Origin of the sequence: Bradyrhizobium sp. SSBR45G (genome assembly GCF_030159255.1) — a bacterium.
Lineage (GTDB): Bacteria > Pseudomonadota > Alphaproteobacteria > Rhizobiales > Xanthobacteraceae > Bradyrhizobium.
This window is the reverse complement of sequence record NZ_BSCT01000050.1, coordinates 1-44,597: the sequence shown is the minus strand read 5'-3', so window position 1 is coordinate 44,597 and position 44,597 is coordinate 1. Positions and strand designations below refer to the sequence as shown.

At 66.2% G+C, this 44,597-nt stretch carries 35 protein-coding genes, 1 tRNA gene and 2 pseudogenes; 13 read left to right on the top strand and 25 right to left on the bottom strand.

Annotated elements, in window-relative coordinates:
- Nucleotides 1-501: 501 nt before the first annotated feature.
- Complete coding sequence (locus QQL87_RS34220) at nt 502-858, bottom strand: NIPSNAP family protein (RefSeq protein WP_284423548.1); 357 nt, start codon at nt 856-858, stop codon at nt 502-504.
- A gap of 242 nt (nt 859-1,100) precedes the next feature.
- On the opposite strand from QQL87_RS34220, the gene QQL87_RS34215 reads away from it, so the two are divergent.
- Complete coding sequence (locus QQL87_RS34215; RefSeq protein WP_284423547.1) at nt 1,101-1,388, top strand: hypothetical protein; 288 nt, start codon at nt 1,101-1,103, stop codon at nt 1,386-1,388.
- Nucleotides 1,389-1,612: 224 nt separating this feature from the next.
- Here QQL87_RS34215 and QQL87_RS34210 read toward each other — a convergent pair whose 3' ends face one another.
- Both QQL87_RS34210 and QQL87_RS34205 read right to left on the bottom strand, forming a co-directional pair.
- Nucleotides 1,613-2,671, bottom strand: coding sequence for a phosphotransferase family protein (locus QQL87_RS34210; RefSeq protein ID WP_284423546.1), 1,059 nt, complete (start codon nt 2,669-2,671; stop codon nt 1,613-1,615).
- A 148-nt stretch (nt 2,672-2,819) separates the two neighbouring features.
- Nucleotides 2,820-4,055: an acyl-CoA dehydrogenase family protein gene (locus tag QQL87_RS34205; protein WP_284423545.1), complete on the bottom strand. Its 1,236-nt coding sequence runs from the start codon at nt 4,053-4,055 to the stop codon at nt 2,820-2,822.
- A 217-nt stretch (nt 4,056-4,272) separates the two neighbouring features.
- Between QQL87_RS34205 and QQL87_RS34200 the strand changes: the two genes are divergently transcribed.
- Complete coding sequence (locus QQL87_RS34200; RefSeq protein ID WP_284423544.1) at nt 4,273-4,944, top strand: TetR/AcrR family transcriptional regulator; 672 nt, start codon at nt 4,273-4,275, stop codon at nt 4,942-4,944.
- Nucleotides 4,945-4,977: 33 nt separating this feature from the next.
- Nucleotides 4,978-5,217: a hypothetical protein gene (locus QQL87_RS34195; RefSeq protein ID WP_284423543.1), complete on the top strand. Its 240-nt coding sequence runs from the start codon at nt 4,978-4,980 to the stop codon at nt 5,215-5,217.
- A 158-nt stretch (nt 5,218-5,375) separates the two neighbouring features.
- On the opposite strand, the gene QQL87_RS34190 is transcribed toward QQL87_RS34195, so the two are convergent.
- Nucleotides 5,376-6,602, bottom strand: coding sequence for a CaiB/BaiF CoA transferase family protein (locus tag QQL87_RS34190; protein ID WP_284423542.1), 1,227 nt, complete (start codon nt 6,600-6,602; stop codon nt 5,376-5,378).
- A 309-nt stretch (nt 6,603-6,911) separates the two neighbouring features.
- Nucleotides 6,912-9,011: a methyl-accepting chemotaxis protein gene (locus QQL87_RS34185; protein WP_284423541.1), complete on the bottom strand. Its 2,100-nt coding sequence runs from the start codon at nt 9,009-9,011 to the stop codon at nt 6,912-6,914.
- Between the two features lie 259 nt (nt 9,012-9,270).
- Here QQL87_RS34185 and QQL87_RS34180 point away from each other — a divergent pair, with 259 nt between their 5' ends.
- Complete coding sequence (locus tag QQL87_RS34180; RefSeq protein ID WP_284423540.1) at nt 9,271-9,846, top strand: hypothetical protein; 576 nt, start codon at nt 9,271-9,273, stop codon at nt 9,844-9,846.
- A 100-nt stretch (nt 9,847-9,946) separates the two neighbouring features.
- On the opposite strand, the gene QQL87_RS34175 is transcribed toward QQL87_RS34180, so the two are convergent.
- Nucleotides 9,947-10,816, bottom strand: a complete 870-nt coding sequence (locus QQL87_RS34175; protein ID WP_284423549.1) for a shikimate dehydrogenase — start codon at nt 10,814-10,816, stop codon at nt 9,947-9,949.
- 15 nt (nt 10,817-10,831) lie between these two features.
- Nucleotides 10,832-11,479: pseudogene (locus QQL87_RS34170) on the bottom strand (TetR/AcrR family transcriptional regulator); the annotation flags it as partial.
- 257 nt (nt 11,480-11,736) lie between these two features.
- On the opposite strand from QQL87_RS34170, the gene QQL87_RS34165 reads away from it, so the two are divergent.
- Complete coding sequence (locus tag QQL87_RS34165) at nt 11,737-13,083, top strand: MFS transporter (RefSeq protein ID WP_284423539.1); 1,347 nt, start codon at nt 11,737-11,739, stop codon at nt 13,081-13,083.
- Complete coding sequence (locus tag QQL87_RS34160; protein ID WP_284423538.1) at nt 13,052-14,569, top strand: carboxylesterase/lipase family protein; 1,518 nt, start codon at nt 13,052-13,054, stop codon at nt 14,567-14,569. The genes QQL87_RS34165 and QQL87_RS34160 overlap by 32 nt, the downstream gene beginning before the upstream one ends.
- Before the next feature lie 3 nt (nt 14,570-14,572).
- Here the strand turns inward: QQL87_RS34160 and QQL87_RS34155 are convergent, their stop codons facing one another.
- Nucleotides 14,573-15,331, bottom strand: coding sequence for an NUDIX hydrolase (locus tag QQL87_RS34155; RefSeq protein WP_284423537.1), 759 nt, complete (start codon nt 15,329-15,331; stop codon nt 14,573-14,575).
- Nucleotides 15,332-15,465: 134 nt separating this feature from the next.
- On the opposite strand from QQL87_RS34155, the gene QQL87_RS34150 reads away from it, so the two are divergent.
- Nucleotides 15,466-16,503: an SPFH domain-containing protein gene (locus QQL87_RS34150; RefSeq protein ID WP_284423536.1), complete on the top strand. Its 1,038-nt coding sequence runs from the start codon at nt 15,466-15,468 to the stop codon at nt 16,501-16,503.
- Nucleotides 16,490-17,422: a diacylglycerol kinase catalytic domain-containing protein gene (locus tag QQL87_RS34145; RefSeq protein ID WP_284423535.1), complete on the top strand. Its 933-nt coding sequence runs from the start codon at nt 16,490-16,492 to the stop codon at nt 17,420-17,422. Before QQL87_RS34150 ends, QQL87_RS34145 begins: the two co-directional genes overlap by 14 nt.
- Before the next feature lie 361 nt (nt 17,423-17,783).
- On the opposite strand, the gene QQL87_RS34140 is transcribed toward QQL87_RS34145, so the two are convergent.
- From QQL87_RS34140 to QQL87_RS34095, 10 genes are all read right to left on the bottom strand, one after another.
- Nucleotides 17,784-19,745: an alpha amylase C-terminal domain-containing protein gene (locus tag QQL87_RS34140; protein ID WP_284423534.1), complete on the bottom strand. Its 1,962-nt coding sequence runs from the start codon at nt 19,743-19,745 to the stop codon at nt 17,784-17,786.
- A gap of 17 nt (nt 19,746-19,762) precedes the next feature.
- A complete protein-coding gene (locus QQL87_RS34135) occupies nt 19,763-20,134 on the bottom strand; it encodes a tRNA-binding protein (protein ID WP_284423533.1) in 372 nt (123 codons plus the stop codon).
- A gap of 558 nt (nt 20,135-20,692) precedes the next feature.
- A complete protein-coding gene (locus QQL87_RS34130; protein WP_284423532.1) occupies nt 20,693-21,670 on the bottom strand; it encodes an ABC transporter ATP-binding protein in 978 nt (325 codons plus the stop codon).
- A complete protein-coding gene (locus QQL87_RS34125) occupies nt 21,667-22,656 on the bottom strand; it encodes an ABC transporter ATP-binding protein (RefSeq protein ID WP_284423531.1) in 990 nt (329 codons plus the stop codon). Before QQL87_RS34125 ends, QQL87_RS34130 begins: the two co-directional genes overlap by 4 nt.
- 343 nt (nt 22,657-22,999) lie before the next feature.
- A complete protein-coding gene (locus QQL87_RS34120; RefSeq protein ID WP_284423530.1) occupies nt 23,000-23,917 on the bottom strand; it encodes an ABC transporter permease in 918 nt (305 codons plus the stop codon).
- Nucleotides 23,914-24,855 carry an ABC transporter permease gene (locus QQL87_RS34115; protein WP_284423529.1) on the bottom strand — a complete coding sequence of 314 codons (942 nt, stop codon included), beginning with the start codon at nt 24,853-24,855 and terminating at the stop codon, nt 23,914-23,916. The genes QQL87_RS34120 and QQL87_RS34115 overlap by 4 nt, the downstream gene beginning before the upstream one ends.
- A 14-nt stretch (nt 24,856-24,869) precedes the next feature.
- Complete coding sequence (locus tag QQL87_RS34110; protein WP_284423528.1) at nt 24,870-26,474, bottom strand: ABC transporter substrate-binding protein; 1,605 nt, start codon at nt 26,472-26,474, stop codon at nt 24,870-24,872.
- Between the two features lie 307 nt (nt 26,475-26,781).
- On the bottom strand, nt 26,782-27,738 hold the full coding sequence (locus QQL87_RS34105) for an N-carbamoyl-D-amino-acid hydrolase (RefSeq protein ID WP_284423527.1): 957 nt from the start codon (nt 27,736-27,738) through the stop codon (nt 26,782-26,784).
- 73 nt (nt 27,739-27,811) lie between these two features.
- On the bottom strand, nt 27,812-29,341 hold the full coding sequence (locus QQL87_RS34100; protein ID WP_284423526.1) for an aldehyde dehydrogenase family protein: 1,530 nt from the start codon (nt 29,339-29,341) through the stop codon (nt 27,812-27,814).
- 10 nt (nt 29,342-29,351) lie between these two features.
- On the bottom strand, nt 29,352-30,233 hold the full coding sequence (locus QQL87_RS34095) for an NAD(P)-dependent oxidoreductase (RefSeq protein WP_284423525.1): 882 nt from the start codon (nt 30,231-30,233) through the stop codon (nt 29,352-29,354).
- A 112-nt stretch (nt 30,234-30,345) separates the two neighbouring features.
- On the opposite strand from QQL87_RS34095, the gene QQL87_RS34090 reads away from it, so the two are divergent.
- Both QQL87_RS34090 and QQL87_RS34085 read left to right on the top strand, forming a co-directional pair.
- On the top strand, nt 30,346-31,302 hold the full coding sequence (locus tag QQL87_RS34090) for a LysR family transcriptional regulator (protein WP_284423524.1): 957 nt from the start codon (nt 30,346-30,348) through the stop codon (nt 31,300-31,302).
- A gap of 87 nt (nt 31,303-31,389) precedes the next feature.
- A complete protein-coding gene (locus QQL87_RS34085; RefSeq protein WP_284423523.1) occupies nt 31,390-31,713 on the top strand; it encodes a hypothetical protein in 324 nt (107 codons plus the stop codon).
- Between the two features lie 181 nt (nt 31,714-31,894).
- Here the strand turns inward: QQL87_RS34085 and QQL87_RS34080 are convergent, their stop codons facing one another.
- Nucleotides 31,895-33,955 (bottom strand): autotransporter domain-containing protein, encoded by a 2,061-nt coding sequence (locus QQL87_RS34080; protein WP_284423522.1) that lies wholly within the window; start codon nt 33,953-33,955, stop codon nt 31,895-31,897.
- Nucleotides 33,956-34,144: 189 nt separating this feature from the next.
- Between QQL87_RS34080 and QQL87_RS34075 the strand changes: the two genes are divergently transcribed.
- The gene (locus tag QQL87_RS34075) at nt 34,145-34,678 is read left to right on the top strand and encodes a MarR family winged helix-turn-helix transcriptional regulator (RefSeq protein WP_284423521.1); all 534 of its coding nucleotides are present in this window, start codon (nt 34,145-34,147) and stop codon (nt 34,676-34,678) included.
- Here QQL87_RS34075 and QQL87_RS34070 read toward each other — a convergent pair.
- Nucleotides 34,644-35,006 (bottom strand): annotated as a pseudogene (locus QQL87_RS34070) (transposase); the annotation flags it as partial. The gene QQL87_RS34075 and the pseudogene QQL87_RS34070 sit on opposite strands and share 35 nt — an antisense overlap.
- A 224-nt stretch (nt 35,007-35,230) precedes the next feature.
- Here QQL87_RS34070 and QQL87_RS34065 point away from each other — a divergent pair.
- Nucleotides 35,231-35,503 (top strand): hypothetical protein, encoded by a 273-nt coding sequence (locus QQL87_RS34065; RefSeq protein WP_284423520.1) that lies wholly within the window; start codon nt 35,231-35,233, stop codon nt 35,501-35,503.
- Nucleotides 35,504-35,648: 145 nt separating this feature from the next.
- Here the strand turns inward: QQL87_RS34065 and QQL87_RS34060 are convergent.
- The 3 genes from QQL87_RS34060 to QQL87_RS34050 form a co-directional block, all read right to left on the bottom strand.
- Nucleotides 35,649-35,722, bottom strand: a tRNA-Gly gene (locus QQL87_RS34060).
- Between the two features lie 426 nt (nt 35,723-36,148).
- Nucleotides 36,149-36,760 (bottom strand): TMEM175 family protein, encoded by a 612-nt coding sequence (locus QQL87_RS34055; protein WP_284423519.1) that lies wholly within the window; start codon nt 36,758-36,760, stop codon nt 36,149-36,151.
- A 204-nt stretch (nt 36,761-36,964) separates the two neighbouring features.
- Nucleotides 36,965-37,906, bottom strand: coding sequence for a hypothetical protein (locus tag QQL87_RS34050; RefSeq protein ID WP_284423518.1), 942 nt, complete (start codon nt 37,904-37,906; stop codon nt 36,965-36,967).
- Between the two features lie 304 nt (nt 37,907-38,210).
- Here QQL87_RS34050 and QQL87_RS34045 point away from each other — a divergent pair, with 304 nt between their 5' ends.
- Nucleotides 38,211-40,094 (top strand): acyltransferase family protein, encoded by a 1,884-nt coding sequence (locus QQL87_RS34045; RefSeq protein WP_284423517.1) that lies wholly within the window; start codon nt 38,211-38,213, stop codon nt 40,092-40,094.
- Between the two features lie 22 nt (nt 40,095-40,116).
- On the opposite strand, the gene QQL87_RS34040 is transcribed toward QQL87_RS34045, so the two are convergent.
- Nucleotides 40,117-42,015, bottom strand: coding sequence for an acyltransferase family protein (locus QQL87_RS34040; protein ID WP_284423516.1), 1,899 nt, complete (start codon nt 42,013-42,015; stop codon nt 40,117-40,119).
- A gap of 260 nt (nt 42,016-42,275) precedes the next feature.
- Nucleotides 42,276-44,180 carry an acyltransferase family protein gene (locus tag QQL87_RS34035; protein ID WP_284423515.1) on the bottom strand — a complete coding sequence of 635 codons (1,905 nt, stop codon included), beginning with the start codon at nt 44,178-44,180 and terminating at the stop codon, nt 42,276-42,278.
- Nucleotides 44,181-44,597: the final 417 nt, after the last annotated feature.

Below are 44,597 nucleotides of genomic sequence, written 5' to 3'. Positions count from 1 at the left end.
GGTACCACAGGTGCAGCCGGACACGCCCGGCCTTCCCTGCGCGATGGTCTTCACGCTTATACGCAGTCTGCCTGGTGCGCCGGCTTTCTGGCCACCATGCCGCGACAATGCTTGCGCATTGCGCGGGGGACACCAGCGTCGGGGTGTCAGCACGCTGCGACTTCACGTCCGCAAGACGCCGTTCGTCCGCGCAGGTCTCCCCACGCTGCGGCATCTCCGCGGCCACCGCCTCCCCGCCTCGCGTGTCGTGACGATCGCGCGCAACGCCCCTTCGGTGAGGCGGGATGGCGACAACAAAGCACGAATTCTGATAAAGCGAAAGAAGATTCTTTCCGCACGAGCGGGCTGCGGCGCTCACCCCGTTGAAGGACCACACAAACTTTTTCTGTTCGCGCAGCCTGTCATCACGCTCAAGGGGCGCTCATCGACGAACCGGCCCCGATGTCCTATCTCCGAGTCGCCCGACGGGCAGCGGCGCACTGGCCGCTTTCCTGGGTTGGATCAGTGATCCGGCAGCAACAGACTCCGTCCCCACGCCGGCGAATAATCGACCGGCGTGAGCAGCCGGTCCTCGATCTGGCCGACCATCAGCCCATGCTCGGCATGGGTGACGCGCTTGATCTCGGCCCATTCGGCATCCGCCATGAAGGCCGCCCACCCCGCAATCTTGGCGGCCTCGTCGGGCCATTCCAGCACGTAGACGAACTCGGTCCGCTCGCCGAACCGGGTCTCCCACATCGCGACAATCCGGAAGCCATGGCGCGTGCGCATGATGCGCGCGGCGTGGTCGCGGAAGCGGGCGTGAAAGGCGGCCTTGTTGTGCTCGAAGATCTCGTAGATGCGAAGCTGATGGATCATGGCGGGTCTCCTCGACACCCGGATATGGGGATCGCAAAAAGACCCCGCCACCTTGCCCAGAGGCCCCAACCCGGACCGGTTGCAAAACGGGTCGCGTCGCAGCGGACCGCAATCCGGTTCAAGCGAGGACGTCAGGGCGGAGCGGGATTTTTCGGCCGCCTTTTTCGAACCCGCCGCTCCAAGCCGCCGTCGAACCTCGCAAGCGGACCATTCCGGCCTCGCCGAAACGAAGGATGGACAACATGTCGAGATTGTCGAAGCTTGCTCTGCTCACCCTGATGGGCGGCATGGCCGCCGGTGCGCTGACGACGGGCGCGAGCGCGCGCGAGGTCGATTGGCCGGGCTGTGAGCTCGTCTCCTGGATGGCGTGCGGCACTCCCGATCAGGTGCAGCAGGCCGCGCGGCGCCAGAGCCGCGACACCTCGCCGACCTACATGAAGCAGACCGACCCGCGCTACAGCAACTCGATGACCGCGGCCGGCGGGGGTGGTGGCGGCGGCGGAGGTGGCGGTGGCGGTGGTGGCCGCTAGCGCATGCAGCGGCGGTGGCCGGATGAGCGCGACGAACGGCGCGCTGTTATTTGCCCGAGCGGGATGAAGCGTAGGGTAGGCAAAGGCGCGAGCTGGGCTCGCTCCACATCTGAGATCGTCGTGGCGCCGTACCCACCGTCTTTGCTGATGAGTTCGCGGAGGAATGGTGGGCACGCTGCCGCCTGACGGCGGCTGCTTTGCCCACCCTACGGCAGCAACCCAGCCTACGCCGCCCCGGCCTTCTGCGCATAGCCCCAGGCCTGCTTGGTCATCGGCACCATCCGCTTGACGGACTCGATCGCCTTGTCGTTGGCGGCGGTGCCGTCGCGGATGCGGCCCTTGATGCCCTGGAGAATGCCGGCGAGGCGGAACAGATTGTAGGCGAAGTACCAGTTGAGGTCGGGCAGCTCGACTCCGGTGACGCCGCGATAGATCGCGGCCGCCTCTTCCATGGTCGGGATGTTCAGCGCCTTCAGGTCGACGCCGTCGAGCCCGGGCATGATCCACTGCATCAGCAGATAGGTGAAGTCGGCCATGGGATCGCCCAGCGTCGACAGCTCCCAGTCGAGCACGGCGATGACGCGCGGCTCGGTCGCGTGGAAGATCATGTTGTCGAGCCGGTAGTCGCCATGCACGATCGAGACGCGCTGCTGCACCGGCAAGGTGCGCGGCAGCCATTCGATCAGCTTCTCCATTTCCGGCAGATGCTCGGTCTCGGACGCCCGGTACTGCTTGGTCCAGCGGTCGACCTGACGGGCAAAATAGTTGCCGGGCTTGCCGAAATCGGCCAGCCCGATCGCGGCGGGATCGTAGGTGTGCAGCCTGGCCAAGGTCTCGATCTTGCTCTCGAAGATCGCGCGGCGGTCGGCCGCGTCGACATGCGGCAGGGTCGGATCCCAGAACACCCGGCCCTCCTCCATCGACATGATGTAGAAGGCGGCGCCGATGACGCTGTCGTCATTGCAGAGCGCATAGGCCTTGGCGACTGGAAAACCCTGCTTGCCGAGGGCTGCAATGACACGGAATTCGCGATCGACCGCATGCGCCGACGGCAGCAGCTTGCCGAACGGTTTTCGTCGCAGCACATAGGAGCGGCCGGGCGTGTTCAGCCGATAGGTCGGGTTGGACTGGCCGCCCTTGAACTGCGCGACCTTGAGCGGACCTTGATAGCCCTCGACATGCTCGGCCATCCAGGCCGCGAGCTTGGCCTCGTCGAAGCGATGCCGCTCCTCGACCGGCTTGGTGCCGGAAAAGTCTTCGTCTTTTCTCACGCCGTCGGCCACGACGAACTCCCTTGGTCGTATTCAATGCGTAGGGTGGGCAAAGCGAAGCGTGCCCACCGTCTTGCTTCGTGCTCGGAAACGGTGGGCACGCATCCATCATCGCGCTTCGCGCGACGATGGAGGCTTTGCCCACCCTACAAGTCTACGCTCAATGCCGCGGCTCGTTGGCGTATTTCTTCATTTCGAGCCGGGCGATGGCGCGGTTGTGCACCTCGTCGGGACCGTCGGCCAGACGCAACGTGCGGATGTTGGCGTAGTCCTTGGCAAGACCGGCCTCGTCCGAGACGCCTGCGCCGCCGAAGGACTGGATGGCGTCGTCGATGATCTTGAGCGCCATGTTGGGCGCGGCGACCTTGATCATCGCGATCTCGCCCTGGGCGGTCTTGTTGCCGACCTTGTCCATCATGTCGGCGGCCTTGAGGCACAACAGCCGGCACATCTCGATGTTGGTGCGGGCCTCGCCGATGCGCTGCTCCCACACCGAATGCTCGATGATCTTCTTGCCGAACGCCTGGCGCGTCATCAGCCGGCGCACCATCTTCTCCAGCGACTCTTCGGCCTTGCCGATGGTGCGCATGCAGTGATGGATGCGGCCCGGGCCGAGGCGCCCTTGAGCGATCTCGAAGCCGCGGCCTTCGCCGAGCAGGATGTTCTCCGCGGGGACCCGGACGTTCTCGAGCAGCACCTGGGCGTGGCCGTGCGGCGCGTCGTCGAAGCCGAACACCGGCAGCATCTTCTCGACCTTGATGCCGGGGGTGTCGAGCGGCACCAGGATCTGCGACTGCTGCTGATGCTTGGCGGCCGTGAGATCGGTCTTGCCCATCAGGATCGCGATCTTGCAGCGGGGATCGCCGACGCCCGACGACCACCATTTGCGGCCGTTGATGACGTAGTGATCACCGTCGCGCACGATGCGGGTCTCGATGTTGGTCGCGTCGGACGAGGCCACCGCCGGCTCCGTCATCAGGAACGCCGAGCGGATTTCGCCGTCCATCAGCGGACGCAGCCATTTGCGCTTCTGCTCCTTGGAGCCGTAGCGGATGAACACTTCCATGTTGCCGGTGTCCGGCGCCGAGCAGTTGAACACCTCGGAGGCCCAGGAGATGCGGCCCATCTCCTCCGACAGCAGCGCGTATTCGAGATTGGTCAGGCCGGCGCCGCGGAACTCGTCGTCCTCGTGCGGCGACGGCGGCATGAACATGTTCCACAGGCCCTCGGCTTTCGCCTTGGCCTTGAGGTCCTCCAGAATCGGGATCACCTTCCAGCGATCGCCCTCGGCGTCCTGCTGCTTGTAAATCGGCACCGCCGGGCGGACATGCTTGGTCATGAAGCTGCGCACGCGCTCCAGCCATTCCTGCTGCTTCGCCGACATCGTGAAGTCCATGGGACTCTCCTTGGGTGTTTCCTGGCCGCGTTTTGCCGCAGTGTCGATCCGCCGGCCGCGTTTGCGCAAGTGTGATCTTGCGCGGCACGGTTTCGCGGGCACCGTCGCTGCAGTGCCGAAATGTCGCCCCGCGGAAGCACCGCGATTGACATTCCGGCCGTCTCAAACAATAGTTTCATACAATTGTTTGAAACGCAACTCCCCCGGGAGCACGAGCATGGCGACCGACCAGACCCGGACTGCGATCCTGATCGCCGCCGAGCGGCTCTACGCCGAGCGCGGCTTTTCCGACGTAACGCTGCGCGACATCGTGGCGGAGGCGAACGTCAATCTCGCCGCGGTCAACTATCATTTCGGCTCCAAGGACGAGCTGATCGCCGAGCTGTTCGTGACGCGCTCGATCGCGCTCAACCGCGAGCGGCTGCGCGAATTGCGCGCGGCCGAGGATGCAGGCGGCGGCCGTGCCGACATCCACGCCATTCTGCGCGCGCTGGTCGGCCCGATCCTGCGCGGCTGCCTGGGGCCGGAGAACCAGCGCTCGGCCGTGGCGCGTTTCATGATCCGCGCCTCGATCGAATCGGTGCCACCGATCCGCCGCATCAAGAACAAGGAGATCGACCACTTGCGCAAATTCGCCGCGGCGATGCAGCGCGCGCTGCCCGACAGCTCCGAGGTCGACCTGTTCTGGGGCCTGCATTTCGCGCTCGCCATGGCGCATCACACGATCCGCGAAAGCGAGCGCCTCACCAAGCTCTCCGACGGCCAATGCGATCTCGACGATGTCGAGGATGTGATCGCGCGCGTGGTGCGCGGCGCCGTGCTCGGCTTGACCACGCGCGATCAGGCGGCAAAGTCACCGCCCAAGGTCGCAGCGCGCGAGGCACGCTAGACGCAGCTCGCCGATGAGAATGGAACCCGTCCGATGTCGAACCGCCCGCGCTTGATCCTGGCTGCCGCCGCCGCGCTCGCGATCGTGATGGCGAGCGAGCCGGTGCTGGCGCGCGGCGGCGCCGCCAATCTGATGAACTCGCCCGGCTATCAGCGCCGCCTGCAGGAGTCGCGGCAACAGCTCGCAGCGCCGCCGCCTGCCCCATTCGTCGCCGAGCCGCGCGGCGACCACCGGCCCAAGGCGAAGCGGCACCGTCACCACCACGCGCGATGATCTGTAGGGTGGGCAAAGCCGCCGCCGTCAGGCGGCAGCGTGCCCACCATCCATCAGCGCGTCGCGCCGTGAGATGGTGGGCACGGCGCCACCACGACCTTCCCTGCAGACACGGCACAGCATCGCCTTTGCCCACCCTACCGCAGGCGCGCCTCTGGCTAGACCACGCCCTGCTGCTTGAGCGCGGCGATCTTCTCCGCGTCATAGCCGAGCCCCGATAGCACGTCCTTTGTATGCTCACCGAGCAGCGGCGGGGCGCGGTAGTCGGTGATCGGCGTGCCGGAAAACGACAGCGCGTTGCGGATCACCGACAGCTGCGGCTCGAACGGATGCTCGACCTTCACCTCCATGCCGCGCGAGCGGACATGCGGATCGGCGAACACCTGGGCAAAATCGTTGACGGGACCGCACGGCACGCCCGCCTTTTCCAGCTCCTCCAGCCAGTGCACGACCGAGTTCTTCAGAAACAGGCCGGCGAAGACCGCCATGATCTCCTTGCCGTTGACGACACGGTCGTTGTTCTTGACGAATTTCGGGTCGGTCGCGAGCTCCGGGGCGCCGAGCACGGCGCAGGTGCGGGCGAACTGCGCGTCGTTGCCGACCACCAGCATCAATTCGCCGTCGGTGCAGCGGAACACGCCGGCCGGCATGCCGCCATTGCCCCAGGTGCCGCGACGCGGCGGCGATTGGCCGTTGACCAGGAATATCTGGGCGTAGTGCGACAGCGAGGCGATCACGGTGTCGAACAGGCAGACGTCGACATGCTGGCCGCCGCCGCCATTGACGTCGCGGTGATACAGCGCGGAGAGGATTCCGATCGAGGTGTTCATGCCGGTCATGTAGTCGACGATCGAGGGACCGACCTTCATCGGCCCCGCCCCCGGCTCGCCGTCCATGTGGCCGGTGACGCTCATCAGCCCGCCCATGGCCTGGAAGATCGCGTCATAGCCGGCGCGCGGCGCATACGGCCCGGTCTGGCCGAAGCCGGTGACGGAGCAGTAGATCACATCCGGATTGACGGCGCGGATCGCCTCATAGTCGAGGCCGTAGCGCTTGAGATCCCCGACCTTGTAGTTCTCCATGAAGACGTCGCAGTCTCTGGCCAGCGCGCGGATGATCTCCTGGCCCTCGGGGCTCGCGATGTTGACCGTGACCGACTTCTTGTTGCGGTTGGCGCAGATGTAGAACGAGTTGTTGTTGTTGGCCTTGCCGTCCGGGTCCTTCAGATAGGGCGGGCCGAAGGCGCGGGCATCGTCGCCGGTGCCGGGCCGCTCGATCTTGATCACCTCGGCGCCGAGATCGGCCAGCATCTGGGCGGACAGCGGTCCGGCCAGCACGCGCGTCAGATCGAGAATCTTGATGCCAGAAAGCGGCAGGGCCGACATGGATGTTCCTCCGGGAGCTTATTCCTTGTGGCGGACATGCCCCTGGGGGCGCCGCCTGTCACCCGCGGATACACCATTTCGCGGCTCCGAGCACTGCGCCCTGGGCATGCCGCCTTGCTGGTTGGGGACGCATCCCGCCTGCTCAAAAGGAGGTCATCATTCCGGGGCGTGCGCAGCACGAACCCGGAATCCATTACTCCCCATCGCCTGCCGCCCGATGGATTCCGGGCTCGCGCTACGCGCGCCCCGGAATGACACCATTTGTGGGGCGACCGGCGGAAGCATCACTTTACGCCCGGATGACTTGCCTTAAGCCACCCGCAGCTGGCTCACGAACTGGTCGACGTCGTGGCGCAGGTCGGATGACAGCTTCGACAGCGTGCGCACGGACTCCAGCACGCCGCCGGCGGCCTGGCCGGTGGCGGCTGTCGCTTCCGACACGGTGGAAATGTTCTGCGACACCGCCTTGGTGCCCTCCGACGCCTGCTGGACGTTGCGGGCGATCTCGCGCGTCGCGGCGCCCTGCTGCTCGACCGCGGCCGCAATCGCCGACGCAATCTGGTTGACGCGATGGATGGTCGAGGAGATCGCCTGGATGGCATCGACCGAGGCCTTGGTGGCGCTCTGGATGCCGGCGACCTGGGACGTGATCTCCTCGGTCGCTTTCGCCGTCTGGTTGGCGAGCGTCTTGACCTCGGCGGCGACCACGGCGAAGCCCTTGCCGGCCTCGCCGGCGCGCGCCGCCTCGATGGTCGCGTTCAAGGCCAGAAGGTTGGTCTGCTCGGCGATGCCGCTGATCAGCGCGACGACGTCGCCGATCCGCTGCGCCGCGTCCGACAGCGCCCGCACCTCGTCATTGGTCCTTTCAGCCTGCGTCGCCGCAGCGCCGGCGATCGAGGTCGACTCGCTGACCTGGCGGCTAATCTCGTTGATCGAGGCCGACAGCTCCTCCGTCGCCGCCGCCACCATCTGGACGTTGCCCGAGGCGCGCTGCGATACATCGGCGACGGACGACGCTTTCTGGCGGCCCTGGTCGGCGGTCGCCGACATCGATTGCGCGGTCGCGTTCAACTCGTTCGAGGCGGAGGTCAGGGTCTGCAGCGACGAGGTGACGGTCGCCTCGAACTGCCGGATCAGCTGGTCGACGGTGCTCTGGCGCCGTTCGCGCCGGCCCTGCTCGGCCTCCCTTTCGCTCGCCAGCCGGTCGCCCGCGATCATGCTGTCCTTGAACACGGCCACGGTACGCGTCATCTCGCCGATCTCGTCGCGGCGATCGAGGCCAGCCAGCTCGATCGTATAGTCGCGCTCGGCGAGCCGACGCATCGCCGCCGCCAGCGAGCGGATGGCGGCCGAGATACGGCTCTGGATCACGACAAGGCCGACGAGCGCCACACCAAGCGCGACCAGCATCATGATCGAATTGAGGACAAGGCTCTCACGGGCCTCCGTGATCCGCCGTCCGGCGACCGCGACCATCTCCGCCAGCGCGGCGTTGGCGGCATCGACGCTGTAGGACAGCAGCGCCGTGTTGAGCTTCGACAGTTCGGCGAACTTGAGATCGATCGTCTGGTTGTTGCGCAGCGCCTTGATCAGGCCGGCCTGCTGCTCCGCCATCGCCATGGCATCGGCCTGCTTGGAGCGGCTGACCGCATCGACGAGCCCCGCCGGCGCATCGGGCCGCGCCGCGGCCGTCACGACCTGGCTCCAGGCCTGGGCCTGCCGGCCGGAATCCTCGGCGCCGGCGACGATGTCGGGCACGCTCCACGGCTTGCCGGAGGCGGCGGCGTTCTCGAGCCGGATCGCGAACTGGCCGCCGAAATTGCGCGCCGCCCAGGCCGCCTGCTTGACGTTGACCATCTGGTCGACGAGCGGATCCGCGAGCTTGATGGTCTCTTCGAGATCGGCCGCGATGACGAGCAGCGCATCAAGATAGTCCTGCGCGGCCTTGCGGAACGAATCCACCACCTGCATGTCCCGCGACGCCTTGGGCTGGTGGATGGCGCGCTCGGCATCGGGACGCAGCGACGCCAGCCTGTCGTGCGAGGCGACCAGGCTGCTCATCCGGCTTGCGATCTTGCCGTCGGCGAAGCCGGACAGCGCGTCCTGGACCTGCTTGTAGGCCGTCTCCGAGATCTGACGATTGGTGGCGATGCGGCTGTCTGCGGCCGAGTCCGCCGTCCCTTCCGCCGCCAGCGTCGCCAGGAACGTGCCGCGCTCGAGCCGAAAGCCGATCAGCGTGCTGAACAGCTGCTGATCAGCGCCAGCAAGCCGGGCGATCCGCTGCGCAGACTGATACCGGCTGAGCGCGTCGACGACGCCGGTGGCGAGACTGCCGATCAACAGAACTGCAAGCGTACCGATGATCAGGCCGAGAATGGTTCGTATCGTCACGCCGTCGAGCAATCGCATGAATAAACCTCGCCCCCGAAATTGTCCGGGGCCAACTTTCGTCGTTCGCCATTAATTTTTCGCTGATCGGAGTCGGGCGCGCCGCAGCGGCAGCGGCATCTCATGAAAACCCCGCAAATCCCCGGAGAAAGACCAAGTTTCTTGCTTCATTGTGTGTGCGCCGTCCCGTCAGACATCTTCGGAAACACGGAACAAGGAGCTGTTAAGCGTTACAATCGCACCTGAAGCCAGGTTTGATGTTTCAACCCTGGAGCAAGCCATGACATCGATCTCCGCATCTTCGATGAGCGGTTTCTCGCCGCTCGACCTGCTCAAGCAGGAGCTCACCAAGGAAGTCTCGGCCGGCAAGATCAGCTCGACCGACCAGACCGCGCTATCGTCGGCACTTGACGACATCGATTCCGCATTGAAGAGCGGCAGCAGCAGCTCGTCGTCCTCGTCAACGAGCTCCAGCACGCCGCCCTCGCCCGACGAGATGCAGTCGAAGATCGACGATCTCATCCAGAGCGAGGTCGACAGCGGAAAGCTCACCTCCGACCAGGCGACCGAGCTGAAGAACGTGTTCGCCAACGCATTCTCGGGCGGTCCGGGCGGCGCCGGCGGTCCGCCGCCCCCGCCGAGCGATGATTCCAGCAGCGACACCACGTCGAGCACCTCGTCGTCGTCATCATCATCGTCCTCGTCGAGCAGCTCGTCCCAGGTCGAGGAGCTGCTCAAGAAGCTGCTCGAAGCGCTGCAGAGCTCGAACAGCAGCAAGACCTCGTCCTACAGCGCCAACGGCAGCAGCTCGTCGAGCTCGACCAGCAAATCGCTGGTGGTCGACTTCTCGGCCTGAGCCTTTTCCGCCTCACCCTCGGCGCCGTGGCCCCCTGCCGCCACGCCCACGGCGTCCGGCCAGCATGCTTCCCAGCCCCTGGCCGGACGCCGCCTTCGCCCTAGGCCGATGCGTAGCGCCGCGCCATCACCGCATCGAACGCGTCCGCCATGGCTTCGACCGACGCCGCGTGCCCCGTGAACAGATTGAACGCATCCGCCGCCTGATAGATCGCAAGGTCGCGGCCGCTCATCACCTGTGCGCCCTTCGCCTTCGCGGCCACCAGCAGCGGTGTCCATAACGGCGAGTAGACGGCGTCCGCGACCCATAGCTGGGAATGCAGCAGGTGCTCCGGCACTGGATTTTCGCGATTCGGCAGCATGCCGACCGGGGTTCCGTTGACGAGCCCGACCGCGCCCGTCACCGCGGCTTCGACCGTATCGGCCACGACGATGCGAGACGTGTCGGGCAGCAACGACGCCAGCGTCGCGGCCTTGGCCCGATCCGCATCGACGATGCGCAGCTCGTCCACACCGAGCCGCACTAGCGCAAACGCGATCGCCTTGCCGACACCGCCGGCGCCGAGCAGCGCCACCGGCCCGCGGCGCGAGGCCTCGACCAGCGGGGCCACCGCGCGCGCAAACCCCGTCGTATCGGTGTTGTGCCCGATCAGCCGGCCGTCGCGGACGACCACCGTGTTGACCGCCGCCATCGCGCGGGCCTCAGGCGCGAGTTCGTCGAGCAGTGCGACCACCGCCTCCTTGTAGGGAAAGGTCACGTTCACCCCGGCGAAGCCGATGTCGCGGACCGAGGCGAGCAGCGCGACCAGACGATCGCGATCCGCGCCGGCCACCTCGATCAGCTGGTAGTGACCGCGCAGACCGGCCGCGGCGGCTGCCGCCTCGTGCATCGCCGGCGAAGCCGACTGCCGGATCGGCGCCCCGACCAGCCCCGTCAGAACGTGCGGCGCTTCGCGTAACGGCGCGTGCATCGCGACGGCCTCACCGGCTACGGGCAAATCGGCGGCAAGATAGGCCAGCACCGCGTCGACGATCTGCTGCTTGTTGCGGGCCGCGTTCGACGGCTCGGCGAGATCGCGATCGAACAAGGCCCCGAACGTGTACTGATTGGCGACGCGAAAAAAGCAATAGGAGCTGATCAGAAGGTGCAGGTCGATCGGATCGACGTCGCGGCGAAACACGCCGGCGGCACGGCCACGATCGAGAATTCCGCCGAGCGTCGAGACGACGCTGGCGTTGATCTCGCGCAGCTGCGCACTCTGCTTGAGGTGCTTTGCGTAGTGGATGTTCTCGATGCTCACGAGCCGGATGAAGGTCGGGTTCTGCGCGTCGTGGTCGAACGTCGCCTCCACCAGCCGCCGGATCGCCTCGATGGCGCTGCAGTTCTGGGTGTCGAGGCTGGCTTCGAGCTCGCGGATGCTGCGATAGGCGTGTTCCAGCACCGCCAGATAGAGCTGCTCCTTGCCGCCGAAATAATAATAGATCATCCGCTTGGAGGTCTTGGTCCGGGCCGCAATGGCATCGACCCGGGCGCCGGAGTAGCCGTGACTGGCAAACTCCTCGGTCGCGACATCGATGATGTTGCGCCGCGTCGCCTCCGGATCGTTCTTGCGGCGGTTCGCGCTCGCGTCCATTGCCGTTCCTTCCGACGTCGTCCCTGAGCCCCAAAGCCCTCAATCTCGCCGATTCTGCCGGCGGCGACGCCATTTATAGACATCTGAGCCGCTCCACTCCCTCGCGATCGGAAAATCGCGCCGGCGGACTTGAAACGAACTAGTTCGTACATTATGGTGAACGAATAATTGATGCGCAAGACCGGCCGCGAAGGACACTTTCGACCGTCCCGCTGCCGCTCCTTGCGAAACGACAAAAATGAACAAAGGGGAGGACCATGACAGCATCGACGTCCACAGACCGTCTCGCCAGGCGAGCCGCCCTCGTCAGCTTCGTCGGCAGCATGCTGGAATACTACGACTTCTTCATCTACGGCACCGCCGCCGCGCTGATCTTTCCAAAAGTGTTCTTCACCAATCTCGACCCGGCCACCGGCACCATCCTGGCCCTGATGAGCTTCGGCGTCGGCTACATCGCTCGCCCGGTGGGCGCCGTCATCCTCGGCCATTTCGGTGACCGGATCGGCCGCAAGACCGTCCTGGTCTTCACGTTGATCCTGATGGGCGGCTCGACCTTGGCGATCGGCCTGCTGCCCGACGCAAGGATGATCGGCGGCGCTGCTCCGATCCTGCTGACCTTGCTGCGGCTGCTGCAGGGGCTGTCCGCCGCCGGCGAGCAGAGCGGCTCGAATTCGCTGACGCTCGAGCATTCAAATAGCGGCCGCCGCGCCTTCTTCACCAGCTGGACCCTGACCGGCACCCAGGCCGGTGCGATCCTGGCGACGCTCGTCTTCATTCCGATCGCGGCCCTGCCGGAGGATCAGCTGCTGAGCTGGGGCTGGCGCGTGCCCTTCCTGCTGTCCTTCGTCGTGCTGGTGGTGGCCTATCTGGTGCGCCGTACCATGCCGGAAACCCCGGCCTTCGCGGAGATCAAGACCAGCAACGCGGTCGCCCGCTTCCCGCTGGTCACGCTGCTGCGCGAGTTCTGGCCCGACGTGCTGCGCGTCATCGTCTGCGCACTGATCGCCACCGTCAGCACCGTCACCGCGGTATTCGCGCTCGGCTATGCCACGACCAAGTTCGGTGTCCCCCGCTCGACGATGCTGTGGGCGGGCGTGCTCGGCAATGCCACGGCGCTGGTGACGCAACCGATGTGGGCGATCCTGGCCGATCGCATCGGTCGCAAGCCGGTGTTCATCGGCGGCGTGCTCGGCTGTGCGGTGATGATCTTCCCCTACTTCATGGCGATCACGACCGGCGACTCGACCAAGATCATGCTGGCCGCGATGATCCTGTCGGGCATCATCTATGCAGCGCCGAATGCGATCTGGCCGTCGTTCTACGCGGAGATGTTCGACACCCGCGTGCGCTACTCGGGGACCGCGATCGGCACCCAGCTCGGCTTCCTCGCCGCCGGCTTCACGCCGGTGATCAGCCAGAGCGTGCTCGGCGACGGGCCGACGGGCTGGATGCCCGTGGCCATCTTCATCGCGATCGCCTGCGTGATCTCGGCCGCAGCCGCCGCCACTGCACGCGAGACGCATACGGTCGGCATCGAAGACCTCGGCAAGAAGACTCCTGAGTTGATCAATCATGACCGCAAGACCGCTTCCGCCATCGGCTGACCTGCATGCGGCGCCGCCCCTGGTGACAACCAGGAGCGGCGCCGTGATCGGCAGCTTCGCCCTCGACCGTCAGGTCGAGGCCTTCAAGGGCATTCCGTTCGCGCGCGCGGCCCGCTACCGCCGCGCGAGGCCCTGCCCGGCCTGGGATGGACCGCGGCCGTGCACGGAGTTCGGCCCCGTCGCCCCGCAGCGCGGGCTGATCGCCGACGACGCCGAGGCCGAATGCCTCAGCCTCAACATCTGGACGCCGGCCGTACGCAGCGGACCGCTGCCGGTGCTGTTCTTCATTCACGGCGGCGCCTTCGTCACCGGGGCGGGCTCGGACTATGACGGCGGCTTCCTCGCAGCGCACGGCCCGGCCGTCATCGTCACCATCAACTATCGGCTGGGCCCGCTTGGTTTCCTGCAGCTGCACCGCTTCGGCGGCGCGCTGTCGGAGGCCAGCAATCTCGCCGTCACCGACACGGTCGCGGCGCTCGACTGGGTGCGCGACAACATCGCGGCCTTCGGCGGCGATCCCGACGCCATCACCTTGATCGGCCAGTCGGCGGGCGCCTCGCTGGTCGTCACCCTGATGACGCTGCCGCAGGCGCGCGGCAAATTCCGTCGCAGCATCGCGCTGAGCGTGCCCGGCCGCGGCATCATGGCGGCGACGCAGGCCGATGACATCGCAGAACGGTTCCTGTCAGCGCTCGCGCTGCCGCCGCAACAAGCCGAGCGCATTCTCGACGTGCCGGTCACCGCGCTGCTCGACGCAGCCGAGCGCGTCGGCCGTGACGTCGCGACCCAGACCGACCAGGGAACGCTGTTCGGTCCGGTGCTCGATGGCGACATCATCCCGCAAGATCCCCGCGCAGCGGTCGCCGCCGGCGCCGTGCGCGACCATGAGTTGTGGCTCGGCTCCTGCCGAGATGAGATGGTGATGTTCCTGCAGAGCAATCCCCCGGCGGCGATGATCCGGGTGACCGAGGCGGCGATCAGGGCCCGCCATGGCGACGCCGGCTGGGAGCAGCTGCTCGCCTGCTATCGCGACACCGCGCGCGCCAGCGAGGATGCCTACGAGGCGTTGCTGTCGGACGCGATGTGGCACCGGCCGATGCACGAGCTCGCGCGGCTGCAGAGCGAAGCCGGCGGCCGCGCCTGGCTCAGCCGCTTCGATCACGCCCCGCATCTGCAGCCGTTCTTGTCGCAGGGCCCGACGCATGGCGCCGACAATGCCTGCCTATGGGCGCACCTGCCCGGCTTCGTCGACCGCCCCGTGCTCAAGCGACCAGGCGGCCCGATGACGCTCGCCGACATCGAGGTCGCCGCGCGACTGCAGGCGTCCGTGCTGCGCTTTGCCGCCGAGGGCATCCCGGACAAGGCTGCCGCTTGGCCCGCATACACGTCCGCGACGGAGACGCTCGCCATCTTCGACAGCCCGTTCCATCTCGTCTCGCTCCGCGACGCGGTGCGAAGCAAAGCCTGGCGCGCGCTCGGCGGCTGATCCTCACTCCGGCGCATTGAACGTCCGCGCGAAATACACCGGCGCAGCCGCCGTCTTCAGGCGATAGAGCTGCGCCGGTCGGTTCGGTCCCTTGCGCTGCTTATTGATCGGCTCGATCAGGTCGGCCGAGAGCATGCGGGTGCGAAAGGCGCTCTTCTCCAGCGGACGGTCGAGCACGATCTCATAGGTCCGCTGCAGCTCGGGCAAGGTGAACTCGTCCGCCATCAGATAGGCCGGCAGCGAGGTGTACTCGACCTTGTTGCGCAGCCGCTGCACGGCCGCCTGCAGGATCTCGGCGTGATCGAAGGCGAGCTTCGGCTTCACACCTGCGCCTTCGAGCGCAAACCACTGCGCGTCGGGTGCGAGCGCCGTCTCCGCGGCCGAGGCCGGGATCAGCGCGAAATAGGCATGCGTCGCCGACCAGCCGCGCGGATCGCGCGTGGCGCTGCCCCAGCTGCCGAGCTGCTCCAGATAGGGGCTGACGACGCCAGTCTTCTCGGCGAGCTTGCGCCGGGCGCAGGCTTCGAGGTCGGCATCCCGGGCGACGTCGACGAAGCCGCCCGGCAGCGCGAGCGCATCCGGGAACGGCTCGCCCTCGCCGTGGCCGCGGCGCAGCAGCAGCACCTGCAGCGCCTCCAGCCGGATCGTGAAGATGACGACGTCGACCGTCGTCAGCGGCCGCGGAAAATCAAGTCCGGCCCGTTTCGCGCCGCTGCTCACCTTGTCCCCAGCTCCGCTGTCCGTTCCCTGCCGCCCTGCCATACCGTCCCCTCGCCGCCCCTCTGGCCGCCCGCGCCCCGCCGATTTCGCCCCTTGACACTAGCATGCTTAGTTGTACTGTCCAACTTACTTAGTTGGCGTGACGCACTTACGCCATCAGACATCAGGAGGCCGCCATGTTCGGCTTACGCTTCATCAAGGCCCAGCCCACCACCTATCTGCTCAAGTACCGCGCCGGCGCCGTCGTCGAGGAAGGTGCCGGGCTCTCCATCTTCTATTACGGGCCCGCGACCTCGCTGGTCGCGATCCCCATCGGCAGCCGCGACGCCGCCTTCATCTTCCAGCAGATCGCCCGCGACTTTCAGACGCTGACGATCCAGGGCCAGGTCACCTACCGCATCGGCGAGCCGAAGAAGGCCGCCACCATGCTGAACTTCACCCTCAAGCGCGACGGCAAGACGTACGAATCCGACGACCCGGAAGAACTGCCGCAGCGCGTGCTCGGCGCGGTCGAGGTGCTGGCGCAGCAGGCCGTCAAGGACATGACCCTGAAGGAGGCGCTGCGGGCCTCCGACCGCATTGCCGAGGCGATTGCGGCTGGATTGAAGACCCGCGCCGACATCGATGCGCTGGGCCTCGAGATCCTCGGCGTCGCCGTGCGCGCGGTGAAGCCGACGCCGGAGACGGCCAAGGCGCTGGAGGCGGAAGCGCGCGAGGCAATCCTGAAGAGCGCGGACGAGGCCATCTTCGCGCGGCGCAATTTTGCGGTCGAACGCGAGCGGGCGATCCGCGAGAGCGAGCTCGATACCGAGATCGCGGTCGAGCAGAAGAAGCGCTCGATCCGCGAGACGCAGATGGATGCGGAGGCCAGCGTCGCGGCGAAAAAGAACGAGCTGCGCGAGGCCGGCATGGTCGCGGACATCGGGCTGGAGGCCAGGCGCAAGGATTTCGTCGCGCTGAATGCGTCGAACACTCGCACCTTGGCGGATGCCGAGGCCTATCGCGTCGGTGCGCTGATGAAGATCTTCGAGGGTGTCGACACCCGCGTGATCCAGGCGCTGGCCGCGACCGGCATGCAGCCGGGACAGCTGATCGCGCAGGCATTCTCAGGGCTTGCCGAGAAGGCCGAGAAGATCGGGCAGCTGAACGTCTCGCCGGAGCTGTTGAACAGCCTGATGCAGAGCCCCGCGGAGGCCGCCCGTGTCCGGCAATGACCGCAAGGTGGTGCTGGTCGTCCGAAAGACGCGGCTCGAGGAGCTGATCGCAAGATTCCTCACCGCGGACCAGGCCCGCTTCTATGTCGAGCATCTCGGTGCCGACTTCTCCGACTATGAGCGCGAGCACGCGGCCTACCAGGCCGCGCGCGCCACCGCGACGCAGACGCTGGAGCGCTGGGGGCGCTACCAGATCGTCGACCGCAGCTTCCTGCCGAACTTCCTGTTCGGCACCGCCGACATCGTCGCGGCGCTCGGCCCGGATGGCCTCGTCGCCAACACCATGAAATATCTCGACGGCCAGCCGCTGCTCGGGCTCAACCCGGACGCCGCGCGTCACGACGGCGTGCTGCTGCCATTCGCGCCGGGCGACCTCGCGCGCCTGCTGCCCGAGGTTGCCGCCGATAGGCGCGCGGCGAAAGCGGTGACCATGGCCCGCGCGAGCCTGCCGGACGGCCAGGTGCTGCACGCCGTCAACGACCTCTTCATCGGCGCCCGCACCCATGTCTCGGCGCGTTACGAGATCGCGACCCGCGAGCGTCATGAGCGGCAATCCTCCAGCGGCCTCATCGTCGCGACCGGGCTCGGCTCGACCGCCTGGTTCAAGAGCATCGTCACCGGCGCGCTGGCCATCGCCGGCAGTTTTGGCAGCCCGACCACCGGCGGCGACTACACCGCCCTGCCCTGGGACGCCCGGGCGCTTCGCTTCGCCGTCCGCGAACCGTTCCCGAGCAAGACCTCGCAGACCTCGCTGGTGTGTGGCGGTCTGAATGGCGGCGAGATCCTGCGCCTGCGTTCGCTGATGCCGGAAAACGGCGTGATCTTCTCGGATGGCATCGAGGCGGATCATCTGGATTTCAATGCCGGGACCGAGGCGGTGATTGGGATCGCAGAGCGGCAGGGACGGCTGATCGTTTAGACTGTTGCTACATATCGCGCTGCTCATCGAGTGCCGCACTCTCACCACGTCATTGCGAGCGCAGCGAAGCAATCCAGGGTCCCGCCCACCACTCTGGATTGCTTCGCTGCGCTCGCAATGACGGTGGAGAGATCGTGTGACCATGTCCCAGCGTGTCTGCCGCGATCGCGCTGCCGTAGGGTGGGCAAAGCGGCCGCCGGAGGCGGCGGCGTGCCCACCGTCGATCCGCGAACTCATCAGCAAAGACGGTGGGCACGGCGCCTCTACGATCTCGTTCGTCGAGGCGGCACGGAGGCGCCTTTGCCCACCCTACGAGCACCGCCGTTGCCGGAGCATTCGCGCGCAACATGGCGACGCCGCTCTACGCCCTTGCGAACACCAGCACGCCATTCGCCGGGATCGTCACCATGGCCGAGCACGGCTGGCCGTGCAGCGCCGGGCCGCCGGCCGTGACCGCGCCGTTGTTGCCGACGACGCCGGGATTGACCCAATTGTCGTAGACGTCGCTGTTGAACACCTCATTCCACCGCCCCGCGGCCGGAAAGCCGATCGCGTAGTCGCGCCACGGTGTCTCATTCAAACTGACGATGACGATGACATCGTCGCCCTGGCCGTCCCAGCGGTGGAAGGCGAGCACGCGGTTGCCGTCATGGGCGTGGACGATGGCGCAACCTTCGCCGGTCAGCGCCGGGTGGGTGCGGCGGATCGCGATCAGCTCTGACGTGAAGCGCACGGCGTCGGCGGTGATCTTGTCCGCGCCGTCGAGCAGCGGCCATTGGATCGTGGTGTCCGGGTTCGGCGTGTCGCTCCACGGCCGGTCCTCGAACAGCTCCTGGCCCATGAACAGCATCGGGATGCCCGGCGCGGTCAGCAGCAGGCCGGTGGCGACGCGGCTGCGGCTGCGCGCATACCAGCAGCGGCTGTCGACGGGATCGGCGAGGCGTGGAATGCGCGGCTCGCGGCCGGCATAGACGATGTCGTGGTTCTCGATCGAATTGACCGCGCGCCAGCGCTTGTCGAGGCTGAGATCGGCAATCGCGGCTGCGATCGGCTGCATCGCAACGTCCGCGCCCGCGCCGCCGGCCGCGCTGGCGATGGCGCCGCGCACGGCGAGCCGCAGGCCGTCGCTCCAGGTCGCATCGAAGCCGGCACCGCCTTGCGCGAGATCCTTCACCACCCACGGATTGACCGGCCAGTATTCGGCGATCTGGATCGCGTCCGGCTTCTCCGCGCGCAGCGCCTCGGTGAGCTGCTGACAGGTTGCCCAGCCGCCGAAGCGGTCCATCACGCTGACCTCGTCGAAGCGCAGGCCGTCGGCGTGATACTCGCGAGTGAACATGATCGCGTTGTCGACGAGGTACTGCCGCACGTCGGCGTTCCAATAGGCAAACACTTGCCCGCCGGCCCAGCCCTGGTCGGTGAAATACACGCTCCTGTTGGGATCGCCATAAGGCTGGCGGTCGAAATACCAGATGCTGGCCTCGTCGAAGCCGCCGCCGGCGTGGTTGTAGACGACGTCGAACAGCACGGCGATGCCGTGGACGTGGCAGACGTCGATCAGCGCGCGCAACTGGTCGTCGCAATGGCGCAGGGTGTCGACGCCGGCGTAAGGCGCCGCGCCCGCCGCTGTCAGGATCTCGTTGGTGCGCGCGACATAGGCGGCGAGGTGCGCCTCCTCGTGCTCGCCATACTCCGCTTCCGGGCTGAACAGGTCGGTACCGTTGTAGCCCATGCTGAACATGGTCGGGAACTCCTGCACCGGCAGCAGCTCGATGGCATTGACGCCGAGCGTCTTGAGATGCGGCACGCGCTCGATCACGTCGAAAAAGCAGCCGTCGGGATTGCCCGCCTTCATGTCGAAGCTGCCGACATGAAGCTGATAGATCACGAGCTCGTTCCACGGCGGCGGCGTGAAGTCGGTGTCGTGCCAGGGAAACGCGTTGGGATTGCGCAGCACCGAATGCGATTGCGGGAACGGCGGGTCGACGGTCAGGAGCCGCGCATGCGGATCGCGCTTGTAGCCGGAGGAGCCCTCGCCCTCGACGAAATACATGTAGGAATCGCCGTCCTTCAGGCCGGGGACGAAGATCGCCCAATGGCCGTTGCCGATCGGCGCGAGACGGCAGCTCGCATCCTGCGCCCAGCCATTGAACGGGCCGCAGACGTAGAGCGCCCTGGCGTGCGGCGCGAACACGCGGAAGGTGGCGCCGCCGGTCACCAGGGTGCCGCCCATGGGAGCCTGGAGAAGATGCATCTGCCGCAGTGAAATCCTTAATCCCTCGGGGAACGGCGGCAGCGTAACAGGTTCGAGCAGCATATCCATCTCGGCTCTCCCCGCTCTCAAAACAGCCGCGCGCCGTTCGGCACGGCCTTGTCGGGCTGGAACAGCACGACGTTGCCGGCCTCGTCCGGAAACCCGAGCGTCAGCACCTCCGACATGAACTTGCCGATCTGCCGCGGCGGGAAGTTGACGACGCCGGCGACCTGGCGCCCGACCAGCGTCACCGGGTCATACAGCGTCGCGATCTGCGCGCTGGAGCGCCTGGTGCCGATGCCGGGGCCGAAATCGATCGTCAGTTTCAGCGACGGCTTCTTCGCCTCTGGATAGGGCTCGGCGGCGACGATGGTGCCGACGCGGATGTCGACGCTCAGGAACTGGTCGAAGCTGATTGTCTCTGCCGCTGGAGCCGTGGGATCGTGGGTGAGATGCATGGCGGCCTCATCGAACGCGGGACAGCCCGCGTGGTGCTGGTTCCCGCGCGGCCTGGACTTGAGATTCCTCAACCGGATCAATTTCTAGTCGGCGGCCCGGGGCATGACAATGCATCGTCCTGGGGACGGCGCCGCGAGCGGCCGATTGGCGAGCCCGGTGTGGCCGATGGGTCGCAGGCGGGGCACGCGCGCTGCGCCGTCGTCTCGCCAGAGCCTCACAGCCTCCACAAACTCCGCCGTCATCCCTGCGCACGCAGGGATCCATAACCACAAGGCGACGCCGTGACACGCGATGGCCGGGCTTGCGCAAGCCAACGGCCGTCACGGCGTCTGAGTCCCGGGTCAGCGCCGCCGCCGCTTCGCGCTGTCGCGGCTTGCCCAGGACGACAGCGGAGGGGGCGAGAGAGCGGAGACGCAGATCTGTGGCCGCGTCGTCGCCTCGTAGCCCGGATGAGCGCAGCGACATCCGGGGTCTCCGACACAGTTCGTGAGATCCCGCATGTCGCTGGCGCCGCCGCGCGTCCCGCGCGCCGGCTGTCGCTCATGCGGGCTACGCAACTACGTGGCATTCTCCAGATGACACGCCACCCACTGGTCCTCGTCCTTGAGCCTGAGCTCCGGCACCTCGCTGCGGCAGCGGTCGAACGCGAGCGGGCAGCGGGTGTTGAAGCGGCAGCCCTTCGGCGGGTTGACCGGGCTCGGGACGTCGCCCTTGAGGATGATGGGGGTGCGCTCGGCGCCGGGTTCGGGGATCGGCACGGCTGAGAGCAATGCCTTGGTGTAGGGATGGCCCGGCGAGGCGAAGATCTGGCGGCGCGGGGCGAGCTCGACGATCTTGCCGAGATACATCACGGCGACGCGGTGGGTCATGTGCTCGACGATGGCGAGGTCGTGGCTGATGAACAGCAGCGCCAGGCCGAACTCGCGCTGCAGGTCCTGCAGCAGGTTGACGATCTGCGCCTTGACGGAGACGTCGAGCGCGGACACCGCCTCGTCGCAGACGATGAGGTCGGGCTTGGCGGCGAGCGCGCGGGCAATGCCGATGCGCTGGCGCTGGCCGCCGGAGAATTCATGCGGGCGGCGGTTCACCGCGTCGCGCGGCAGCCGCACGATCTCCATCAGCTCGGCAATGCGCCCATCGCGCTCGGCCTTGTCCTTGGCGAGGCCGAAATTGTTGATCGGCTCGGCCAGGATGTCGCGGATCCGCATCCGCGGATTGAGGCTGGAGAACGGATCCTGGAACACGACCTGGACGCGGCGGCGCATCTCGCGCAGGCTGCCCGGGCCGAGATCGTCGATGCGCTTGCCGTCGAGCACGATCTGGCCGGCGGTGATGTCGAACAGCCTGAGGATGGCGCGGCCGACGGTGGACTTGCCGCAGCCGGATTCGCCGACCAGCGACAGCGTTTCGCCCTTCGCGATCTCGAACGAAACGCCGTCGACGGCGTGCACCCGGCTTTTGCTGCGGCCAAACAGGCCGCTGCGGATTGGAAAATGCTTCTTGAGGTCGTTGACCTGCAGCAGCGGAGCGCTCATGCGGCGGCCTGCTCCTTGGCGGCGAAATGACAGGCGGCGACGTGGCGCGGCGCCTTCTCCTCCAGCCCCGGCGCATATTGCCGGCAGACATCGGTGGCGAGCGCGCAGCGGCCGGCGAACACGCAGCCCTCGATGCGCTGCTTCAGGTCCGGCACCTGGCCGGGAATCTCCGCAAGACGCTTCGTCTCGCCCGTCAGCGACGAGCCGAGCTTGGGCAGCGCACCGAGCAGCCCTTGCGTGTAGGGATGGCGCGGCGACCGGAACAGCTCCTTCACGGGCGCTTCCTCGACCTTGCGGCCGGCATACATCACCATCACCCGCTCGGCGACTTCGGCGACGACGCCGAGATCATGGGTGATCAGGATGATCGCGGCGCCGACGCGCTGCTTCAGTTCCAGCATCAGCTTGAGGATCTGCGCCTGGATGGTGACGTCGAGCGCGGTGGTCGGCTCGTCGGCAATCAGGAGCTTTGGATTGCAGGCCAGCGCCATCGCGATCATCACGCGCTGGCGCATGCCGCCGGAGAGTTGATGCGGATATTCGCGCACCCGCCGTGCGGGCTCGGGGATGCCAACGAGCGTCAGCATCTCGACCGCACGCGCCTCCGCCTGCGCCTGGTCGAGCCCCTGATGCAACCGCAGGGTCTCGCCGATCTGGCGGCCGACCGTCAGCACCGGGTTGAGGCTCGTCATCGGCTCCTGGAAGATCATCGAGATGTCGTTGCCGCGCAACGCACGCATCTCGCGGTCGGAGAGAGTCAAAATGTCCCGGCCCTCGAGCTTGATCGAGCCCGCGATCTTGCCGGGCGGCTCCGGGATCAGCCGCATCATCGACATCGAGGTGACTGACTTGCCGCAGCCGGATTCGCCGACGATGGCCAGCGTCTCGCCGGGATTGACGTAGAACGACACGCCGTCGACGGCGCGGTTGATGCCTGTGGGCGTGCGGAAATGGACCTGGAGATTCTCGACCTCGAGCAACGGCATCAGGTCAGCTCCTGGCCGCGGTGTGGGGCCGCATGCGGTGACACAGGGGCCTCATGGTTCGAGACGCGCCGCGCGTTCAGACTGCGCGTGATCACAATCAGCTCGGCGCGGCGCTCCTCACCATGAGGGTCAAAAGTCGAGGCGGCACCGCACACCGGACCATGAACACGCCAAGAGGCGTGTTCATGGAGAGGGTTTGGTTTCGCATCTGGCGCCACACATCGCGTGTGAGCAGCGCCGCCATGGGCAGCGCTCTCACCCCTCACCCTGAGGAGCCCGCCAAAGGCGGGCGTCTCGAAGGGCGAGGCCCCGATCCGGACCACATGGCTCGAAATCACGCCGCTCATGGGCTCTTCGCCATGCGCGGGTCGAGCGCGTCGCGGAGGCCGTCGCCGACGAGGTTGACGGCGAGCACGGTGACCGAGAGGAACGCGGCCGGGAAGAACACGATGTAGGGCTTGACCTGCCACAGCGCGCGGCCCTCGGCCATGATGTTGCCCCAGGACGGGATCGTCGGCGGCGTGCCGGCGCCGATGAAGGAGAGGATGGCCTCGGTGATCATGGCGCTGGCGCAGATGTAGGTGGCCTGCACCAGCATCGGCGCCATCGTGTTGGGCAGGATGTGGCGCAGGATCACCATCGGCGTGCGCGTGCCCGAGGCGACGGCACCGTCGACATAGGGCTGCTCGCGCAGGGACAGCACGACGCCGCGCACCAGGCGCGCGACGCGTGGAATTTCCGCAACGGTGATGGCGAGGATGACGTTGCCGACGCTGCCGCGCGTCAGCGCCATCAGCGCCACCGCGAGCAATATCGGCGGGATCGACATCAGCCCGTCCATGCAGCGCATCAGGACGCCATCGGCCCAGCGCACGAAACCGGCGACGAGGCCGATGGTCAGCCCGATCAGCGAGGCGAACAGCGCCACCGCCAGCCCCACCGTGAGCGACACGCGGGTGCCATAGAGCACGCGGGAATAGATGTCGCGGCCCAGCGCATCGGTGCCGAACCAGAAATCGGCCGAGGGCAGCCGCGTGCGCTTGGCCGGCGCGATCGCGGTGGGATCGACGGTGAACAGGAACGGCGCTGACACGCCGATGATGACGAGCAGCAGCAACAGCGCGCCGCCGATCGCGACCGTCGGATGGTTGCGCAGGAAGCCGATGGCGCCGCGCCGGATTTTTGGCGCCGCCATCAGATCCGGCAGGCGAGGCGCGATGACGAGGCCGGGCGGCGGAGACGTTGTGGTCGTGGCGGTCAATAGCGGATCCTCGGGTCGACCAGGGTGTAGGTGATGTCGATCAGGAGATTGACGAGCACGTAGACGAAGCTGAACAAGAGCACGATGCCCTGGATCACCGGATAGTCACGACGCAGGATCGCGTCGATGGTGAGCCGCCCAAGCCCTGGAATCGCAAACACGCTCTCGGTGACCACGGCGCCGCCGATCAGCAGCGCGATGCCGATGCCGACCACGGTGACGATCGGCACCGCCGCATTCTTCAGCGCGTGGATGAACAGGATGCCGCCCTGCCCGAGCCCCTTGGCGCGCGCGGTGCGGATATAGTCCTGCTGCAGCACTTCGAGCATCGCGGCGCGGGTGATGCGCGCGATCAGCGCGATGTAGACGCAGCCGAGCGCGACCGCCGGCAGGATCAAATTCTGCAGCCACGGCCAGAACCCTTGCGCCAGCGGCGTGTAGCCCTGCACCGGCAGCCAATCGAGCTGCAGCGCGAACACATAAGCGAGAATGTAGCCGACCACGAACACCGGCACCGAGAAGCCGAACACGGCGAACGCCATGATGGTGCGGTCGATCCAGGTGCCGGCCTTCCACGCCGCGATGACGCCGAGCGGCACCGCGATGAAGATGGTGAGGAACAGCGTCACCATCATCAGCGACAAGGTCGGCTCGATGCGCTGGGCGATCATCGCCGCCACCGGAAGATTGGTGAAGATCGATGTCCCGAGATCGAAGTGCAAGAGGCGCCACACCCAGCTGCCGAACTGGACCAGGAAGGGCTGGTCCAGTCCGAGATTGGCTCGGATGCGCTCGACGTCGGCCGGGCTCGCCTGGTCGCCGGCGATGACAACGGCCGGGTCGCCCGGCGCGATGTACAGCAGGCTGAAGACGAACAGCGCGACGATCGCCATCACCGGCAACGTCGAAAGGACTCGTCGGAGCGCATAAGCGAGCATATGGAATCAGTGCCTTATGCGGTCTTCGACACGCCCCAGAACAGCGGGATCGGCCCCTTGGCCACGCCGGAGACGGTCTTGCGCCACGCGGTGTAGCCGAGGAAGAAGCCGGTCGGTGCGAACACCACGTCGTCGATCGCCGCCTTGTTGATGCGCCCCGCGACCACCTTCTCCTCGTCGAGCGACTTGGCATTGAACCAGTTGGTGACCTCGGTCTCGACCGCCGGGCTGTCCGGCCAGCCGAACCAGGCCTTGTCGCCATTGGCGCGCAGCGCGTTGTAGGCGGCCGGGTTGATGCAATCGGCGCCGGCGTGCCAGGTGTGGAACATGTGCCAGCCGCCTTGCGCGGGCGGCGTCTTCAGGGCGCGGCGGGCGCCGACCGTGCCCCAGTCGGTGGCGACGAAATCGACGGTCATGCCGAGCTTCTTCAAGAGGTCGGCGGTGACGTCGCCGAACGCCTTGGTGATCGGCTGGTCCTGCGCGACGACGCAGGTGATCGGCTCGCCCTTGTAGCCGGCTTCCTCCAGCAGCTTCTTGGCCGCCGCGATGTCGCGCTTGCCCTTGAGGATGTCGCCGCCTTCCTCGGTATAGAGCGGCGTGCCGGGCGTGAACACGCCGGGCAGCGGCTTCCACAGCGAGTTGTCGTCGCCGACCAGCGCGCGCATGTAGTCCTCCTGGCTCATCGCCATCAGGATCGCGCGCCGCGCCTTCACGTTGTTGAACGGCGCATGCAGATGGTTGATGCGGAAGGCGCCGACATTGCCGAGCGGATCGCCGATGTCGACGCCGATGTTCTTGTTGCCCTTCAGCACCGGCACGAGATCGGTGATCGGGTTTTCCCACCAGTCGACCTCGCCGTTCTGCAGCGCCGCCGCAGCGGTCGCCGGATCCGGCATGATCACCCATTCGACGCGATCGATCAGCACCTGCTTGCCGCCGGCGAGCCACACCGGCTTCTCCTGGCGCGGCACGTAGTCGGTGAACTTCTCGAACACGGCCTTTGCACCCGGCACCCATTCGCTCTTGGCGAATTTGAACGGGCCGGAGCCGATGTATTCCGACATCTGCTTGAACGGATCGGTCTGCGCGATGCGCTCGGGCATGATGAAGGCGCAGGGCGCATTGCCCTTGCCGAGCGCGAACAGCATCTTCGGATAAGGCTGCTTCAGCACCCATTTGAAGGTCTTGTCATCGACCGCCGTGAGCTCGTTCTGAATAGCCTTCAGCATCAGGCCCATCGGATCGCGCGCCGACCAGCGCGTCAGGCTGGCGACGACGTCCTTGGCCAGCACCGGCGAGCCGTCATGGAATTTCAGGCCGGGACGCAGCTTGAAGGTCCAGGTCAGGCCGTCGGAGGAGACCTCCTCGGACTCGACCATCTGGCGCTGCGGCACGAACTGGTCGTCGATGCCGTACAGCGTGTCCCACACCATCGCCGCCGCATTGCGCACGACATATTGCGTGCCCCAGATCGGATCGAAATTGGCGAGATTGGCCTGCGGCACAAAGCGCAGCGTCTTTGCCGATGCGCCTTGCGCGATGGCCGGCGCCGCGAAGCCGCCGGTCAGGGCGAGGCCGCTCGCGCCCGCCAATCCCTTCAATACCGTTCTGCGATCCATGTTCTCTCCTGATGCAACTTGCCCAAAGTTCAATTGCCGAAATTGTAAGCAAGGCCCATGCCATGCGCGCGGAGCGCATTCATTTGAACGCAAATGAGGCACCCTGCGCAAGAGCCCTGCTCTCGCCGCTCGTCATTCCGGGGCGCGCTGCGCAGCGGCGCGAGCCCGGAATCCATAGCCACAGACCGTCGTGTGGGGGACGGAGGTGGTGACATCTCGTCTCAACGACATCGGCCTGTGGTTATGGATTCCGGGCTCATCGCTGCGCGATGCCCCGGAATGACGGAGGATAGAGAGGCGCCGCGCATCACCCTTTCCGCACCGGCGAACCATCCGCCATCAGCCGCTCGCCCTTGCGTTCGACGATCATGCGGTAGGCCTGGGGTTGGCGATGGACGTCGAAATTGAAGATCGTCTGCTTGTAGGAGTTGCACAGATCGAGGTCGCAGCGCGCCAGCGCGATCTCGTCGCCCTTGGTGGCGCAGGCGGCCACGATCTCGCCCGAGGGTGCGATGATGCAGCTGCCGGCGATGTGATCGACGCCCTCCTCGATGCCGCCCTTGGCCACGCCGATGACCCAAGTGCCGTTCTGATAGGCACCCGACTGCATCACGAGGCGATTGTGGAACAGCGAGAGGTCGTCATGCTCCGGCGCGGGCGGATTGTGCACCGGCGTATTGTAGCCGATCAGCACCATCTCGACGCCCTGCAGGCCCATTACCCGATAGGTCTCGGGCCAGCGGCGATCGTTGCAGATCGCCATGCCGATGACGCCGCCGAACGCATTGGCCACACCAAAATTCCGGCCCGGCTCGAAATAGCGTTTTTCCAGATGCTGGAACTTGCGCCACGGCTCGTGCTCGGCATGCCCCGGCAGATGCACCTTGCGATACTTCGAGACGATGCGCGCGTCCTTGTCGACGAGAATGGCGGTGTTGTAGCGGTGCACGACGCCGTCTTCGACCGTGAGCTCGGCATAGCCGAGCGAGAAGCCGATGCGCAGCTCCTTCGCCAGTGCGAACAGCGCCTGCGTTTCCGGCCCCGGCATCTCGCGCTCGAAATAGCTGTCGATCTCGGCCTGATCGGCCATGTACCAACGCGGGAAGAAGGTCGTCAGTGCGAGCTCGGGATAGACGATGAGATCGCAAGCCTGGGCGTGCGCCTGGCGCATCAGGGCCATCAGCCGCGCGACGACCGCGGGCCGCGCATCGCTCTTGGCGATGGGGCCGAGCTGACCAATGGCGACGTTGACGAAGCGCGGCATGAGTCTGTTCCTTATTCCGGAACTATGTTGTTCGCGGGCTGCGCTGCTCCTGCACTCATCATGCCATGCCGGCTCAATCGCGCAAGCCCGGCGCATAGCCGAAGGCCACGGCCGGCTCGGCCGCGGTCTCGACCCACACGCTCTTCACCTGCGTATATTCGTACAAGGCCTCGACACCGGAGGAGCGGCCATGGCCGCTGTTGTTGTAGCCACCGAAGGGCGAGGCGACGTTGATGGTCTTGTAGGAGTTGATCCAGAACGTGCCGGCCTTCACGCTCGCCGCAACGCGATGTGCGCGCGCGACGTCCTTCGTCCACACCGCCCCGGCGAGGCCGAACTCGCTGTCATTGGCGATCGCGATCGCCTCCTCCTCGGTCTCGAAGCGGATCGCGGCGACGACGGGGCCGAATACTTCCTTGCGCGCAATGCCCATGCTGTTGGTGACGTTCTTCAGCACGGTCGGCCTGACGAAATAGCCGCCGTCTTCTGCCGTGCCATTTGCACCGGCGACGATCTCGGCGCCCTCGGCCGCGCCCTCGCGGATCAGCGACAGCACGTGATCATATTGTTTGGCGTTGTTGATCGGACCGATCTCGGTCTCGGCCGACAGCGGATCGCCGCATCTGATCTTGGCCGCGCCCTGCGCAACGAGATCGACGAAGCGGTCGTACACCGCGCTCTGCACCAGCAGACGCGAGCCGGCGACGCAGCTCTGCCCGGCACCGCCGAAGATCGCGGCCTGCGCGCCCACGGCGGCACGCTCGAGGTCGGCATCGGCAAACACGATGTTGGCCGACTTGCCGCCGAGCTCGAGCACCGACGGCACCAAGCGCCGCGCCGCCGCCTCGCCGATCAGCCGCCCCGTGGGCACGGAGCCAACGAACACGACCTTCTTCACCGCGGGCTGGCTCAGCGCCGCCTGCCCCGTGCTGTGGCCAAAGCCGGCGAGCACATTGACGACGCCCTTCGGCAGCCCTGCGCCTTCGGAGATGACCGCAAGCGCCAGCGACGTCAGCGGCGTCAGCTCCGAAGGCTTGAGAATGACGGCATTGCCCATGCTGATGGCGGGCGCGATCTGCCAGCCGGCGGTGAAGACCGGCGCGTTCCACGGCGTGATCTGCAGCACCACGCCCATCGGCTCGCGGCGCGTGTAGTTGAGATGGCTCGACGGCACCGGAATGACGTCGCCGTGGAATTTGTCGGCCCAGCCCGCATAGTACTCGAACATCTCCGCGACCTTGGCGACCTCGCCCCTGGTGTCGCGGATCGGCTTGCCGGCGGCGAGCGACTCCAGCTGCGCGAGCGGCTCGGCATGGGCGAGGATCGCGCGCGCGATCGCCTGCATGATGCGGCCGCAGCCTGCGGCCGTGACCTTCGCCCACGCCGCCTGCCCTTTGACCGCAGCCGCCGCAGCCTTGGCCGCGACGTCGGCGCCCGCATCCGTGTAGGTGAACAGCACTTTGCCGGTTGCCGGATCGTTCACCGAGACAGTCGCGCCATCGCCGATGACGAGTTCGCCGCCGACATGCGAGCCGATGATCTCGAACTGAGGCCAGAACGGCAACATCGCTGCGCGCAGGCGGGGATCGATGAAATGGGTCATGGCTGCACGCTTACGGCTTGGCGATCGGGCCGAGCTGCAGCTCGACGATGCGGTTGAAATCCTCGGGGTCCGCAATGCGAGCGGCACTCTCCGCCCAGACGCGCGCGGTGTCGGCTGCGATCGGCAGCGCGAGGCCGAGCTCGCCGATGAACTGCGCCGCGAGCCTGACATCCTTGCGCATCAGCTGCATCGTGAAGCCTGAGTCGAACGCGCCGTTGAGAATCCAGTTGGGCACATTGATCTGCGTCACGCCCGACCGGCCGGAGCCGGCATTGAGCCCTTCGAGCAGCCGCTCGGCATCGACGCCGGCCGCACCGGCGATGCGCAGCGCTTCCGCCGCCGTCAGCAGATGCGCGGCGCACAGGAGATTGTTGACGATCTTGGCGACGTTGCCGGCGCCAACGCCGCCGACATGCACGCGCTTGGCGCTCATGCGCTCTAGCACCGGCATGACGCGGGCGAGATCATCGTCGTCGGCGCCGATCACCATGGTCATGGTGCCGCTCGCCGCGCCTTTCGGCCCGCCGCTGACCGGCGCATCGACGAAGCCCATGCCGCGCGCCTTGAGGAGACCTGCCATCCGGCGCGAGGTCTCCGGATGCGAGGTCGAGGTGTCGACGATGACGACGCCTGCGCGCGCATGCGCCAGGATGCCGCCGGCGCCTTCGATAACATCAGCGACGATCTCGGCGGTCGGCAGCGACAGGATCACGATGTCGGCGGCGGCCACGACCGCGCCGATGCCGTCCGTGATCGCGATGCCCGCGGCGGCCAGCGCCGCGCGTGTCGCTTCAACGGCGTCATAGCCGGTGACAGCAAAGCCCGCACCCTTGAGCGTCAGGGCCATGCCCCGCCCCATATTGCCAAGTCCGATGATGCCGACCGCGGTCACGTGGCCTCCTGTTGCGATTGCCCGGAAAGCGTAACAGCCTCGTTTTGCGGCAGACATCAGCAGGCCGCCGCGCTAGTGTTGACCTGACGTCAACGCTTCCGGGACCCCGCCCGTGACCGCCGCCCTGCTCGACCACCACCGACTGCACTACCTCCACGAGGCCATTCGGCTTGGCTCGGTGCGCGCGGCCGCGGAGGCGCTCGACATCAATGCCTCGGTGATCAGTCGGCAGATCGCGCTTTTGGAGAAGGAGCTCGGCCTGACGCTGGTGGAGCGGCTGAGCCGCGGCATCCGTGCCACCGAGGCCGGCGCGCTGCTGGTCGAGCGCTTCCGGCACTGGCAGGCCGACCAGGCCGACACGGTCGCCAAACTTCGCGAGCTTGTGGGACTGAAGCGCGGCCATGTCGACATCGTGCTCGGCGAAGGTTTCGTCAGCGACCTGATGTCGGGCCCGCTCGGCCGGTTCTGGCAGCGCCACCCGGACCTGACGATGTCATTCGATCTCGCCGGCACCAATGACGTCGTCAACGCCGTCGCCGACGACCGCTACCACATCGGCCTCGTGTTCAACCCGAGTGCCGATCCACGCATCCGCGTCGCCACCGCGAGCCGGCAACCGCTGTGCGCGATTTTGCCGCCGGATCACGCGCTGGCGCGCCTCGGCCGCTCCTTGCGGCTGCGCGAGCTCGCCGATCATCCGCTCGGCCTGATGCACCCGAGCTACGGCACGCGGCAGATCGTGGCGCTGGCGGAAGCCTCCGAGCACATTGCGCTCGCGCCGAAGCTCACCACCAGCTCGATCAACGTGCTCCGACATTTCGTCAAGAGCGGCCTCGGCCTGACGCTGCTCCCCGCGTTCTCCATCGCCGCCGATCTCGCCGACGGCTCGCTCAAAGCCACCACGATCGACAACCGCCTGCTGTCATCGAGCGAAGCCTGCGTCATCACCCGCCGCGGCCGCGAGCTGCCGCATGCCGCGAGTCAACTGCTGCGCTTTCTCAGCGGCCAGATGCGGGCGTTCAGGGTTGGGGACACGGAGGGCACGGCCAGGGCGCGTGCGAGCCGTTAGTCGGCGGCGGCGAGCCGACACCAGCCGTTTTCTCTTGCCCTCGCGCTTCGATCGCAATTGAATGCTGCCACGTCAGGAACGATCGTCATGTACAGAACCCTCGCAGTCGTACTCAGCCTGTGGGCCACCACCGCGGCGCAGGCTGAAACCTGCCAACTCATCGGCAACCAGGTCCATTGCGACAATGGCCTGTTCGGGCAGCGCCTCGGCAACACCACCTATTGGAATGACGGCTCCTCGTCGCAACAGGTCGGACGCTTCACCCACAACAGCGACGGCACCAGCTCGCAGCAGATCGGCGACCACAGCTATTCCAGCGACGGCAGCTCATCGCGGACGGTCGGCAACACCACCTACTTCAGCGATGGTACGTCTTGCCGACGGATCGCACAGCAGATCCATTGCTACTAGGCGGACGAAGCGTCGCAACACCGACGCTTCTCACGATGGGGATCAAGGACCTTGCCGCGGAAGAAGGTCCTCATCTCGAGGAGCCCGCCGAAGGCGGGCGTCTCGAAGGATGTCCACGAAAACCCAGCCTCTTTCATCATATGCGATAGCACCGCCCCTAGCGATCTCCAAGAGACTCCGCTCAGAAAGCCACCTTCACCCCTCCGCTCACGCCATAGTCGTAGCCGCCGGATCGACCAAAAGTGCCGACCGCCGTCATACTGGCGCTGACGTTGCTGGTGATCGCTGCCGCAAGGCCGGCCACGACTTTTCCGTAAGTCGCGTTGCGTCCATCGATCGGCGTCAGCACAGGCAACAGCGGAGTGCTGGCCTGGGTCGTGATCAGGGTGCGCGCAGAGCCGATGAAGTCGTGCTCGGCGGTCACATTCACGAACGGACTATACACGCTGCCACTCATCACGAACGGTGCACGAAACTGCACGCCGGCGCTGCCGGTGAGGCTTTGCAGGTTCTGCCGGTCGACCATGTTGGTCAGCAGGAAGTCGCCGGTTTCGGTGTAGGCCGCGATGTGAGCCGTCGTGTAGGACAGCCCGCCGATCGGGCCGACGCGCAACGCGCCGACATCCCAGAGATAGCTGCCCCTCGCCGCAACCGTAAAGGTATCGGCATGGGTCGAGCCGCGGATGATGTCGATGACGCCCTGGCGATCGGTGGCAATAGCCTGGCGGCCATAGGCGATCAGCGCGTCCGCGAACCAGTTGGCGTGGGTGTAGGAGGCGTAGCCGCCGATCTGATAGGCGTCGATCTTTTCATGGGCGTCCTGCACGCCCAGATTGACGTTCGGCTGCGCGTAGCTGAACAGTCCGCCGACGATCAGATCGGGCGAGATCCTGTAGTCCAACCCGATCCGGCCGCCGATCGAATTGTAGTTGTAGTTCGAGAAAAATGCCTGGGCGTCGCGAGTTCCCCCGGCATAGGCGACATCACCGTAGACCGACCATGGACTTCGGCTGGCGACCGGCGCCGCCTTCGCCGGCATGTCCGCCGCCATCGCGTTCATCGCAGCGCCTGGGCCATAGAAGCTGCGATAGCCGTCGAGATGACCGAACACCGAGCTGGTGAAGCCAGTAGCAATCGACATGGCCACATCGCCCTGCGGGGCGACCGTGAGTGGCGCGTCAATCTGGTTGGTCTGGTAGCGCCCGATCAACGCGAAGCCGGCGGTCGTAAAATGGAGGCCGTCATACGACAAGAATTGGTTTTGCGTCGTTACAGAACCATTGAGGCAAGAGGGCACCAACGTGCACGCCTCCGTGACATTGGTGAAGCCGTAGAGGGCCGGGTTGGCGACCACCCGCTGCGTCATGGCACCAAGGTCGAAGAAGAAGATGCGGACACCGGAACGCGCGAGCTGCGCCAAGCTCGCCTCCTCCATTTGCGTCAACGTGCTTTGGAAGTAGTGAATATTGGCATCGCCCTTGGCGATCGGCAGATAGGAAAGATCTCCGACGGAAAGAATTGCTATGTTGCGTGCGCCCGCGCCGACGAGTTGCTGAACGTCCGACAGGATGTTGGCGGTTGTCACCCCGGCCGCCGCGTTCATCTGCGCTTGTGTGATCGCCGGATTGAACATGATCGGCAGGCTGTCATTGCCTCCCGCCGTCGTGATGTCGACGAGGTCGCGCGAACCAAAGCGGCCCCCGGCCGCCAGGAAGGCCCGGATTTCTGTGGCAGTGCCAGGCAGCACCGGAGTGGGCGCAAACAAATTGGTTACATTCGTATCGCCACTCATTGCGCCGCCGGTTGCGTAGTTGGCAACCGATGAGGTGGCGAGACCATAATGATATTGGAGAGCGTCGGCCATCGACAGCCCTGAGCTAAAGCGACCCGTAGGATAGAGCGCATTGGCCCCCTGCGCCCGCGCCGCATTTCCCCAGTCGGCGTAGCTATCGCCGAACACCGTCAGGCTCGTAAACTGACTTGTCACCTTGGGGCCGAACAGGCCTTGCACCGACGGATTTTGCTGAATGTAGGCATACACGTCCGGGCTCGGAACGATAGCGATTGGGGTATAGGTCTGCGCCGAAGCGCTGGCCAAGCCGCAGATCGTTCCAACCGCAACGCCAGCCGCGGCAGCCCCCCAGCTGCGCGCTGCAACGCGGGCCCACCTGGCTTGCCGTCGATGCTCTGTCTTCTTCCCCTGAGCCGCCGTCGACTTGTCGTGTCCAACAAGATTGAGCATTGTTCCTCCCCCAAAGAACTGTCAGCATTTGTTGCAGCCGACATTGTGCGATAATGTTCAGAAAAAGAATTGTTCACGTCAAGAACAATCTTGGTGAATTGAGTTGGCGTCGCGCTTCAGCGATGAGTTGAGCTGGCGCCGCGATTCAGCGATGGTGTGGCTTGGACGCATCAAATGATGAGAACGAACTTGGCGAATCAAACCAAACGCCGCGTGGCCCGGATGCCCGGCCCCAAGGCGGTACCCGGTCGGGACATAGAAGCGCCAACGGCGCACGAGATCGGCAAGCGGCGGCCGGAGGTCCGTCTCGACGGACTGACGAGCCTTGCCGGCTATTTGATTCGGCAGGCCCAGCTCTGGGTGTTCGCGGACTTCAACACGACGCTTGCACCGCTCGACATTCGCCCCGCGCAATATTCGATGCTGGTGGTGATCCGGGACAATCCCGGACTGTCGCAAATGGCGCTATCGGAGGTGCTGGGCATCAGCCGTTCCGGGATCATTCCGCCGCTTGATGAGCTTCAGTCGCGGAAGCTGCTCAAGCGGACAGCGGCATCAGACCGGCGCACCCATGCCTTGCGGCTTACCACGGAGGGCAAGGCGCTGCTCGCCCATGCCGACAGCCTTGTCCAGCAGCATGAGCAACGGCTCATGGATAAGGTCGGCGCCCGCGGCCATCAGCAGTTGCTCAATGTCTTGGAGGTTTTCGGGCGGGATAGCTAGTACCCGGAATCATATGACCGTTGAAGGACCGCTGTCGAACCTTCTTCTTGGTCGACGCGAACGGTTCAGCTCTGTCGTTGTAGGCGTCGACGTAGGCATTGATGCGCTGCTCAAGCTGCTTGAGGCTTGTGAATGAGGCGCCGCTCAACGACTGGCCTTGTAGAACCGAAGACCACACCTCGACCTGGTTGATCCAGGACGCGCTCGTGGGCGTGAAGTGAAATTTCACGTTGGGATGGGCGTCGAGCCATTCCTCATTGTTCGTATGTGTGCTGAGGTTGTCGAGAATGACGTGAAGCTCGATATTCGGGAATGATGCGGCTACGCTAAGGGAATTGAACCCCTCGTATTCAGCTTGGAAGTCACGAAATTTCGCAATCCACGCAAGGGCGATTCCGATTTTGCAGCCCTCCGGACGACAGCCTTGACGGCGGTTTTTCATGGGAGCGCGGCCCTTACGAAAAAGAAGGTCTGTCCTGCCGCGACGGACGTTTCGAACGTCGACCCAACGATCTCGCTGTGGTCTGCGAGGCGAAAACCGCGGATGGCCATGTGCTATCGCGTGTCATGTGCGCGGTCGGCTATTGCTCGCATCAATTCCGCTCGAGCGATATCGCCTACTGGCTGCATTACGATCGCAACGACTTCTCGAAATGGCGGGCGTTCGAGACGGAGACTGTCGCCTATATCGACCGCGCTGCACGCGGCGAATTGCGCGACGTGCTCAAGGACCGCAAATGCTCGATCACACGCCGCTGCCCGGAAGACGCTTGGCTCGACAATCCCGGAACGGCGAACAGCCTTCCGCCCCCCCCCCCGCCGTGAAAAGGTCGTCGGCAAATGATGGCGAATCTTCATCACGATGACGAGGAGAGGCAGGACGCAAAGATGACGGGGATCAAGCAGGCGGCCAGAAAGTGAACCCTTGTCGGAATGAAAACCAACAAGCTCACTAAATAGCTGAAATCATTGGAGCGGGTGAAGGGAATCGAACCCTCGTATTCAGCTTGGAAGGCTGCTGCTCTACCATTGAGCTACACCCGCATCGCGGCCGTTCCCTAACATGGTCCGTGGCGGGTCTCAACCTCTTCGGGGTGGTGTTGGAGGCGCGACGGCTAGGCGGGCCCAGGATCGAGCGACTTCGGATCCTGGGCGCTTTCACCGAGATCCCCGGGCGTCCCACGGTTGCAGCGCAGCAGCGAGCCATGCCGGAACCCGGGTTCCGTAGTCGGCCCCCCTATCCTCGCGCCGCGGCCGGCCCTATATTCGGGGTCCCATCAACAAGGAAAGGAGGTGATCCAGTGTCTTTCTCCAAGCGCTGTCACCTCGCTGGGATCGCCCGCTGAGTGACTTTCGCGCGTGATTCGGATCGAATCACGCTCCGCGGCTCGGCATACGGGGCGGTCTTGGCCCTGGACCAGCGAGTTCAAGATCGGAAGCGCGGCGGGCATGACGTGCCCGCCGCGTTTTTTATGCGCGCGAGGCCGGCTCGACCGGCGGCGGCACCGGCGGCGGGCGGACGAAGCGCCGTGCGATCAGCCCGCCGAAACCGAGCATCCAGAAATACTGGACGTATTCCGGCGCCAGCGCCGCGATCACGACGCCCGGCACGAACACGACGACGGGAAAGATCGCGCCGACGATCTCGGCATGGCGCCCGCCCCCGATCGCGAGCCACCACAGCACGGCGTTCAGGGACGCGATGATGGTCAGATGCAGGCCATAGAGCACGGCCACCGCGCTCGAGAGCCGGTAGTTGCCATAGAGGCTGTTGGTCACCGGCAGGAGTACGATCGACAGCAGGAAGAACAGGTTCAGCATCACGACGGCCCGGCTGCCGAATGGCTGCCGCGCCAGCCGCCGTTGATGGCTGATCCAGAACACGCCGGCGATGATGAAGCTGAGCACGAGGCCGGCCAGCCGGCCCGAATAGATATGCGCCAGCTCCGTCCAGCCGGGCAGCTGGGCGAAGTTCGGCTTCGGCAGGTCATAGGCTAGCAGCGTCATCGCCACACCGAAGATGGTGTTGGACAGCGATTCCAGCCGGCGCATCTCGAACAGGTCGGATTGGGGTTCGGTCATTTCAGATCGGAGGCAACGCACGCATGCGGGTGAGGTCGGGTCCGATCTATAGCAGGTCTTTCCAGGGCAGGTCTTTCCAGGGCAGGTCTTTCCAGGGCAGGTCTTTCCAGGGCAGGTCTTGGACGCCGCCCGGCTCCAGCCGATGACGGCGCCGTCAGCGCCGCCGCGTCATGTCTGCAGCCGTCGCCGCCCCACTGTCAGCCTTCACCGGCAGATATAGATGTGGCCGTCGAAGCCGCGATAGCTGTGGGTGGTCGGATTGTAGCTGCGGAACTGCATGCAGCTCGGCATCGCCGCGGTGCGCAGCCGCGGCCTGTCTTCGACTTGCGGCCGGGCCGCGACCGGCGTGCCCGTGTTTGCGGGCCTCGCCATCACGATCATCGACCGGATCGCCGACATCGCGGTGGGCCTGCCGGCGGCCTTCGTCGCATCCTTCGTCGCATCCTTGGGCAGCTCGGCCTGGCCGCCCTTGGCGGTGGGCTCTCTGGCGGACGGCTCCTTGGCGGCCGCATCCTTGACCGCGACGACCGCAGTCCTGACGGCCGACGATTTGCTCGTAGCCGTCTTGCCATCCGCAGAGTTGCTCGCTGCGCTGCCGGTCGAAGTCGGCCTGCTGGACGCGGTCGCGACCGGCTTGTTCGCGCGCGTCTTGCTCATGGACGACGGCAGGCTCATCGGAGGCTTCGTCGTCACCATCTTGCTCACCGAAGGCTTGCCGCTCGATGCCTTGGTGACGGACGATTGGGGGGCTTTCGCGGGATCGAGAGCACCGGCCTTGCGAACCGTCTCGGGCTTCTCGGCGGCAGCGGCCTGCGTCGGCTCGGCAGGCGGGGCGGAGACGACGGCCGTCGTCTCGCTCGCCAAAGGCTTTGCGTCGGCCGCGGACGCCTGTCCCGGGGCGGCAGGCTTGGCGTCCGTCGACGCCGTCTTGTCGTCGGCCGCGGCCTTGTCCTCGGCCACCGGAGCCTCGGCCGGCTTCTTGATCAGCTTCTTGCAGTCGAGCGGAAACACCAGCTCGCCCGATGCGGTGAGACCGATCGGCTCGCATCCGCCGAACGGGCCACTGCTCTCCTTCGTTGCGTCGCTGGCCACCGCGGCGGGCGCCGAGGCCCCCGCCTCCGCCGCTTGCGCAAGCGGCGCAGTCAATGCAACCTGAAATAGAACAACACCCCACAACAAGCCGGCTCGGCCGGTCTTCCGCCCCAATGTACGCATGACACGCTCGCTCGACCCATCAACTCCGGCGAGGCCAACACGTCATTGAGGCAAGTCTGTGAAGCCGAACCCCACGAGCTACCAGGAAATGTCGATTCAATGGCATTGTGTCCTGTCCGCACGAATGCAATGGCGTGCCGCATTGCGGTTGCAATCGGCGCGTGCCAGGGTCGCGCCGCGCGCTGGCCGCCCGGCAGGTGACGACAGCCGCTGCCAGCCGTTCGGACCCGTCATCTTGAGTTCAACCGATTATCGTCCCGATATCGACTGCCTGCGCGCCTTCGCAGTCCTGTCGGTGATCGCGTTCCACGACGACATCTCGCCGTTCCGCAGCGGCTATGTCGGCGTGGACGTGTTCTTCGTCATCTCCGGCTTCCTGATCACGCGGATCATCCATGACGAGGCGCGCGCCGGCACGTTCTCGTTCGCGGCATTCTACCGGCGGCGCGCCCGGCGCATCCTGCCGGCGGCCTTCGCCATGCTGTGCACCACCCTGCTCGGCGCCAGCGTGATCCTGCTGCCGCAGGACACGGTGTCCGCCGCGCAGCAGGCGCTGGCCGTGCTCACCTTCTCCTCGAACATCCTGTTCTGGGCGCAGCAGGGCTATTTCGATGCCGCTGGGATCACCAAGCCGCTGCTCCACACCTGGTCGCTGGGCGTCGAAGAGCAATATTATCTGCTGTTCCCCGCCCTGGCGCTGGCCGTCTTCGCGTTGCGGCGTTGGCAGATGCTGGCGAGCCTGCTTGCGGTCTGCGCGATCTCGTTCCTGCTCTGCGTGGTCCAGACCCGGCTGCAGCCGGCGGCGGCGTTCTATCTGCTGCCGGCGCGCGCCTGGCAACTGGGGCTCGGCGCGCTGCTGGCGGTGGAGGCCGTTCCGGCGCTGCGCAGCCAGAAGCTCAGAATCGGCGCGGCCGCCTTCGGCTGGATCGCGCTCGGCGCCTCGGTCAACCTGTTCTCGCCGCGCACGCCCTACCCCGGCGTGGCTGCGCTGCTGCCCTGCCTCGGCACGGCGGCCGTGATCTGGGCGCAGCCGGCGCCGAGCAAGGCCGTGCTCGTTCTGGTCAGGCCGCTGCTCGCGATCGGGCTGTGGTCCTACTCGCTCTATCTCTGGCACTGGCCGGTGGTCTCGTTCGCGACCGCGATCTGGGGTCCGCCGAGCTCGGCGATGGACAAGCTCGCGCTGCTCGGCGCTTGCACGACGCTGGCGCTGGCGAGCTTCTACCTGATCGAGCAGCCGGCCCGCCGCGCCGATTGGCCCATGACGGCGCGCGCGCTCGCGGCGACCGGCGCGACGGCACTGGCGGCCAGCGCAGTCATGATCTCGCTGTCCGGCTTCCCGGCACGCCTGTCGGCGCAGCAGCAGGCCATCGCCGACATGATCGGCTACGACCACAAGAGCATCTATGAGGAGGGCCGCTGCTTCCTGGATCCAGGCCAGGCCCTCGAAGCGCTGCAATCCGACTGCCTCGCGAAGGGCACCGCGCCCAACATCCTGCTGTGGGGCGACAGCCATGCCGCGCACCTCATCTACGGGCTCAAGCGCGCGCTGCCTCAGACCACGCTGCTGCGCGCGACCATGGCCCAATGCGTCCCCTATGACGAGCCGGGCCAGTCGGCCGGCTGCACGGCCTTCAATCGCCGGCTGCCCGGCGTGGTAGGCGATCTCCACCCCGACATCGTGATCCTGTCCGGCAACTGGACCCGCACAGCGCTGACGCCGGCCGGGCGCGCGAGCCTGCTGGGCACGATCAGGACCATCACGGCGGCCGGGAGCAAGGTCGTCGTGATCGGACCAAGCCCCCAATTCGATCGTCCGCTGCCGCACCTGCTGGTCGCTGCGCAGCGCTTCGGCGTCCCGACCCGCGGCCACATGCCAAGCCTGTTCCACGAGGTCGACGCGCTGCTGCGCGCGATGCTGAAGGACCTGCCGCAGACGGACTATGTCTCGCTGCTGGCGCTGCTCTGCCCCGGGGATGATTGCGTGCTGCAGACCTCAGACGCCACGCCGCTCGCCTGGGACGCAGGTCATTTCACGGCCCAGGGCTCCGAGCTTGCGGCTTCCGGGATCGTCGAACAATCGCCGATCCTGGCCGCCGCGCTTGCGCGCAAGCGCGAATGAGCCAAGCTCAGCCCGATCGCAACTAATCGTCGGCGAGGAACGCCGCGAAGATCGGAGCGGCGCGCTCGCCCATGCGCTGGGCGCCCGCCACCGTGAAATGCCCGGCATCCTGGAACAGCCAGACGCCGTCCTGGACGACCGGACAATCCTGGTCGCAATAGACCTCGGACGGTCTCAGCAAGGTCACCCTGGCCATCGGCCTGATCGCCTCGCTCAGGACAGCATCGATGGTGGCGTTGGCCGCGACGGCCTCGCTCTTGGGCACCGCATCGCACGGTGTGGCCGGCGCGTGCCAGCGCGGGCCCGGCAGCATGCGCAGCGGATCGAAGGCGCAGTTCACGGGCCGGACCTGGCCGCCGATGACGAGGAAATGCCGGCCCGGCCGGTCGAGCAGGCGAATGGTTTCGGCCAGATGTTGGGCCACCTCGGCGTTGCGGGCTCGCGCCTGCGGCCCCTCCCCGAGATCGAGATAATGCTGCCAGGCCTGCCCGATGACGACGAACTCGGCCTGCGACTTCTGAATCCGCGGCAGCTCGCTGTCGCGCAGCTCCGCGCACACCTGCGCGCGCGGGCCTTCCGCGGTCAGGCCTGCGAGCGTCGGGCAGCCGCTCATGGTCGAGACGTGACCGATCATGCCGCGCAGCTTCAACGAGTCGTCGAGCGCCGCGACATATTGCTGGACATAGGAATCGCCGAGCAGCTCGACGCCGCGCGTGCCCGCGAGATCGCCGAACGCGCACATCCGGCCGAACACCTGGCCGCATTTGTTCAGGCCGAAGCCCTGCAGCTGGAACAGCGCGCGCTGCTCCTCCGGCAGCCGCGAGATGACGCCATTGGCCCGGAACGTCACATGGGTCAGGCCGGCGCCGACCAGGAGCACGGTGGCAAAGCTCGCCACCTGCGCAACACGCGGCCAGGGCAGCCGCCGCAGCGGCTGCTCGACGACCGCGAACATCAGCGTCGCCAGCGCGGCCATCAGCACCAGCTGCGACGCCAGACCTGCGCCGGTCTGTGCGGCATCGCCAAACAGGAAGCGGGCGAAGAAGATCACCGGCCAATGGATGAGATAGAGCGAATAGGAGACGATGCCGACGGCGCGCACCGGGCGGGCCATCAGCAGCGATGTCGGCGCATTGGCGGCGATGATGGTCGCGGCGGCGATGCAGGGTAGCAGCGCGGCAATGCCTGCATAAGACGGATAACGGCCGATGACGAGAAGGCTGCCGATCAGGATGACGTCGCCGCACGCGGCCACCGTCGCGCGGGCGCGCGGCAAGCGCGCGAGGCGCGCTTCGAGCGGAATGGCGAGCGCGCCGAGGACGAATTCGAACACCCGGAACGGCGTCAGGAAGAACACCGCCTCCGGATCGTGCGGCAGCCAGAGGGCCGCTGCAGCCAGCGACACCAGCCCGATCGCGGCGATGAGGCGGAACACGTGCCGGCCGGCGGCGGCCCACATCAGCAGCAGCGGCGCCAGCAGATAGAACTGCACCTCGAGCGACAGCGACCACAGATGCAGCAGCGGCAATTGCTCCGCGGTCGGCGCGAAATAGGCGCTCGCCTCGCGCCAATACTGGATGTTCGCGATCGAGAGCAGCCCGTGCGTCGCCTCCTTGGCGAGCTGGCGCAAGGCTTCGGGCGACAGGAACAGCCAGCCGACCGCGAAGGTCAGCGCGATCGTCGTGACCAGCGCCGGCAGGATGCGCCGCGCCCGCCGCAAGTAGAACTCCGACAGCACGAAGCGCCCCGCCCTGACGTCACGCAAGATCTGGCCGGTGATGAGATAGCCGGAGATCACGAAGAAGATGTCGACGCCGGCAAAGCCGGCCTCGAAGCCGGTGATCTTGAGATGGAACAGGATGACGATGACGACGGCGATCGCCCTGAGGGCATCGATGTCAGCACGATGACTGCGTTCCAATGGCGTCCACCCCGCGTCGTCTTCAAGACCGACGAGATGCGCAGACACGAATGGCAACAGCAGGAAACAGTGATGGCGTCATCTGACCCATCTGATGACGCCGGTCAGGCGGTCGCGTGGCCGCGCCCAGGAATGGTCAAGGTCTCGCGCAGCCCGTCATGCGCGAACGCATGATCCGGAGACGTGGAAGCCGGATTTCCGGATCATGCTCAGACAATCAGAGGAGAGCATGATGCGCTTCCGCCGAAACGCATCAGGCTCTAATGCATCAGCGTTTCGGAGAGAAACCGGGATATCAGCGCCGCAGCGCGCTGGCCCATCAGCTTTGCACCTGCAACGGTGAAATGGCCGGCATCGAGAAACAGCCAGACCCCGTCCCGTCGCACGACAGGACAATCCTCGTCGCAATACAGCTCGGCCGGCCGCAGCAGCACGACGTTGCGTCGCGCGCCCACCGCAGATTCGAGCAGGTTGTCGATCACAGCGGCATCCGCGCGCGCCTTGGCCGGGTCCAGGGGAGCACATCGCGCCGGCGGCGCATGCCACAACGGACCGGGCTGCATCCGCACGGAATCGAAGCTGCATGCCGTTGGCCTGACCTGACCGCCGATGATGAGGAAGCGGCGTCCGGGACGATCGAGCAGGCGAAGCAAAGCTTGCAGGCCATCGCGAACCTCGCTCGCCTTGCTCTCGTCCGGCCCGTCGGCACCATCGAGATACAGGTGCCAGGCCTGGCCGATGACGACGACATCAGCCGCTGACTCGCTGACGCGGGCCACCTCGCGCTCCCGCAGGGCCAGGCACTCGGCCACCCGGGGCGGGCGAGGCGCGACGCCGATGAGCATCGGACAGCCGCCAACCGTCGACGTCATGCCGCTGATGTCACGGGCCTTGAGGTGGTCGTCCAACGCGGCAACGTATTGCTGAACGTAGGAGTCGCCAAGCATCTCCAGCCTGCGCGGGCCGGCGGCGGCGCCGAACCGGCAGGTGTCGCCCGCACGATCGCAGGGGTTCATGCCGAAGCGCTGCACCTCGAGCCGCGCGCGCTGCTCGGCCGGAAGTCGCCACGCCACGCCGTCCGCCCGCAACGTCGCATGCGTCGCGGCCGCGCACAGGCCGATCGTTGCCGCGAAGACCGTCGCCTGCATCCAGGGCGCGGCCTCGACGCGGCGGACGGGCTGCTCGACGCAGAGGAACATGGCCGTGGCCAGCACCGCCATGATCAGCAATTGCGCGATCACGCCTGCGAGGCTGCCGGCCTGCTCTCCGAAGATGAAGTTCGCGAAGTAGATCACCGGCCAGTGCACGAGGTACAGCGAGTATGACGAACGTCCGATCGCCAGCACGCCCTGGTTGGCGAACAGGGGCGTCGGCCGATTCGCCGCGATGATGGCGGCCGTTGCGAGGCTGGGCGCGAGAGCGCCGAGCCCGGCGTCACGCTGGAAGCGCTCGATCACCAGAAGGCTCGCGAACAGCACGGCGTAACCGCCCCACGCGGCAAGCGTCCGGATCCGCGGCCACGGCGCAATGCGCCGTTCCAGCGCGATGGCCAGCGCGCCGAGGCTGAATTCGAACACCCGGAACGGCGTCAGAAAGAACACGGCCTCCGGATCTTTCGGCAGCCAGATGATCGCTGCTGCGAGCGACAACAGTCCCGTCAGCGCGATGCAAGTGAACACATGACGCGTCCGGCTGAGCAGCACGAGGACCAGAGGCGAGACGAGGTAGAACTGCTCCTCCGCCGACAGCGACCACAGGTGCAACAGCCCGAGTTGATCCGCGCTCGGCGCGAAATACTGGTTGGCCTCGCGCCAATATTGCACGTTGGCGATCGACAACAACCCGTGCGTCGCCTCCTTGGCGAGCTGGCGCAACGCGTCCGGCGGCAGCCACAGCCAGCCGACGGCGAACGCCAGCATGATCGTGACGATGAGCGCAGGCAGAATACGGCGAGCCCTGCGCGCATAGAATGCAGCGAACGAAAACACACCGCGCGTAGTATCGCGCAGGATATGTCCGGTGATCAGATAGCCCGAGATGACGAAGAAGATGTCGACCCCGGCAAAGCCACCACCAAAGCCGCGAACCTTCAGGTGGAACAGAACAACAATGCAGACGGCGATCGCCCTGAGGCCATCGATGTCCGCCCGATAATCTCGCACCAACTCGATCCACCTCGCCGCTGTATGCTGCGGGCGATACCTGCAGACATGGATGGCAGCAATTGGAAACAGTTATGACATCATAAAACCATCGCAGGTTGGCGACCGTGCGTTGCGCGCACCGCGATCTACACGCAACTAACAGCTTTGGCCCGCCTCGCTTGCATCCGACATCGTTGATTGTCGATCACGCTGACAATGGCCATGCCGCCGATCGAACATCGGTGCGGCGAACTTCACTGCTGACAGGATTGAGAAGGCTGCGGGATCGGTGGCGTCTGCAGGGGGCTCAGGGACTGAGCCGCCCAACACGGCTCACCAACGGAGCCAGGCCGACCGCGATTCTTTCACACACCAGGGATGGTGCAGGGCTATCGCATGTGGCCGAGGAGTTCGAAAAGGAAGGCATCGTTCCAGCCG

Excerpts from the sequence above, each read along its gene's own strand:
- QQL87_RS34220 (WP_284423548.1), bottom strand. The coding sequence starts at position 858 with ATGATCCATCAGCTTCGCATCTACGAGATCTTCGAGCACAACAAGGCC.
- QQL87_RS34215 (WP_284423547.1), top strand. The coding sequence starts at position 1,101 with ATGTCGAGATTGTCGAAGCTTGCTCTGCTCACCCTGATGGGCGGCATG.
- QQL87_RS34205 (WP_284423545.1), bottom strand. The coding sequence starts at position 4,055 with ATGGACTTCACGATGTCGGCGAAGCAGCAGGAATGGCTGGAGCGCGTG.
- QQL87_RS34200 (WP_284423544.1), top strand. The coding sequence starts at position 4,273 with ATGGCGACCGACCAGACCCGGACTGCGATCCTGATCGCCGCCGAGCGG.
- QQL87_RS34195 (WP_284423543.1), top strand. The coding sequence starts at position 4,978 with ATGTCGAACCGCCCGCGCTTGATCCTGGCTGCCGCCGCCGCGCTCGCG.
- QQL87_RS34190 (WP_284423542.1), bottom strand. The coding sequence starts at position 6,602 with ATGTCGGCCCTGCCGCTTTCTGGCATCAAGATTCTCGATCTGACGCGC.
- QQL87_RS34185 (WP_284423541.1), bottom strand. The coding sequence starts at position 9,011 with ATGCGATTGCTCGACGGCGTGACGATACGAACCATTCTCGGCCTGATC.
- QQL87_RS34180 (WP_284423540.1), top strand. The coding sequence starts at position 9,271 with ATGACATCGATCTCCGCATCTTCGATGAGCGGTTTCTCGCCGCTCGAC.
- QQL87_RS34175 (WP_284423549.1), bottom strand. The coding sequence starts at position 10,816 with ATGCACGCGCCGTTACGCGAAGCGCCGCACGTTCTGACGGGGCTGGTC.
- QQL87_RS34165 (WP_284423539.1), top strand. The coding sequence starts at position 11,737 with ATGACAGCATCGACGTCCACAGACCGTCTCGCCAGGCGAGCCGCCCTC.
- QQL87_RS34160 (WP_284423538.1), top strand. The coding sequence starts at position 13,052 with ATGACCGCAAGACCGCTTCCGCCATCGGCTGACCTGCATGCGGCGCCG.
- QQL87_RS34155 (WP_284423537.1), bottom strand. The coding sequence starts at position 15,331 with ATGGCAGGGCGGCAGGGAACGGACAGCGGAGCTGGGGACAAGGTGAGC.
- QQL87_RS34150 (WP_284423536.1), top strand. The coding sequence starts at position 15,466 with ATGTTCGGCTTACGCTTCATCAAGGCCCAGCCCACCACCTATCTGCTC.
- QQL87_RS34140 (WP_284423534.1), bottom strand. The coding sequence starts at position 19,745 with ATGGATATGCTGCTCGAACCTGTTACGCTGCCGCCGTTCCCCGAGGGA.
- QQL87_RS34135 (WP_284423533.1), bottom strand. The coding sequence starts at position 20,134 with ATGCATCTCACCCACGATCCCACGGCTCCAGCGGCAGAGACAATCAGC.
- QQL87_RS34130 (WP_284423532.1), bottom strand. The coding sequence starts at position 21,670 with ATGAGCGCTCCGCTGCTGCAGGTCAACGACCTCAAGAAGCATTTTCCA.
- QQL87_RS34125 (WP_284423531.1), bottom strand. The coding sequence starts at position 22,656 with ATGCCGTTGCTCGAGGTCGAGAATCTCCAGGTCCATTTCCGCACGCCC.
- QQL87_RS34115 (WP_284423529.1), bottom strand. The coding sequence starts at position 24,855 with ATGCTCGCTTATGCGCTCCGACGAGTCCTTTCGACGTTGCCGGTGATG.
- QQL87_RS34110 (WP_284423528.1), bottom strand. The coding sequence starts at position 26,474 with ATGGATCGCAGAACGGTATTGAAGGGATTGGCGGGCGCGAGCGGCCTC.
- QQL87_RS34105 (WP_284423527.1), bottom strand. The coding sequence starts at position 27,738 with ATGCCGCGCTTCGTCAACGTCGCCATTGGTCAGCTCGGCCCCATCGCC.
- QQL87_RS34100 (WP_284423526.1), bottom strand. The coding sequence starts at position 29,341 with ATGACCCATTTCATCGATCCCCGCCTGCGCGCAGCGATGTTGCCGTTC.
- QQL87_RS34085 (WP_284423523.1), top strand. The coding sequence starts at position 31,390 with ATGTACAGAACCCTCGCAGTCGTACTCAGCCTGTGGGCCACCACCGCG.
- QQL87_RS34080 (WP_284423522.1), bottom strand. The coding sequence starts at position 33,955 with ATGCTCAATCTTGTTGGACACGACAAGTCGACGGCGGCTCAGGGGAAG.
- QQL87_RS34055 (WP_284423519.1), bottom strand. The coding sequence starts at position 36,760 with ATGACCGAACCCCAATCCGACCTGTTCGAGATGCGCCGGCTGGAATCG.